Here is a 57,671-nt window from a genome sequence, read left to right on the forward strand (position 1 = left end):
GGATAGGGAAAACACGTGACCAGACACCTCGGTCCCGGTCCCGCCGACCGATCCGAAACCGAAACCACCGCAACACCGGTGGCAGCCAAACCCGGCCAAAGCTTCGGCGCCCGCAACTATGCGCGCCCGCTGGCGGGCGGTCTGACCGTCTTGGCCATCGCCACGATCGTCGCCGTCGCCGCCGGACTCTTCCGCGGGGATTTCGCCAAAAGCGTTCCGGTCACCGTGATCTCCGACCGCGCCGGCCTGGTGATGAACCCCGACGCCAAAGTCAAGCTCCATGGCGCCCAAGTCGGCAAAGTAGCGTCGATCGACTCGCTACCGGATGGGCGAGCCGCTCTGCACCTGGCGATCGACCCGGCCAAGGTCCGTATCATCCCGGCCAACGTCGATGCCGATATCACCTCCTCGACGGTGTTCGGTGCGAAGTTCGTCGAACTACGCACGCCGTCATCACCTGTGGCGCAACGGGTGCAGCCCGGACAGGTGATCGAGGGGCACCACGTGACCGTCGAGATCAACACCGTCTTCGAGCAATTGGTTGCTGTCCTCTCCCAGATCGATCCCGTCAAGCTCAATCAGACATTGGGCGCGATCGCGAAATCATTGAGCGGGCGCGGCGACAAGCTAGGCCAGACCCTGGTCGATCTCGATTCCGCCCTGGCGACGATCAACCCCAGTTTGGACACCATCAGCCACGAGATCGCCGTGGCTCCAGCTGTGCTCGACGCCTACGCGGACGCCGCACCGGACCTGGTCAAAGCCGTCGGCGCGGCGACGAAGATCAGCGACACGATCGTCGACCAGGAACACAATCTCGACACCCTGCTCATCAGCGCGATCGGCTTCGCCGACATCGGCACGGAGGTGCTGAGCGAGAATCGGCGACCGTTGACCGACCTCGTCGGTCTTCTGGTCCCGACACTGGATCTGACCAACAGTTACAACGCGGCGCTCACCTGCGGGCTGGAGGGCATGTATCCGCTGGCGACCGGGCCGGGCACCGCGCAGCCAGGAGTCATGCTGCTCGACTCGTTCTTCTTGGGCCGCGAGCGTTACCGGTACCCGGCCAACCTGCCGAAGGTCGCCGCCAAGGGCGGACCGCAGTGCGCCGACCTGCCCGCGGTGGGGTTTGAGCAACGGCCCCCCTATGTGGTCACCGATATCGGCGCCAACCAGGCCCAGTACGGAAACCAGGGGATCCTGCTGAACTCCGACGGCCTCAAGCAGGCCCTGTTCGGCCCGATCGACGGGCCACCACGCAACGCCACACAGATCGGGATGCCGGGATGACGGGCTTGTCGAAGACCATCGTCAAGATCAGCGTTTTCGGTGTGGTGATGATGCTGCTCACGGCTGCGCTGTTCGCGATTTTCGGTCAGTTCCGCAGTGGGTCGACCAACACGTACTCAGCTCTGTTCGCCGATGCGTCGCGATTGAAGTCAGGCGATTCGGTCCGCGTCGCCGGTGTGCGGGTCGGCACTGTCAGCGATGTCGCGCTGCAGGTCGACAACAAGGTCGTCGTGAAATTCGACGCCGATCGTGATGTGGTGCTGACCTCGGGGACCAAGGCGGTGGTCCGGTATCTGAACCTCGTCGGCGACCGCTATCTCGAACTGCTCATCAGTCCTGGCTCGGGCAAGGTGCAACCGCCGGGATCACGGATCCCGCTTGACCGGACCGAGCCCGCCCTTGACCTCGACCTTCTGCTCAGCGGCCTGAAACCCGTTGTTCAAGGCCTTGATCCGCAGGACGTCAACGCGCTGACCAACTCGTTGATCCAGATCCTGCAGGGTCAGGACGGCAACATCGAGTCGCTGTTCGCCCGCACGTCGTCATTCACCAGCGCCTTGGCCGAGAACGGCAAGACCGTGCAGCAGCTGATCGACAACCTCAACACGGTTGTCGCCACGATCAGCAAGGACGGCGAGCAGTTCTCCGGAGCCATCGACAAACTGGAGAAGCTGATCGGCCGTCTGACGGAAGACAAAGACCCGATCGGGGACGCCATCACCGCTCTCGACAACGGCACGGCCTCCCTCGCCGACCTCCTCACCCAGGCGCGTCCGCCGCTGAGCGGCAGTATCAACCAGCTGGGCCGGCTGGCGCCGCTGCTCGACCAGGACAAGGCGCGGCTCGACCTTGCCCTCCAGAAAGCGCCCGCCAACTACCGAAAACTGGTGCGGCTCGGGGCATATGGGAGCTGGCTCAATCAGTACCTGTGTGGCCTGTCAGTGCGGGTCACCGACCTGCAAGGCCAGACCGCCTACTTCCCCTGGATCGTTCAACACACTGGAAGGTGCGCCGAGCCGTAATGCTCAAATACCGTGGATCTTCGCTGATCCGGGCAGGCTTCATCGGCCTGGTCTCGATCATTCTGGTCATCGTCGTCGGGTTGCAGCCCGAACGAATGATGACGTGGGCAACTGCGATCCGGCATCAGGCGGTATTCGCCGAGGCAGGTGGTCTCACAGCGGGCAACGACGTCGTCGTCGCCGGGATCAAGGTGGGGACCGTCTCCGAGGTGTCGCTGATGCGCGGCGACGCCTTGGTGACTTTTATGGTCAACGGCACGGTACGGCTCGGCTCGGAGACCACCGCGCATATCCGCACGGGCACGTTGCTGGGACAACGGATCTTGACTCTCGAGCCCAGCGGGTCTGGAAAGCTGCGGTCGTCTGAGATAATTCCGCTGTCGCGCACCGGATCTCCGTATTCGCTCACCGATTCGGTGAATGAATTCACCGCCAACACGGCCGACACCAACACGGCAAGCCTGAATCAGGCCCTGGATACCTTGTCCGACACCCTTGATCGCGTCACCCCGCAACTGGGCCCGACATTCGACGGCGTGAGCACGCTGTCGCGGATGCTCAACGAACGCAACGATTCGCTGACGGAATTACTCGACAGCGCCGCAAAGGTGACCGGCGTTCTCTCGGAGCGCAGTGAGCAGGTGAACACCTTGCTGCTCAACGCCAACGACCTGTTCGGTGTGCTGGATCAGCGGCGCTACGCGCTGGTCAATCTGCTCACCAACACCTCCGCGCTGTCGAAGCAGATCAGCGGGATGGTGCACGACAACGAGAAGACTTTGGCTCCCGCACTAGAGAAACTGAATTCAGTCACCGCCATGCTGCAGAAGAACAATGACAATATCGTCAAAGCGCTCAATGGGTTGGCGAAGTACCAGCTGACCCAGGCGGAGGCCGTCAACAACGGTTTCTACTACAACGCCTTCGTCGGCAACTTGTTGCCGGCTCAAACCCTGCAACCGTTCCTCGACTACGCGCTGGGCTTCCGGCGCGGCGCCGATGCGGGGCAGCCCGCCGACAACGCAGGACCTCGGGCGGAATTTCCGTTCCCCCGCAACGGGATACCTCAGCCCGCTCAGCGATGGGGGCAGCCATGACATCTCGCAAGCGGCTGACTGCCGGCGCCGCAGTTCTCCTGACCGTGTTGCTGGCCGCCGGGGCAGCGGTGGTGGCACACCTGTCGGTTGCCAGGCCGACCACGATCACTGCCTACTTCACCAGCGTGACCGCGATCTACCCCGGCGACGACATCCGGGTGTCCGGCGTCAAGGTCGGCACCATCACATCGATTCAGGCGGAGCCGGCACAGGCCAAGGTGGTCTTCGACATCGACCATGGGGTGTCGATTCCGGCCGATGCGAAGGCGATCATCGTTGCGCAGAACCTCGTCGGTGCGCGGTTCGTGCAACTCGCGCCTGCCTACCGCGGCACCGGTCCCACCATGGGCGACGGCGCGGTGATCGGCTTGGATCGCACGGCGATTCCGGTGGAATGGGACGAGGTGAAGACCCAGTTGATGCGTCTGGCCACCGATCTCGGCCCGGCCAACGATGCCTCCACCACGTCGGTCGCGCGATTCATCGACACCGCCGCCACGGCGCTCGACGGCAACGGTGACAAACTCCGGCAGACCATCGCCCAGCTCGCCGGCATCAGCCGCATCCTGGCCAACCGCAGCGGCAACATCGCCGACATCGTCAAGAATCTGCAGACGTTCGTCACCGCCCTGCGCGACAGCAACACCCAGATCGTCCAGTTCCAGAACCGGCTGGCAAGTGTGAGCAGCGTCGTGGACGGCAGCCGTTCGGATCTGGACGCCGCCCTGAGGGACCTGTCGAGCGCCGTGGTCGACGTCCAGCGGTTCATCGCAGGCAGCCGTGACCAGACTGCCGAACAGGTTCAGCGGCTCGGCGACGTCACCCGCAAGGTCGCCGACAACAAGACGGCGTTGGAGAACGTGCTCCACGTGGCGCCCAACGCGATCGGCAACAGCTACAACATCTACAACCCCGACACCGGCAGCGGTATCGGTGCGTTCGCATTGGCGAACTTCTCCAACCCTGTTCAGGTGGTCTGCTCGGCCATCGGGGCGGTCAGCAATGCCACTGCATCAGAGACCGGCAAGACGTGTGCGCAGTACCTCGGGCCCGCGTTGCGCTTGCTGAACTTCAACTATCTGCCGTTCCCATTCAACGCCTACCTGGGTAAGTCACCGAGCCCGGAAAACCTGGTCTACTCCGAGCCGCAACTGGCACCGGGCGGTTCGGGGGCGTCGGTGCCGCCCGCCGAGATCCCGCCGAGTGTGTCGGCCTACACCGGATACAACGGCGATGTGCCCGCGCCGCCGGGATGGGACAGCCCAACCGGCCCGGCGGGGGCGTACGCACCCAACGGTCTGCCGGCCGATCCCCAGCCGGCGCTGTATCCGGGCGCACCGGTCCCACCGGGCGTGGTGTCCTCACCTGCGGCACCGCCTCCGTCGAACCTGGAGGGCATGTTGCTCCCAGCCGAAGCCGTCCCGGCGCCGTCGCAATCCGTTGAAGGGACGCCGCCGTCATGACTCGGAATCATTCGCTACATCGGGTCGTGGTGGTGGCATCCTGTATCGCGGTCAGCGTGAGCGGGTGCGCATTCGGCGGACTCAACAGCCAGCCCCTGCCGGGCACCGCAGGCCGAGGATCCGGGGCGACGACCTACCACGTGGAGCTGGCCAACGTCGGCACTCTGGAGTCGAATTCACCGGTGCTCATCGGCGATGTCGTCGTCGGCAGCGTCGGCAAGATGCGGGCGCGTGACGGGCACGCCGACGTCGAGGTGTCGGTCAATCCCGGAGTCGTCGTGCCAGCCAACGCGGTGGCCGTCGTCGGGCAGACCAGCCTGCTGGGGTCGATGCATCTCGCCCTGAACCCGCCACTTGGCCAGGGGCCGGCCGGCATCCTGGCGCCGGGCGCCACCCTCGGACTCAACCGTTCATCGACCTACCCGTCGACCGAGCAAACCCTGTCGGCGTTGTCGGTGGTTGTCAACGGGGGAGGGCTGGGCCAGATCGGCGACATCGTCCACGAATTCAACACCGCGCTCCATGGTCGACAAGACCAGATTCGCGACTTGCTGACCCGGCTCAACGACTTCATCGGGATGCTCGCCGCCCAACGTGACAGCATCAACGCATCCATCACCTCGTTGAACCGTCTGGCCGATGTCTTCGCCGGCCAGCGCGATGTACTCACACAGGCGCTCAAGCGGATCCCACCCGCACTGGAGATCCTGATCAAGGAGCAGCCGAAGATCACGACCGCACTAAAGAAGTTCCGCACCTTCAGTGATCTGGCGACCGGCCTGATCACCGATACTCAGGCGGATTTGGTACGCGACTTGACGAACCTGGAACCGACGCTGCGGGCACTGGCGGACGTGGGACCCAAGCTCGACACGATCTTGGCCTACGCCACGACGTTCCCGTACACGCAGAACTTCATCGACCGTGCCATCCGCGGCGACTACATGAACCAGTTCATCGTCTTCGACTTCACCATCCCGCGGCTCAAACGAACCCTGTTCCTGGGCACCCGGTGGGGCCAGGAAGGCGCCAAACTGGTTCCCGCACCGGGTGACCCGTGGTACGCGACCTACACCTACGATCCGCTCAATGCGCCGCTGACTCCCGCACCGACAGATGTTGCGCCGATTCCGCCATTGGTCGATTCCGGGCCCGAGGCGTCGGCCGCCGGTGCCGAGTCAGCCCCCGCGCCGCACGACGAGGGTGGTCAGTGATGTTGACCCGCTTCATCCGCAATCAGCTCATCATCTTCACGATCGCCTCGATCGTCGCAATCGCGATGATGCTGACGATGTACCTTCAGGTCCCGACACTGCTGGGAATCGGCAAGATGACGGTGACGCTGGAGATGGCCGAAACCGGTGGGCTGTACCGATTCTCGAATGTGACCTATCGCGGTGTCCAGCTGGGCAAGGTCACCGACGTGCAGGCCACCGAGCAGGGTGCCGAAGCGACGTTGATGCTCGACACCTCACCGAAGGTACCTTCCGATGTACAGGCGCGGGTGCTCAGCGTGTCGGCGGTCGGCGAGCAGTACGTCGATCTCGTCCCGCGTAGCGATTCGGGGACGTACCTGCACGACGGTTCGGTGATACCGGCCGCCAACGTCACCGTTCCGCAGGCCGTCGGCCCGATGCTCGATCAAGCCAGTGAGCTTTTGAAGAGCATCCCCCAACACCGGCTCGGGGATCTGCTCGACAACTCGTTCGAGGGATTGAACGGAGCAGCCGATGATCTGAGCACACTGATGGACTCGTCCTCGCGCCTTACCGCCGATTTCAACGGCACCGCCGGTCAGCTTCGCAGCCTGGCGGACGACGGCCGCCCACTGCTGGATGGCCAGCTGGCGTCCGCCGACGCCATTCGGACATGGGCGCACAGTGTCGCCGGCGTCACCGAACAGCTGGCCGACAACGACCCGCAGGTGCGCGGTCTGTTGACCAACGGCCCCGGTGCGGCCGACGAGGCCTCCCGGCTGCTCACCCAGATCAAACCAACGCTGCCGGTGCTGTTGGCAAACCTCACCACCATCAGCCAGGTGGCGGTCACCTATCACGCGTCGCTGGAGCAGTTGCTGGTCCTGCTGCCGCCCAACATTGCGGCCACCCAGTCGATGGGCGGTGGGCCTCGTAATCCCACCGGCATGTCGCTGGGCGACTTCACGGTGGTGATGAACGATCCCCCCGCGTGCAGCGTGGGTTTCCTGCCGCCGAGTTCGTGGCGGTCGCCGGAGGACGTGTCCGATGTCGACACCCCAGACGGGCTGTATTGCAAGCTGCCCCAGGATTCCCCCATCGGCGTGCGGGGGGCACGCAACTACCCGTGCATGGGCAAGCCGGGCAAGCGCGCTCCCACCGTCGAGATCTGCAATAGCGACCAGCCGTACCAGCCGCTGGCGATGCGTCAACACGCGACCGGCCCTTATCCGATCGATCCCAACCTGCTCGCGCAGGGCGTCCCGCCCGATGATCGCACCACGTTCCAGGACCAGATCTTCGGCCCGCAACAGGGCACTCCGCCGCCGCCGGCACCTGCCGACGGAGCGGTGCCTGTTGCGCCAAGCGGATTCACGCCCGCCGCGGTTTCGGGACCGTCGGTCGCGGTCACCCGCTACAACCCGAAGACGGGGCAGTACGTCACGCCTGACGGTGCCGTGTTCCGGCAGCCAGAACTGGTCGATCCCAACGCGTCCCGGTCGTGGAAAGATTTGATGCCCACCGCGTGAGGCCCGCGCGCCGGCTCGTCGGCGACGCGGTCAGGGGTGCTTGACGAGCTTGAACGGCATATTGATGAACAGCGCGAGGCTGCGGCCGCAGGCGCCGCTGGGCCCGGTGGTCTGGTCCTCGCCGAGCAGAGTGGCCGAATGCGGGTCGCCGGCGTCGCCGCCGGGCGTCATGGGCTGAAACCAGAACACCTGGAATCCGTCGGCTGACGTTCCATCGGGGCACGGTTCCCAATTGGCCACCGTCCGTTTGACATACCACATCCCACCGGTCTGATAGATGGGCGCCGACCAGCCGGCATCGCTTGTCACGGTGCCGGTGCACTCGGTTGGATAGCTGCACTGGGTGGAGATCACCCAGGTGGACCGCACCGATTTCTCGTCATGGAAGACGTCGTTGGTTCTCGCCCATTCGCCGTTCGACGTGGCGGTGAAGGTGCCATTGAGACCCCAGTCGTCGGCCGCGTGGGCCGGAGCCGGGACGCTACCGCAGTACAGCGCGCCGACGGTGGCCAACCCCATTGTGACAGCGCTCAATCCACGCATGGTTCACTCCTCGATGCCGGTTCGTGCTGTGCCAGAGGCATGCCGCGCGAAGCTAACACCGCCGCAGTGCCGGATTCTCGGCGTGGTCCACTCAACGGACGATCAGGTGACGGCGACGATCGGGCGAGGAGCGCCTTGTGACTACCGGGCCTGCACAGCGGGTCGCTTCGGGCGGATGAACACCCCGCGCGCGTGCACGGTGACCACGCCGTCGCCGTCAGCGATATGGCCTTCGGCGAATGTTTTGATGCCGTCGTGGCGATCGACCCGGGCCTCGGCGTGCAGACGGCCGAGCCGAGTCGGGTGCACATACCGAACGGTGAGCGTGCCGGTGAAAGCCGGCCTGCCCGGCTGATGTGCGGTGGCGCCGAGCAGATGATCGAGGATCAGGGCGCATACGCCGCCGTGTACATGACCCGCAGGGCCTTCGTAGGCAGCACCCAAGTCGACGTCGGTGTACACCGAGCCGTCGTCACGGTGGTGGATGACGAGCGGGGGAGCGACCGGGTTACGAAGGCCGGTCACGACGTTTCCCCAGGCGACCGTGCCTCCGCCAGTGGTGGGCTGCACACCGAAGGGTCCTCTGCTCTGTCGAGCAGCAAGCAGCTCGGTGGCTTGCTCGACCAGAGCACGCGCTCGCGAGACCGTCTGGTCGTCGGCTTCGGTACGGATTGTGGCGTCGATGAGGTGCTGAACCGAACGTGTCAGCGGCGCGAACACGGTTTCGCCTCGTTCGACGTCGACGGTTCGGATGTCGTTGCCCATGTGTCCACTGTGCCCGGCGAAGCTCGCAGTGCATCTGCGGTATCCCGACGAGCGGTCGGCAACCGCACACCGGTGACCTGGGTTGATACCCTTGCTCCGTGACCGAGCCCGAGCCCGATACCATGCCGTCGCTGTCCGCGACGGCGTGGGCGCTGCTCGGGATGCTCTCCTATGAGACTGAACTGTCGGGTTATGACATCCGCAAGTGGATCAGTTGGAGCATGCGCTACTACTACGGCAGCCCGGCATTCAGTCAGATCTATTCCGAGCTGAAGAAGCTGGAGAAAATGGGGCTGCTCACCTCGCGGGTGGACGGCACCGGGACCCGCAACCGGCGTCTCTACAAGATCACGGACACCGGAATGGAAGCGGTCACTCGGTGGGCCCGAGAAGCCCCCGTCGAGCCTCCGTCGCTGAAGCATCCAGCGATTCTGCGGGTGACGTTCGGCCATCTGAGCGACCCGGCCTCGCTCAAGCAGATGTTGCAGGATCACCTCGCCTACATCGATGAGATGCAGCGCGACGCTGCCAAGGAAGCACGGTGGGCCGCCGCGGATCCGTCCTGGGCGTACGCCAAAGTCGCGCTGGCGTGGGCCGAACGCTATTACGCGTCCGAGCGGGAGCTCACCTTGCGAATGATCAAAGATCTCGATGAAGCAGAGGCGAACTTTCCGAAAGTCGGTCAGGGAGCAAAGGTTCCGTGGCCCGATCCGGCCTATTGGTACGAGATCGAACGGAAAGCCGACGCCGAAGACGCCGACTGACCGCCGCGCCGATCTCAAGCCGCACTACCCCCGGTGGGCCGCGTCCTGTGCGGCGACATAGCCGTAAACCAGGCCTTGGGCGATGGTCGCACCCGCGCCCGGATAGGTGTTCCCGAACGCGTTGGCCGCGGTGTTGCCGATGGCGTACAGCCCACCGATGACAGTGCCGTCTTCACGAAGAACACGAGCTCGCTCGTCGGCGCGCAATCCGCCGCACGTCCCGAGATCGCTCAACACCATCCTCACCGCGTAGAACGGTCCCTTGACCAGGGGCCGCAAATTCGGGTTCGGCGTGATGGTGGGATCACCGTAGTAGCGGTCGTATGCGCTTCGGCCGCGCCCGAAGTCGGGGTCCTCACCGGCGAACGCATTCTCGTTGAACAGGGTTACGGTCGAAGTGAAGTCCTCGACGGGTACCCCCATCTTCGCGGCGAGCTCGGCGAAATCATCTGCGCGGACTGCGATTCCAGCGTCATACCAGTGCTGGGGAATCGGCATCCGGGGGAAGAGTTCGGCGGCGAAGACATAGCTGTTCCGGTACTGCTGGTCGAAGACGATCCACATGTCCGCCACCGGCGTTCCCGCAGCTTCCAGCTGCAGTACCCGCTGACCGAAGCTCATGTAGTCGGCCGACTCGTTGGCGAACCGGCGGCCGTTCTGGTCGACGATGAACGACCCGGGCAGCGACCGCTCGGCCAGCATGACCGCCGGCGCCGCGTCCGGCAGCGGGGCGACAGCGGGGAACCACCACGATTGATCCATCAACGCGATGTCCGCGCCGATGTCCTGGCCGATGCGGATGGCGTCACCGGTATTGGATTCCGCACCGAGGCTGAGATTGCGGTCGAGGGATTCGGACTGGAATTTCCAGCGCATGTCCATGCTGTGGTCAAAGCCGCCGGCCGCAAGGACGACACCTCGCCGAGCGGTGACGGTCACGGCGGCGCCCTGATGCTCGACGATGGCACCGGTGACGCCGGTGGCGTCGGTGACCAGTTCGGTCAGCGTGGTGCGCAGCCAGATCGGGATTCCGGCCCGGATCGCGCCGGCAAACAGGCCGGCGGCCAAGGCTTGGCCCCCGGCAGCGTAGCGCCGTCCGAGCGCAAGCCCGCCAACTCCTTGCGCAAGCCGTTTGAGGATGGTGGGCAGACCCTTGCGGGGGACCCGGCTCATGAGGTTCATCCAGCGGTAATCCGCGCCGGTGGTCGGCATCGGAATGCTGACCTCCATGATCCCCGGACGAAGGTCGGGCAGGTATTCGCCGAGGATCGCCGTGTTGAGCGGCCGGCACTCGCAGGTTCGTCCCGCGGCCGACCCACCCGGTGCCTCGGGGTGATAGTCGGAGTATTCCTTGGCCCAGAACAGCTTCATCGGAGTTGTGCGGCGCAGCATCTCGACGGTCGCCGGCAGATGTGTCACGTAGGCTGCCGAGCGCTCGGGTGCGGCCGAGCCGGCAACGACGGCGTCAAGGTAGGTCTGCGCACGGCGTGCGGTGTCGACGCCACCGCATTCGGCGATCACCGGGCTGGCGGGCAGCCACAACGCCCCACCGGACCGCGCGGTCGACCCGCCGACGTGCGCCGACTTCTCGACGACCAGAACGGACATTCCCCGTTCGTGGGCGGCCAGCGCGGCGGCGAGCCCGGTGCCCGACCCCACGACGAGGAGGTCCACCTCGATATCGGCGACAGTCAACCCGGCGGGAACAGTGTTGTGGCTGGTCGGGATCACAATTGTCGACGATAGATCTGGGCAGGGAGATTTTGAATCCTGCCTCCCTTTGAGCGGAACGCGGACCTTTGCGCAGCGTTTCTGCGAAGTTGAATGGTGACATCAGCCCGCGGATCCATCGATGAAGGACGGACGCAAGATGACGACGCATGCCGAGGCCGACGACATTCGCTTGATCGAGGCTGGATCGGTGCCCACCCGGTTTGCCCGGGGATGGCACTGTCTGGGGCTGATCCGTGACTTCGTCGACGGCAAGCCCCACCAGATCAACGCCTTCGGCCAGAAGCTCGTGGTGTTCTGCAGCCAGGACGGCGCCATCAACGTGCTCGACGGTTACTGCCGGCACATGGGTGGTGACTTGTCCCAGGGAACGGTCAAGGGCAACGAGATCGCCTGCCCCTTCCATGACTGGCGGTGGGGAGGAGACGGCCGGTGCAAGTCGGTGCCCTACAGCAAGCGCACCCCGCGGTTGGCGCGCACCGCGTCCTGGCCGACCCTGCAGCAGGACGGCATGCTGTTTGTCTGGAATGACCCCGAACGGAATCCGCCGCCGGCCGATGTGACCATCCCTCGCATCGAGGGCGCCACCAGCGACGACTGGACCGACTGGCATTGGTACACCACCGTCGTGCAGACCAACTGCCGCGAGATCATCGACAACGTCGTCGACATGGCGCACTTCTTCTACATTCACGGATCGTTGCCCACCCACTTCAAGAACATCTTCGAAGGCCACGTCGCGACGCAATACATGAACAGTGCGGGCCGTCCGGATATCGGTGAGCCCGGCGAGACTCAGATGCTGGGGACGACATCGGTGGCGTCCTACCACGGTCCGTCCTTCATGATCGACGACCTGACATACCACTACACGGACGTGGACCATCACACCGTGCTGATCAACTGCCATTACCCGATCGACGCGAATTCCTTTGTGCTGCAATATGGAATCATCGTCAAGAAATCGGCTCAGCTTCCTGACGACCTTGCCATGCAGACCGCGATAGGTCTTGGCGACTTCGTCAAGATGGGCTTCGAGCAGGATGTCGAGATCTGGCGCAACAAGACGCGGATCGACAACCCGCTCCTGGTGGAAGAGGACGGACCCGTCTACCAGCTGCGGCGCTGGTACGAGCAGTTCTATGTCGATGTCGCCGATGTGACGCCGGACATGGTGGACCGTTTCGAATTCGAACTCGACACCACCCGGCCCACCGAGGCGTGGATGAAAGAAGTGGACGCCAACATCGCCGCGCGCACGGCGGCGTCCGAATCAGTGGGGGGATGATGACCGTTCGCCCAGACATTCGGCTCGCTGACTCGCCGATGGTCCCGGTGACGTGTGTGCGTTGTGGCGCCGGCGTCGAGGTCCGAAAGAGTAGTTGGAATCAGACCAGTGTGCAGTGGACCGCGTCGGCTTTGGGTCGGTGTGAAGAGCGCTGCAGTGCTTCGCAATTGGCGGCGAACGGAGGTGGTGGTCTCTTCCTGGCCTGCTCGGCCCTCAATGGGTCGATCATCGATGCCGTGAAGGCGGGGACGGTTCCCGTTCTCGACACCGCCCTCTGAGCCCTCTGATCTAAGCCTGGCGCGTTCCAACGCTATTTCGCGTCAAGCGATCCGACAATCATCTCCATCGCGATGCGCAACGCGGACTGCAGGCTGGCGAAATCGCCATGTTCGACCCAGTGCACGTACGCATGCCTGCATGCCTGAATGATCAATTGGGCAGGCAACTCTCGTGAATAGGGGTCGGCCCCGAGGTCGAACCGCGCCTCGAGGAAATCGGTGATCGGCGTAGCGAGGTCTTGACCCCAATCCAGCCAGCGCAGTCGATACTGCGGGTCACCGAGCACCAGCGCCATGAATGCCCGGTCGACTTCGAATTGGTCGCGCTTGGGGACTTCGCTGCCGAATGCACGAACCAACACGTCGACGGGGTCGCTGCCTGATTCTGCGTCGGCCAGCACGTGAATGCTGAGGCTGCCGAACTTACCGAAGAGCGGCAGGATGACATCTTCCTTGACAGGAAAGTGGCGGTGGAACGTCCGCGGCGCGATGCCCACGGCCTCGCAGATTCGCTCGACGGTGGCGGAAAACGATCCGTCGGCGAGGAAGAGGTCACGCGCCGCCACGGCGACTTCGAGCCGCAGTTCCTCGGCGCGCCGCTCCGTCAGTGTGGCCGGCTTACCGGTCGATGCCATCCTGTCGTCCCCTTGCGTGACAAGCCCGTTCATCGTAGTCGCTGCGATCTTGCCCACCCTGCTTTACTCGCCGCAGGTCTCCCGCTGAGCGGGAATCCCGCAGTGACGCGAGTTACATCGCCGTTATCGTAACTTGTCAGATTCTGCCACACAGGCTGAAACTGACAAGTACTCGCGTCGAATGCTCTCAGGAGGATCCAGTGTCACCCGAAATTGCCGACGACCTGAATTACGACGACTACACCCACGACTTCATGGGCAAAGTCGGCAATATCCAGGATTTCTCCCGCGACTTTCTGCTCGGCCTGGCCCGCGTCTTCGAAGACGTCTTGAACTTCATGCCGTACGCGCACGTGAAGATCTACTCGGAGAAGGTGGGTATCAACGCGGCCATGGACATCGCGGCCGAGGTGTCGAGAGCAGGAATGCGACAGGTCATGCCGATGGGCCGGTTCATCGCCCCTCCGGGTTGGGACTGGAAAGACGCTCAGTACCAGGCTATTCCGTTCGACGTGCAGACCGAAGACCTGACCAAGCCGGCTTTGATTCGGCTCATCAAGACGTATTGGGACCAGTACCTCAAAGGACACAACTACTTCATCGACCAGTGGACGAAAATCATCCCCGAAGAAGAAGTTTGGTTGGGTTTGCCGGACATGTACCAGCTGATCATCGACTACCAGTACCCGAAGCTGGCGAAAGTCTTCAAGATCGAACCCGTACACGTCGTGGACTTCCTCAAGCTGGCGGTGTTGAGTATCGACGGCACCCTCGGATACGGCGGCGAGTACATCGTTTACAACCCGGACCATGTGGTGCTCAACATGCGCCGCTGTGAGGTGCTGCAGAAGTACACCGACGAGGGTCTCTACCCGCCGGCGCGGGCCTGGATGAACTGCACCTTCGAGCAGCGCATCTCCGCACCGTTCTTCCCGGGCTGCAAACTGGCGATCAATCTTCCGCCCAAGGATTTCACGTTCGCCAAGGGTGAACCCTTTTGTGTGTGGACCTACACCCGCGGTGAAGAAAACCATGCCGCGGCCGCGGCCGCGCCGGATCCACGCGCGACTGCCATGCAGCGCATTCCGCTTATGGACGTGACGGTCTCGAAATGAATTGACCGGGGCGGAGGTTCAGCGCGGCTTCGCTTCGAACACCTCAAGGGTGCCGACGAATCCGCGATTGACCTTCACCCGCTCGATCAGATGCCATGATCCGCCGGCTGTCCGCCGCCAGGTGTCACGGTAATCGCCGAGGGTGTACATCCGCGTCGCCGGATCGGCAGTCGAGTTGAGATGAACGTCGTGTATGTAGGCCCTGCTGGTTGCGCCATCGCCGTCGATGTCGACGATGACGTTGCCCAGCAGATGTTGAGTGGGCCCGCAATTGTCGAGATAGCCGCGAATCAACTCGATGATCGCTGCGCTTCCCGCCAGTGAGCCGGTCCCGAAGTCGCCCACCGCATCGTCGGCGAGAATTCCAGCCATCGTTGCCCAGTCCCGCTCGTCCATCGCCCGCGCGAACAGAGTCAATGCGCGTACGATGGCGCGCTCGTCGAGCAACGCTGCCAGGGAATCTCGGTCCATGTCCCGCTTCTCCTGTCCCCGTCAGGCGTGTGCGCCGCCATCCACCCGGATCTCGGTGCCGGTGATGAACGCACCGTCATCGGAGGCAACCATAGCGATGACGGATGCGACCGCGCTGGGGTCGCCCAGAATCTCGTTCTCGGCCCCGTGTAGCAACGGTGTCTGTTTGGCCCACAACCCCAGGTCGTATCCCTGCGGCATCTTGTCGAGGGTGCTGTTGGCCAACGCCGTGGACACCCCGCCCGGTTGGATATTGACGGCGCGAAGCCCCTGTTTGGAGTATTCCAATGCCAGCGAGTGCGTGAAACTGAGGATGCCGCCCTTGCTTGCCGCATACGCCGCCATGTACGGATGGGCGAACGACGCGGCCGTCGAGGTGAAGTTCACGACGACACCACGGCCTGAGGTCAGGAGCGCCGGCAGCGCCTGCCGCGTCATCAGGAATGTTCCGGTGAGGTTGACCGCCAAGGTGCGGTTCCATTCGGCCAAGCTGGTTTCGTGGGTGTGCGAGCAGGTCTGAATCGCAGCGACATTGACCAGCACCTCGAGGCCGTCCAACTCCGCCACGACCGCGTCCACCGCGGCCGTGACGTCGTCTTCGAGCGAGATGTCCACGACGGCTGTGGTGAGGCGCTTGGCCGTTCCGGCGTCCACGGCGGCGGCCGTGGTCACGGCCAGGCCGTCGGCAGAGATGTCGAACGCCGCCACCGAAGCACCCTCGTCAAGCAGTCGGGCCACGGTGGCGGCGCCGATACCCGATCCGGCGCCGGTGACGATCGCGCGCCGGTCTGAGAACCGCTCCATCGTCGTCATTGCCTTGTTTGCTCAGGCGAATTGGAACGCGCTGACAGGCGCCTCGTCCGGGTAGGTCGCCGGGCCGCCGAGATCGTACGCGGCGTTGAGCGCGGCGATGAACTGCGGATCGTGCAGCGGCTCGCTCGGCACGTCGAGTGCGATTCCCTTGCCTTTGAGGTCGTCGACCATCATGCCGATCGCCCGTTCGATCGTGATGTCGTCGGTCCCATCCATGTTCTTCTTCAGCTCGTCGAAATCGGTGAAGACTTCGGCGGACCAGTGCACGAGGAACCGCAGTTCGTCGGTGTGGTGGCGGGCGATGACATCCTCGCCGTTCTTCAGCAGCCATTGGTCGCGATCGGCGGGATCGCCGGTGAAGACGGTGTCGAATGCCAATCCGGCCGGAACCTGCTGTTCCAGTGGACCATTGGCTTCCCCGCGGTGCACCATCATCTCGTTCTGCACGACCACTCCGCGATTGTTGATCGGTGGCAACACGCGGGCGGGAGCCCTGAGGGGGCCGTCGGGCCAGTAGGTGAACCCGGATCCCTCGTCGAGGGAGAACCAGGTGATCACCTGTGCCATCTTGATCAGGTAATCGGTGAACAGCCCGGACTTGCCCATGACGCTGCACAGCCAGGTCGGGGCGTTCTCGTGGCGCACGCCGCGGAAGCTGGGGGAGTCGAGGTGACCGGGGTCGCGGTTGGCGCACGGGCCGTTGATGTTGAACAGCATCATCTCGGGCTTGGCGTACTGCGCGTTCCAGTAACTCTTGGCGTGCTCGATGAAGTCGGCGTTGTAGAAGCAGTCGTGCAGTTCCGGATACAGCACGGTGCCGTAGTTGGCGAGATAGCCGCGGAAGGTGGGGGTGAGGAACAGGTCCAGTGAGGGCGTGAAGCCCTCGGGAAACGCGCCGCTCATCGTGGCGATCAGTTCGTCGGCGGAGGCGAAGTGCTGAGCGATGATGAGCTTCCAAGGACCATGGGTGTGCACGACGTCGAGCAGTCGCCGTCGCTGATCCTCGGTGTAGATGTCGGTGAGCTCGCGCGGCGGAGCCACCGGGCGCAGAATGTCGGACAGTTCCAGACGCTGCTCATCAGTCAGCACGATGAATCTCCTTCGGTGGTGAGGCTTTCGATTGTGGTGCGCACTGGTTGCGCCGATGCGGCGGGCTTCCGGTGATCGGGAGATCCGCCGTTGGCGCGCAGGTGAGTGAATTTGGCCCCCAGCAAGGCTCCGACTTCCGCGATCGCCAAGCGGCCGCGTGCGGTCGTGTCAGACCTCATCAGGAATCCGTGATACACACCCGGGTAGCGGGTGATCGTCGTCTGTACGCCGGCGTCCCTCAGCCGACACCCGTAGCGTTCTCCCCAGTCCCGGATGGGGTCGCATTCCCCGGTCACCACAATGGCCGCCGGCAGGTCCCGCAAATCCTTTGCGTAGGCGGGTATTTGGTAGGAGTCGTGTGGTGCTCCGGCCGCGCGATCGACCAGTTCATGCATGAACACGATGTCGTCGTGACGCAGCATCGGCGCATCCGGCATCGAGGTGATCGATGTGGCCCCCATGTCGCGATCCAGGCCGGGGTAGAGCAGCACCTGTGCGCAGATCCGAGGGCCGCCGCGGTCGCGGGCCGCGAGCGCGACGGCCGCCGCCAGGGAGCCGCCCGCGCTGTCGCCGACGACCGCAAGCCGGCGCGGATCGAGGTCCAGCGTATCGGCCTGCGCTGCAATCCATTCGGTGGCGGCGTAGGCATCCTCGAACTGGGCCGGCGGCGCTGACTCCGGCGCCAGCCGGTAGTCGACGGCCACCACCGCGGCACCACTGGCGTGGGCCAGCTCGCGCGCCAACGGTTCGAACGAGTGGTTGCTACCCATCACCAGACCGCCGCCGTGCAGGTAGATCAGGACCGGTGCGCAAGGGTCGGAGGTGGGGCGGTAGAGGCGCAGCGGGATCGGTCCCGCCGGGCCGGGAGCCGTCACATCGCCGATGGCCGCCATCGGCGGCATCTCGGGCAGCGGCGCGGATTCGAGGCCGGCCCGCACTGCGGCCAATCCCCGGCTGCGCATCGGAGGCAGCTCACCGATGGAGGCGACGCGGTCTGCGGCATCAGGGTCGAGTCGGGGGAGCATGTCAGTTCTCGGCGGGGTCGAATCGACGTCGGGTACGCAACTGCGGGGGCTCTTGGTTGGTCAACATCCGCCCCCGCTCCGCCATCGCCGAGCCGACGTAATCGGGTTGCGTGAGTAGGTAGAACCGGCCGTCAGCGGCCTGCTCGAACACCACTTCAGCGGCGGCGACCGGGTCCATGGCATCGGCTTTGATGTCGAGCATCGCGGTCCGCTGGGCCTCGGCGGCGCCGGCGTCACCGGAGTTAACGCCACCGGCGGACTCGAAGATGTTCGAGACCACGGCACCTGGAAGGACCGCCTGAATGTGCACGTGGTGAGCGTGCCCGGCGGCCTGCACCTCGAGGTGCAGGCACTCGGTCATTGCCAGCACGGCGTGCTTGCTCATGATGTAGGGCGCCTGCAGGGGAACCACCGCGACGCCGCCGATCGAGGAAAGATTCCACACCCACGCCGGCGCATCAGTGGCCATCATCCTGGGGAGAAACGCTCGAATCCCATGAAATACGCCACTGATGTTGATGTCGATGACGCGTTGCCAGTTGGCCACCGGGGTGTCCCAGAGATAGCCGAATTGCTCGATACCGGCATTGTTGACCAGCAGTCGGACCTCCCCCACGTCGCGGTACACGGCGCGGGCCAGCTCCTCGACGGCATCGGCATCGCGCACGTCGCAGACCGCGTCGATCGCCGCTCCGCCTGCCGCAGTGAGCTCGTCGCGCAGCGCGGCCACGGCTGCGCCGTCGACATCGGCCAAGACCACCGTCATGCCCAACCGGCTGGCCTGGCGAGCCAAGCCGGCGCCGATCCCGGCGCCGGCTCCGGTGATGACGGCGACCCCGCCCCCGAAGGTCTCGCGTGCGCTCACGCCGGCGTGCCGGCCGCGGCCTTGGCGGTGTGCTCTGCGAGCGGTACCGAATCCTCGGCGTCGAGGACGACCGTCATCGAGGTGAACACAAGGCCGTCGCCCGAGCGGCGGATGCCGGCATCGACGACTCCGCTGGACACGGCGAACGGCACGTTGTTGGTGATCTGATTGACGAAAAGATAGAACCGCACAAGGGTCACATCGCCGTCGGCACCGGTGCGGTAGACGTTCGTGGCGTGGTGGCGGCACGGGTACGGGTTTTCGTTGCGGTGGTCGGTGAGCCATGCCCGGGTTTGTGCGCCGCCGTGCAGATCGGCCGCGAGAAGATGCTCGAAGGGGCAGTTGCCGGAGTCCGAACGGCTCACGTATCGCATCTCGTCGCCGATGCGGGCGTCCACTTCGCCGAAGTGGCCCTGGTCGTAGTGATACCAGAATCCGGCGACGAACTCCTGGACCTCGGGCAGGGTGATCTCGGTGCTCATGACGAGCAGTCAACTCCGGATGTGGCGCCAGTTACACCGCCGATGACCGTTGAGTGGAACGTGGCTGAGGTTCGTGCCGGGTCCTGGTGGTGGGGACCCTGGTCAGCGACTATCGGCGAGCAATGCCCACAACCCCCGGGTTCCCGCGGCTGTTGCGGCGGTGGCAACCTGCTCATCCCAGAAACGCACCGATCCGTATTCGGACCGCCACGCAAGTGTCGCACGGGTGAACTCGTGCAATCGATGCTCCCGGGTCGTGCCGATCGCCCCATGCACCTGGTGAGCGTTGCGAGTCACCACCGAGGCGGCATGGCCGGCGCAGGAACGCGCTGTGGCGATCAGGAAGTCGAGGTTCGGTGAATCCCACTCTGATGCGACCGCTACGCCGAGTGCGGCCTCGGTGGCGGCGCGGGCCAGCGCCGCTTCGGCAGCGGCATCCGAGATGAGATTCTGGATCGCCTGGAACTTGGCCAGGGTGCGTCCGAACTGCACCCTGGCGGACACGTGATCAATGGACAACTCCACCGCACGCTCCAGCGCCGCGCACACCTGGATGGACCGCAGTAACGCCGCCTTGCGCCTCAGCTGTCCTACCAGCGCTTCACTGACGGGTTCCCCGGCTGCCGCGGCGAGCTCGGTACGGACCGTGTCTCGGGGCTCGCCGATCAGATTGACCCCCTCACGGATGGACAACTCGGCGCGCCCGACGTCGGCAACGCGATACTCCTCGCCGGTCCACCACACCACCACGACCCGATCGACCGAGGCGGCCCACGGTGCGGGAGTATCCGGCCCACCGCGCGGGCACAGATGCACCGTACGGATGGCGGCGTCGACTTCGCCGAGGCTCTCCAACAGCCAGCACGCCAACAAGTCGTGTTCGCCCACCGGTGTGCGAATCCCGTGTCGGGCAGCAGCACCGAGCAACTCGGCGGCCTCATACCAGCCTGCCCCGCTGCCGCCTGATTCCTCCGATCCGGTCAGCCGCGCCAAACCGAGGGAATCGAGACGGTGCCACAGCGCTCGGTCGAGAGCAGCGCGTCCGCCGACTGCGGGCGGCGGCGTGCTTCGCCGGTAGTCGGCGAAAACCGCGTCGATCATCGCGACCAGGTCGGGGTCGACCGACGGGGCTGCGGTCGTCGAAAGGTGGTTCATCGAATGCCCAATCCGCGCGCGATCACGCCACGCAAGACCTCGTTGGTTCCGCCGCGCAAAGTGAAGCCGGGTCGCTGGTCGACGGCGTCGGCCACCAGCCGCCCCCATTCGGTGGACGCTGCGATGCCGTCACTGGTGTGGAGATCGGCGAAGTCGGCGATGTCACCTTCGACGGTCGTGCCCAACACTTTGACGACGGCAGCAGCCACGTCGCAGCTCTGCCCGCGCTGCAATGCGCCGGCCACCGCCGTCGACATATGGTGAAGCCCGGCGATGCGGGCCACCAGTCGACCCAATTCGTGGTCGACCGATTCTTGCCGGGTGGCCGCACTATCCACTGCGTGCGCGAGCAGGGGAAACGTCGACAGGAAGCGTTCGGGGCCGCTGCGCTCGAATGCCAGCTCAGAGGTGACCTGAGTCCAACCCTGCCCGATCTCACCGAAGACCATCGCGTCGGGGACGAAGACGTCGGAGAGGATGACCTCGTTGAAGTGATGTCCGCCGTTCATCGAGACGATGGGGCGGACGTCCACGCCAGGACCGTGCAAGTCGACGATGAACTGGCTCAGTCCGGCGTGGCGGTGTGCAGGGTCCGCGGCGGTGGTGCGGGCGAGCACGATGAACGCATGCGCTCGGTGTGCTCCGGAGGTCCAGACCTTTGTGCCGGTCAGCGACCAGCCACCGTCCACCCGGGTTGCGCGGGTCCGCACGCTGGCGAGGTCGGACCCCGAATCTGGTTCACTCATCCCGATCGCGAAGAAGCACTCGCCAGCGACGATGCGGGGCAGAAAATGCGACTTTTGCTGCTCCGTACCGTATTTGAGCAGGGATGGCACGATCTGACGATCGGCGATCCAGTGCGCAGCCACCGGAGCGCCCGCAGCCAGCAACTCCTCGGTGACGACGAATCGCTCGTGAAAGGAACGACCGTGGCCGCCGTAGTGCCGGGGGACAGTCATGCCCAGCCAGCCACGCTCGGCCAACGCCGAGGTGAAGCCCTCATCCCAGCCGCACAACCACGAGTCGATGGATGGCCGGAACACTCCGGCGGCGAGCTGCTCGGCCAGGAAAGCCCGCACGTGCGCCCGTAGTGCGTCCGAGGAGGCGTCGTTGCTGACCGGTGGTACCAACCGGGGCATCGCGGTGGTCACGTCGTCCTCCACTTCGCGATCCGGCGCTGGTGCTCAGAGTCGTGGTGGGCCAGCGGCTGCATCGCGGCGGCCATTGCCAGGGTGGATTCCAGCGTTCCGGAGATGGATTCCTGCAGAAGGCGTTTGGCCATCCGAAGGGCGCGCGGAGGATTTGTCGCGATGCGTTCGGCCAATGCCTGTGCTTCGGCCGGCAGGTCGTCGTGGGGCACGACGCGGCTGACCAGACCCCACTCGAGCGCCGTGGCTGCATCGATGCGATCGCCGGTGAAGGTCAATTCGGCGGCTTTCGCATACCCGATAGCACGCGGCAGGAACCAGGTGCCGCCGTCGCCGGGGATCAAGCCCAGTTGGACAAAGCTCTCCGCGAACGATGCGCGCTCGGAGGCGATGCGAATGTCGCACATCATCGCCAGGTCGCAGCCGGCGCCGACGGCCGCGCCGTTGACCGCCGCGATCAGCGGCACTTCCAGTCTGCCGAGCGCCCGAGGGATGCGTTGAATACCGTCGACATAGGCGCGACGTTGATCGATCGCGCTCAAGCCGAACATGCCACGGCCGTCGGCCATGTCCTTGACGTTGCCCCCGGCGGAGAAGATCTTGCCGGCGCCGGTCAGCACGATCGCACAGACGGCAGTGTCACGGTTGGCCGCATCGACAGCCTGCTCGAACGCGGCGATGACGGCCGGGTCGGTGATGGCGTTACCCACCTCTGGCAACGTGATGGTCCAGACCTGAACGGCGCCTTCAGTATTGATGTCCAGTGGTGAACTCATGCGCCCGCCCGCAGCTGTAGGGATTTCGTCTGCAGGTACTCCTCGAGCCCGTACCGTCCCAGTTCGCGTCCGATGCCGGACTTCTTGTAACCGCCGAACGGTGCGGCCGGGTTGTAGGGCCCGCCGTTGATATCGAGTTGGCCGGTCTGAACCTGGCGGGCGAACGCGATCGCGGTCTCGTCGTCGGCGGCCCACACCGCGCCCGACAGTCCGTAGGGGGTGCCGTTGGCGATGCGCAGCGCTTCGTCGGTGTCGGTGTACGGGATGACCGCCAGTACGGGGCCGAACACTTCTTCCTGGCCGAGCTCGGAGTCCGGGTCGACGTCGGCAAAAACTGTTGGAGCAAGGAAGAAGCCCTCGTCTCGAACAGCGTCGGCGCCGCCGGTCAGCAGCCGGGCACCCTCTCCGGCGGCGCGCTCGATGAAGCCGCGCACCGTGTTGAACTGCGAGCGCGAGGCGGACGGTCCGATGCGGGTGGCGGGATCCCAGGGGTCTCCAACGGTGTAACGGGAGACGGCGGTCTCGATCTGATCCAACGCCTCCCCATAATGCTTCTGTGGCACCAGCATCCGGGTCCAGGCCATGCAGGTCTGGCCTCCGTTGAGGAACGCATTGCCGACCCCAACCTTCACGGCGGTGGCCACGTCCGCTCCGTCGAGGATCACATTGGCCGACTTGCCGCCCAGTTCGAGGGCGACCTTCTTGATCGACTGACCGGCCAGTTCTCCGACACGCGACCCCACACCGGTGGACCCGGTGAAGGACACGAAGTCGACGTCGGGGTGGGAGGCCAGGTGCTCACCGATGACCTGGCCCGGGCCCGACACGATGTTGATGACGCCGGGGGGCAGCCCGGCCTCTTCGCACGCCTCGACGAACGCGAACACCGACAGGGGTGCCTCGTTGCTCGGCTTGAGCACGACGGTGCAGCCCGCGGCGATCGCGGGCAGCACCTTCGCGACCACCTGGTACAGCGGGTAGTTCCACGGCGTGATGGCACCGACCACCCCGTATGGTTCCCGCAGTACCAGGGAGTTGCCGATGCGCTCCTCGAAGGCGAAGCCCTCCAGTGCGTCGGCGAATCCCTTGGCCACCGCCAACGGAACCTGGGTCTGAACCGTCGCAGCGATGCGCACCGGGGCACCCATCTCCGCGGTGATGAGATGGGCGATGTCGGGCAGACGCTTTTCCATCGCGTCGATCACGCGGTGGAGTCGATCGCGACGTTCGTCCACGCTGATCAGCGGATCGAATGCGCGTCGCGCTGCGTGAACCGCGGCGTCGACGTCGGCGGCCGAACCATTGGGCACGTGGCCGATCACCTTCTCGGTCGCGGGATCGACGACATCGATCACGCCGCTGCCGGCGGGTGCCACCCAGCGACCGTCGATGAACAGCGTGGGGTGCTCGTAGGTGGGCAAGACGAATTCTCCTCCGGTCGTGATGGTCAGGGGATCAAGCTGGCCCGGATGTCCCGCTTACCGTCGGCAGCGGCGAACGCATCGTTGATGTCGTCGAGCGCGTAGGAGGCTGCGGCGAGCCGCTCGAATGGCAGCGCATGCTGATGGCGGTCGAGGAATGTCAAGGCGCGGGACAGCACCGCCGGGTCGTAGAGCGAGACGCCGACCATGGTCTTGTTGGAGAACACGAAGCGCGACGGATCGAAAGCGAAGGTCTGGCCGACGTTGATATTGCCGATCTCGACATAGCGGCCGAACTGCCCGAGCATCTGCAGACCTTCCTCGATGGCCGACGGATGACCCACGACCTCGACCACCACATCGGCGCCGTGGCCGTCGGTCAACCCGCGCACCGCTTTCGCGCGATCTTTCGGTGTGCTGATCTCATTGAGGTCGAGCACGGTGTCGGCACCGAACGCGGTGGCGAGCTCGAGTCGCTCCGAGACTCCGTCGATGGCGATGACGTTCGCGGCGCCGCGCGCCTTCGCCACGGCGATCGCGTATAGTCCCAAGGCTCCTGCGCCTTGGACCACGACGTGTTCGCCGAGCTGCAAGTCGACGCGTTCGAGTCCGTACATCACCTGCGAAAGTGCGCAATTCGCGCCGGCGGCGATATCGTCGCTCACGCTGTCGGGAACCGAGTAGACGACCGCGCCGGCCGGCAGCAGGTAGTAGTCACCGTAACCGCCGACGAAATAGGGCGGCTCGTCGGCGCGGCCCAGCATGGCCATTTTCAAGTTCAGGCACGCGTTGCGTCGGCCGGCCAGGCAATTCCTGCAGGTGTGACAGCAGAAGAAGTACGGGAACACCACTCGGGCGCCCTCACCCAACGGTGTGCCGTTGGAGTCGGTCGATACCCCCGAGCCCAGCGCGGCGACGGCGCCCACCATCTCATGACCGAGAACCGTCGGCAGCTGGCCGCCGAGACCTCGCGTCGCGAATGTGCCGTGCCAGGCATGGACGTCGGACCCACAGATGTTCGCGCGCAGGACTCGGACCAGGATTTCACCCGGGCCTACCTCGGGCAGACTGACCGTCTGGATTTCGAACGGCTTGCCGGGTTCGTCAAAGCGCGCGATGCGGCCCTCATACACGTGGGAGATCCCTTTCGATGTCGGTGTGTTAGACGCTGAACCGCTGGCGCAGATCGCGTTTGAGTAGTTTTCCGCTGGGGTTCTTCGGCAGAGAGTCCACGAAGAACACCTGCTTGGGTGTCTTGAACCCGGCGAGGTGGTCTCGACAGTGACGGAGGATGTCGTCCTCCGTCAGGTCGGCACCGGCGCGAGCGACCACCGCGGCGACCACCGCCTCCACCCACAGCGGGTGCGGTATGCCGAATACGGCCGCTTCTTCGATCCCGCTGTGTCGGTAGAGAACTTCTTCGACTTCGCGGCTGGCAACGTTCTCGCCACCGGTCTTGATCATGTCTTTCTTGCGATCCACGACATGCAGGAGACCGTGTTGATCATAGAAGCCCAGATCTCCCGAGTGGAACCAGCCGCCGGAGAATGCCGCAGCGGTGGTCGCCTCGGCATCGAGGTAGCCGAGCATCAAATGGGGGCTGCGATGGGCGATTTCGCCCACGGTTCCGACGGCAACGGGGTTGTCCGCCTCGTCGAGGATGGCGGTTTCGACGTTGACGACCGGCCGTCCCGCCGCCCCGGCGTGTGCATCCTGCTCGTCGGGTCCCAATGCGGAGGCCAGGGGAGCCATCTCCGTCTGACCGTAGAAGTTCCACAGCCGGAGGTTGGGCAACCGCTCTCGCATTTCGTACAAGATCTCGGTCGGCATCGGCGACGCTCCGTAATAGCCTTTCCGCAGACTCGACAGGTCCACCTCATCGAACACCGGGCTGCGCAGCAGACTGATCCAGACAGTCGGCGGGGCAAAGTAATTGGTGACGCCGTAACGCTCGATGGTGCGTAGCACGAGTTCGGGATCCGGTCGGGACACGATGATGCTGGTGGCCCCGAGATAGATGTCGGTGGCGAGGAAGTTGTCCAACTGGGCACAGTGATACAGCGGCAGGGAGTGGACTTCCACATCGTCGCCGGACATGGAGCCGGCCACGATGGTGCTGATGTACTGCCACATCAGGCTGCGGCTGCTGTGCATGACGCCTTTGGGGCGCGACTCCGTGCCGCTGGTGTACATCACCCGCAGCAGTTGGTCGTCGTCGAGGCGGATGTGCGGCGCCGGGCTGGTCGTGGTCAGCCAGTCGGCAAAATCCGGCCAACCGGCAGGCGGAGACTGGCCATCGGGTGTCAGCGCAACCTTTGTGGTCACCGTCGGGCTGATCGCCATCGCCTGCTCGGCGACCGGCACCAGGCCGGTCTCCACGATGAACGCAGACGCCTTGCTGTGCCGGAGGATGAACGCGATCTCCTCGGCGGTGAGCATGAAATTGATCGGAACCAGAACCACGCCGGCGCGCGCGGTGGCGAACGCCAGTACCGCGTACTGCCAGCAGTTGTGCGACAGCAGGGCGACCCGGTCACCGGGACGCACGTCGTTGTCACCGAAGGCTGCAGCCGCTCGGTCCACCAAGTGATCGAACTCGGCGAAGCTGAGCACCACGTCGCCGTCGATGATGGCGGTCTTGTCGGGTTGCTTGCGAGCCGAACGACGCGGAATGTCAGCCAGACTGTGACTGCGGGCACGGGCGATGACCGCGGCGAGGTCCTCAGAGTGCATGAGCGCCACGGTAGGCAGGTCGACCACAGACGTGGTGGTTCGTCTCCCGCTCAGTAGACAGCGGGGCGCAGGGCCCGCGGATAGCCTTCGATACTCGACCCATGACCGTTACCACTGAATCGTCGTCATCGGCTGACAGCGCACCGGATCCGACTGTCCTGCGCGCGCATCTCCGACAGGCAGACCCCGGCGTTCTGGTTGCGGTGCTCACCCAGATGACGGGTGACGCATCGGTCATCGACCGGTACGCAGGCAAGATCGGCCACGTCCCCGATCCGCCCGAGCGGGCGGGCACGACCGACCCCGCCACCACCGATGCGCTGGTCGACGAGATCGTCGCCGCCCTCGGTCGGCCGCGGCCGGTCGATGCCGTCGCCGCCGACGATCGTGAGCTGTTCGCCGCCCTGTTGCCGATTGCGCTGGGCACCGAAGTCGACGACGAACAGGTGGATCTGCTCCTCGAGCAGGGCGGGTTCAGGCCCTCACAACCGACATTGCCGCGGACGACGCCGATCCCGTCGACGACCACCATGGCGATTATCGGCGCCGGTATCGCCGGCATCGCGGTTGCGCTGGCGGCGGCCGAAGAGGGTGTGCACTTCGAGATCTACGACCGCAACGATGAGGTCGGCGGCACGTGGCTGACCACGACATACCCGGGCATCGGTGTGGATACGCCGTCGGCGTACTACTCGCTGTCCCGGGACGTGAACCCGGACTGGTCGAACTACTACCCGGAAGGTGCCGAATACCAGTCCTACCTCGTGGCCCTGGCCGACAAACACGATCTGCGCCGCCATATCCGGTTCGGCACCGAAGTCGAGGCGTTGTGGTGGGACGAGCAACGCCAGCAGTGGCAGATCCACTCACGCGCCGCCGACGGTGTCCGAAACGTCGATTACGCCAGCGTCGTCGTCACTGCGGCGGGTTATCTGAACCGCCCGCGCTTTCCGGACCTCAAGGGCCGGGACACCTTCTCCGGAACCAGCATTCACTCGGCTCAATGGGACCCCACACTGGATCTTGCCGGGAAGAAGGTGGCGGTCATCGGTGCCGGGTGCACCGCCGTGCAGATCGTGGACGCCTGTGTCGACGAAGTCGAACACCTCACGGTGTTTCAACGCCAACCACATTGGGTGGCGCCGCGCAAGCGCCTCTCCGACGAGGTGCCCGAGCACCGGCGCTATCTGGGGCGGGTGCTGCCGTTCTACGCCATGTGGCACCGGCTCAAGTCGTACTGGGGCACGGCTGACAACAACTATCCGATCATCCTGCAAGATCCCGAGTGGTCGCAGACCCATGTGTCGATCTCCCCAGCCAACGACGTGTTGCTGCAGTTGTGCCTGGACTACATCGATCGCATGTTCGGGGCCGGAACGGAACTGGCGCGCAAGGTCACACCGGACTTCGCGCCGTACGGCAAGCGCATCATTCGCGACCCCGGTGGCTATTACGCCGCTCTGAAGCGCGCGCATGTCGATGTCGAAGCCGCCGAACCCGCCGAGGTGAACCCCGACGGAATCGTCACGGCTGACGGGCGCCAGATCGACCTCGACGTCATCATCTATGCCACCGGCTACCACCTCGACTTCCTGTCCACCGTCGATATCCGCGGCCGGGGCGGCAAGACGTTGGCGGGGGAGTGGGGGGACAGTCCCCGCGCCTACCGGGGTGGAACCGTCCCGGGTTTCCCGAATCTGTTCATCACCTCGGCCCCCAACTACAGCCCCGGACACGGTGCGGGTGCGAACTTCTCGATGGAGGTCCTCGCGCACTTCATCATGGAATGCCTGCAGCTCATGGCGCTGCGTGACGCGACGACGATCGAAGTCACCGAGTCCGCATTCGAGGAGTATGTCGCCGGTATCGACCGGGCAATGCAGCGCACCGTGTGGTGCCACACCCCGAACGCCCACACCTACTACCGCTCAGAGTCGGGCCGCGTCGTCGTCGCCACCCCGTACCGACTGGTCGACCTATGGCAGCAGCACCGGGCGCCCATCGAAGACGATTTCATTCTGCGATGAGCCAGCTCCTCACCGGGAAAACGGCATTGGTGACCGGAAGTAGTCGCGGGATCGGGCGGGCGATCGCCCAGCGACTGGCCGCCGAAGGCGCTACCGTGGCGGTCACCGCGCGGGCCTACACACCCTCGCCCTCGCTTCGCTCGGGGACTGCCGAGGCGTTGCCCGGCACCATCGAGGAGACCATCGCACTCATCGAAGAATCGGGCGGCTGTGCCTTCGGTCTTGCCGCCGACCTGGAAGACCCCGCCGCGCGGGACACCCTGGTGGATGCGGTGGTGGAGCGCACCGGCCGGATCGACATCGTGGTCAACAACGCGGGATTCGCCGACTATTCGGTGGTCGAGGCCATGGCCCCGGAGACGTTTGACCGGACCGTCGAGCACTATCTGAAGACGCCCTTCATCTTGACGAAAGCCGCAGTGCCCCACATGCGTCGGCAGGGAGCGGGCTGGATCGTCAACATCGGTTCGGTCACGGGGGTGGCGCCGGTTCGGCCGTACCGCGACTACAACAAGACCGCCGGCGACGTGATCTACGCGTCGTGCAAGGCCGCGTTGCACCGTTTCACCCAGGGTGTCGCTGCCGAGTTGCTCGACGCCAACATCGCGGTGAACTGTGTTGGCCCGTCGACCGCAGTGCGCACTCCCGGTGCGGCGTCGTTGATACCGGACAATTTCCCGACCGAGCCCGTCGAATACCTGGCAGAGACAGTGTTGGCGATGTGTCACCTGCCGGCCGAACAACGCACGGGCTTGGTGGCCTTCAGCCTGCATTACCCATGGTCGCAACGGCTTCCGGTGCATTCGTTGGATGGGCTGGCCGTATTGCCGCCGCTGGAGCCGCCGGCGACCGCGAACCCCAATATTCTGCCCGCCGGGCTCTGACGGATCAGCTCAGGACAGAACGCTCAGTTCGGCAGAAGCTGTGACACACTCGGTCTCGGACGATCATGTCGGTTGTCTCCGGGTCGAACCAACGATCGACCACCGCCCAATGAACCGGGTGCATCAGGTAAGGCCCCATCAATCCGTCGACATCGGTGAACTCCTGCTCGAAGACGTGAGTCCAGCCGGTCGTGCCGATCGCCTCGTCGACCCGGCTCAGCTGCCATGCCCGGATCGTGGAGACATAGCTGGGCATCATCGCCAGTTCCCGCTCGAATGTGCCGACGTCGTGCGCCGGCACTTCGGGTGGGACCCGTAGCAGCAGCGCGCGGTAGACCGTTCCGGTGCCGCGACACAGCGGGGTTCCCCGATAGGTGACGCCGTTGACGTGAGTGATCGCCGGATCCTGGAGTGCCTCGTCGAAGCGGCTGTCCGACCAGCTCTCGGAATCCTGGAATCGCAGGTGCACCAGGATGTCACCGCCGTTACGCGAACCTGCCTCCGTCGGCTCGACCACTGCCCGCAAGGCCCCACTCGCCTCGGCGGCCTCGCGCAGTGCACCGAGCACTCGTCCGCGGTCGGACTCGACGACGTCCAGCAATCGCGTGACGCCGACCGTGGGGTTCGCCCCTTGCGGGTCAGGCAGCGGCGCGGGGGTCTCGGCGCGATCGAGGTCCTCGGCGCGCGTCGCAGCAGTGCGGCTGCGCTCGACGATGAGGCCTGAGACGTCGTCCCACCACCGAGCCACCGTCGGATCGGGTCGAGCCCGCCACGTCATCTGCCACCAGGCTTGCGGGCTGGGCAACGTCCAGGTGATTGTCACGACGTTGGAGCGGTCATCGAACAGGATCGGTGGGCTCACCACGACATCGCGCAACTCCATACCGCGGTCCCTGGCGCCCGGAACGTAGCCGGACAGATAGGCATCGATGAAAGCCCGCGCACAACCGGGAGCGGTTACCACGCGGTCGATGACGAACACCTCGGCCATGGTCGCGACGCTACGGGCCGCGATCGAGGCGATCTCCCGCGGCTCCCGGCCATCGGGAGACCGCCGTTGACCGCGCGACGCCTCGGCGCGATGGTGATCCGATGAGCGATGTGTTCAGCCCGGCGCGCCTTGGACCGGTCACCCTGCGCAACCGAGTGATCAAAGCGGCGACCTCGGAGGGACGCTCGCCGCGGGGCGAGGTCACCGATGACTTGATCGCGTTTCACGTCGCCTTTGCCGAAGGTGGAGTCGGCATGACGACAGTCGCCTATTGCTGCGTGTCTCCGCAGGCTGCCAGCGCGCCCGGGCAGATCGTGATGAGCGCTGCGGCGCTGCCGGGCTTGCGCAGACTCACCGATGCCGTGCACGGGGCCGGCGCCGCGATTTCGGCGCAACTCGGACACGCCGGAGTGGTAGCACCGCGCAAGCTCACCGGCGTCACGGCCGTGGCGCCCAGCCGATTCGTCAATCCGACCTCCATGGCGTACTGCCGAGCCATCACCATCGACGAAATCCACTCGGTGATAAGGCAATTCGGTGCCGCCACCCAGGTCGCGATCGATGCCGGGTTCGACGCGGTCGAGCTGCATTTTGGTCATCTGTATCTGCCCAGCTCGTTTCTGAGCCCACTCATCAATCGGCGCAAGGATGCCTACGGCGGCGACATCGACAACCGTTCGCGGCTGGTCCGCGAGATCGCCCAGCACGTCCGCGAGATCGCCGGCAACCAGATCGCAGTGATCGCCAAATTGGACATGGATGACGGCCTGCCCGGCAGCATCTGGATCGACGAAGCACTGCGGACCGCACAGCTTCTCGACGCCGATTCCACCCTGGATGCCGTGGAACTGACCCAGGGTTCGTCGGTGTACAAACCGATGTACCTGTTTCGAGGCGATGTGCCGGTCAAGGAGTTCGCGACGGTGATGCCAGCCGCGCTGCGTCCCGCGGTCCGGGTCTTCGGCAAGTACGCGATGGGTGTCTACCCCTACCGCGACCTCTACATGTTGGATGCCGCACGCCAGTTCGTGCCCTTGATGCAGAACACCAAGCTGATCTTGTTGGGTGGCATCACCGAGCGCGAGCACCTGGAGACGGGATTGGCCGAAGGCTTCGACTTCTTCGCGATGGGCCGGGCGCTGCTTCGGGAACCCGATCGGGTCAACACGATGCAAGCCGAACCCACATCGCGCAGCCGCTGCAACCACAACAACAAGTGCATGGTGACGGTGTTCGGCCGCACCCACTGTGTGCTCGACCCCGTCCAGCGCTACGGGCCGGTGCCGTTACCGGTCGAGCACGTCGGCCAGTGATCGGGCGGCATCCCGGCGGGCACGGTGCGCGAGGTCGAGCATGGGCATCGTCATGAATCCGTGGATGCCGCCCTCGAACGACCATCGCGTGGTCGGTACTCCGGCCGCCGCCAGGGCCTCCGCATAGGCGATGCCTTCGTCGCGCAGTGGATCATGGCCGGCCAGCACGATCACGGCAGGCGGCAGCCCGGTCAAATCCGCGTGCAGCGGTGAGGCGTAGGGATGCTGACGATCTGTCACGGCCGGCACGTACTGATCCCAGTACCACTGCAGTGCCGGGCGCGGATTGTAGAACCCGCGGCCGTAGCGCCGGTAGGACACGGTGTCGAAGTCGGCGGCGACCACCGGATACAGCAGCAACTGCGCCGCGATGTCCAGGCAGCCACGATCTCGAGCCATCAACGTGGCCACTGCAGCGAGGTTGCCGCCCGCGCTGTCCCCACCCACCGCGATTCGGCCGGGATCGCCCCCGAGTTCGGCCGCATGTGCCGCGGCCCATCGGGCGGCGGTGAGGACGTCTTCGGCCGCGGTGGGCCAGCGGTGCTCGGGTGCCAGCCGGTAGTCGACCGAGACAACCACGGCCGGAATGAGATTGGCGAGATTGCGGCATAAGCCGTCGTGGCTGTCGAGGTCGCAGAACACGAACCCGCCACCGTGGGCGTACACGAGTATCGGCAGCGGCTCATCCGACTGCGGCCGATACACCCGGACCGCCACCGTAGCGCCCGTGACATCGACCTGGTGGTCGGCGACGTGGGACACCGGTTCGGGATCCGGGTTGGGGACAAAACGGGCGCGGATCGCCGCGCGCGCCTGTGCCCCGGTCATCGTCTGCACCGGTGGGAAGCCGGAGTCGAGGGTTTCGATCAGCCCCGCGATCTGAGGATCGAGAGTCACGCCGGCTGCAGCGATGCCGAATCCCGTCCCATGGGTCGGGGAGCGGGGCCGACGCGTAGTGGGCGCAGCGATTGCAGCGTCGGCGCGACGCGGTCGGCGCCGTCCTCCGCGCTACGCCAGATACCCATGGCCGTCATTCTTACCGGCGCGACCAGCCGGCTGTCGAATGCCATCCGGCTCATCGGTCCGCACACCGAAACCGCTGCCACCGCCTGACCGGCCGTGCCGATGGGAGCAGCCACGCAGCCGAAGCCGGGCAGCGACTCCTCGCGTTCGAAGGCCACGCCGTGGGCACGGACCTTGGCCAGCTCGGCGACCAGCTGGGGCGCCGTCGCGATCGAGAACCGGGTCTTTCGATCGGTCAGGTCGACCTCGGTGATGTCGTTCTCGGCGAGGATCGCCTTGCCCACCGCCGTACAGTGCGCGGGCTGACGGCCACCTACCCGGGTGGGGATTGCCGCGCCCAGGTGATCACCGATCTTCTCCAGGTAGACCACGTCGGATCCGTCGAGGACTGCGAGATGCACCACCAATCCGGTCGCGCGGTGCAGGTCACGCAACAGCGGGATGGCGGCGCGGTGAATGCGGTCCTGATGCAAAGCCAGGGATCCCAATTCCACCAGTCGCATCCCCAGCTCGTAGTCGCGGCCGTCGCGGCGCAGCCAGCGCAACGCGACGAGACGTTCGAGCATGCGATGCGCGGACGACCGTGGCAGGCCCGTTCGCCGGACGATCTGTGCCAGCGTCAGTCGGCCCGGCCCGTCGAAAGCGTCCAGAACCAGTGAAATGCGGTCAATGACGGCGCTCGGCGTCTCGCCGGCCTTCTCGACAGCCATTGTCATGAGGCCTCCCAGTTTTGATGGCATGCCAACCAGGCATATGACTATTAGTAATATAGGTTCTAGCACAGTGCTGTGCCCGCTGTCACACGAAACGCCGCGCAGAGTTGACCGTCACCGCGCAGGCGCGCGGCAGGGTGCGGCACCACTCACGCCGAAGGGCGGAGCGCAATAGAGTCCGTCCGGCTAGGCGCCTGCGGCTGCGCGACCCGCACGCCGGCCGTAGAAGCTGCCGTCGCCGAGCGAGACACCGCTGGCGTAGCCCCATGCCGCCAGTCCCGCGGTGCAGCGCCCCGCGGCGAACAGGCCGGGAATCGGGTGCCCGCTGACTCCGATGACTTCACCGTCCAATGACGTCAGCAGACCGCCGAGCGTGAAACCACCACAGCTGGCCCGTAGGTCGATCGCGCCGACCGGCGTACCGACGGGTTTGATCCACTCGGGCTTCTTGTGCAGCAGCGGGTCCTCACCACGCGTGGCCGCCTGGTTGTAGGCGCCGATCGTCGCCTGTAGGGAGCCGGCCGGCAGTCCGATCTCCGCCTCGAGTTCGGCGACTGTGTCGCACACCCACGTTGCGGGCCGCTTGAGGAACGGGGTGGCCGAGGTCGCCGCCATCGCCTCGTCCTGGGCGTCGCCGTCGATGATCAGGTAGGCGGTGTCCTCCTGCCGATACAGCGTGAGCTGGCCGATCCGGCCGGAATACATGTCCTCGGGGACATACCGCTGACCGAGTCCGTTGACGAGAACGCCGCGCACCGTCTGCTGCGGATCGATGAGGAATGCCACCTCGGTGGCGTCCATGTGCGCCAGGTCGGCACCGAGTGCCTGCGCCATCCGGATCGCGCGGCCGTCGTGTTGTTCGATGGACGCGGCGGGCCGTCCCGCGATGGCCGGCGCGAACTGTTTGACCATCGACTCGTTGTAGGCGAAGCTGCCCGCGGCCAACATGACCCCGCGCCGGGCGCGCACCCGCACGGTCTCGCCGTACTGCCTGGCGATCACTCCTGACACCCGGCCATCGGACTCGACGACCAGCGTCTGGGCCCGCACGTCATAGACCGCGCGGACACCCAGCGACGTGGCCGTCTCGACCAGTGGCTTCATCAACATGAAACCACCGCTCTTCTCGCCGGCGACTTTTCCGGTCATCTGCGGGATGTGCCCGCGCGGAGCGGGTTCGGCGATCGTGTTGAAGGGGTAGGCGTTCTCGCCGCCGGTGAACATCAGACCCTGATCGCCGGGCGGCTCCCATCCGGGCTCACCCCAGAACTCCGGTTTGAACGGCACTCCGCAGCCCGTGAGCCAGTCGAAGTGCTCCAGGCTGCCCTCGCAGTAGTCCGCGATGCGCGCCTCATCGGCGCCGGGACCCATCGCCACATTGAGGAATGCCGCCATATTCGACGGCGAATCGTCGAAACCGCAGGCCTTTTGGATCGGGGTGCCGCCGCCCAGGTACACAAAGCCGCCCGCCATCGCCGCGGCGCCGCCCCACGATCCGGTGCGTTCGAGCACCAGGACATCGGCACCGGCGCGCGCTGCTTCTACCGCCGCCGCCGCGCCGGCGATGCCGTAGCCGACGATGACCACGTCGGCCTCGTGATCCCAATTCTCGATCGACGATGCAGGGACCGGGCTGACGTCATCATCGGCGGTCATGGGCGCATGGCCGCCGGAAGGTCGGACACCCATTGATGTCCCCAATAGCTGTCGGCGGTGATTTCCTCTGCGGTGTAGTACATGTCGTCGACGCGCATCCCTTCGGTGCCGAATTCGATGTCCCAATCACCGGGCGCGCGCACGTAGAACGACACCATCTTGTCGTTGGTATGTCGGCCCAGGGTCGACGATAACTGAAAGCCCTCGGCGTTGACCCGATCCAGCGCTTGGCCCACCGTGTCGAGCGAGTCGACTTCGACCATCAGATGGATCAACCCGGGGTCGCGAACGGTCTGCGCAGGACAGATCGCCAAGCTGTGGTGACGCTGGTTGACGCCCATGAACCGCACCCGCACCGGTCCGAATTCGGGCGGCACCGGGACCCGGAATGCGCCGCGGGAGGTGAATCCCAAGACATCGGTGTAGAAGGCGAAGACTCCGTCGACGTCGAGGGCGGGAAGCACAACGTGGCCCAGCCCTTGATCACCGGTGACGAACCTGGCGCCGAACGGGGCCACGACAGGGGAGTGATCGAGTACCGCCCCGTGGAATACCTCCAGCGAGGTCCCCGCCGGATCCTCGAAGGCGATGACCTCCTCGACCCGCCGGGCGTCTGCCTCCTCGAGGGACAGCTGCTTGAACGGAACCCCCGCGACATCCAAGGCGGCCTTCACCCGCTCCAAGTCCGCGTGGTCACGCACCTCCCACCCCACACTGACAATCTTGTCGACGTCGCCGGGCACGACGATGATGCGTGCGGCCCGTTCGTCCATGCGCAAGTACAGAGCTGACGCATCGGACCCGTTGCCCTGGGCAAAGCCGAGGACGCCGAAGGCGAAGTGGCGCCAGCGTTCCATGTCGGAGGCCGCTACGGTGACGTAGCCGAGACCCTTGATCAGACCCATGCGGATTCTCCCGTCAGATCATGGCCCGAAGCGGTCCCTGCGGGTCCACTCCCAGCGAACTCAAGGCAGAGGCGTGAAACACGGTTCCCGGAACGTGGATCGCATGCGCCTGGCCGACGTGGACATCCCGCCAATACCGTTGCAGCGGTTTGTCCATGCGTGCGGCATTGCCGCCGCACCGCGCGAAAATCTCGTCGACCGCTGACACCGCGCGCCACACCGCACGCACCTGGGTCCGCCGGCCCGCCGCGCGGTCCTCGAACGACACCTCCTTGCCGGCGTCGACGATGTCGTAGATTCGGTCGGCGTTGGCCAGCAATTCCTGCCGGGCAGCATTGATGTCAGCGGCCGCCTCCCCGATGGCGTACATGACGTAGGGGTCGTCCTTGACGGCCACGCCACTGGCGTTCACCCGTTCACGCTGATAATCCAGCGCGGCGGCCAGCGCGCCTTCGGCAATGCCGATGGTGGCCGAGGAAATACCCAGCGGGAACATCGTCGACCACGGCATCAGGTACAGCGTCTCGGTCATGCCGGCCTCGCGCTGAGCGGTGCCGTCCATCACCTTCATCGCGTCCATCGTGCGGTAGGACGGCACGAACGCATCGGAGACGATGACGTCCTTGGAGCCGGTGCCCCGCAGCCCCACGACATCCCAGGAGTCCTCGACGATTTCGTAGTCCGTGCGCGGCAGGATCATGTGCAGCATCTGGGGCGGCATCACCGGCTTGCCCTCGGCGTCACCGATCATCGCGCCGAGGAAAATCCAGTCACAGTGGTCGGTGCCGGAGCTGAACTGCCACCTGCCGTTGAAGATGTAGCCGCCGTCGACCGGCCTGGCGACGCCCTGCGGGGCGTACGGAGAAGCCACCCAGGTGTCGACGTCATCGGCCCAGATCTCGGCGCCGACCTTCGGATCGGCATACGCCAGCTGGTAGGGGTGCACGCCCACCACGCCGTTGATCCAGCCGGCCGACGGGTCGAGTGCAGCGGTGGCCATGACCGTCTCGGCGAACTCGCGAGGATGAACTTCCAACCCGCCGTGAATCTTGGGTTGAAGCAGGCGGATGTTCCCGGCCGACTTCATCAGCTTCACCGTCTCGTCGGTGAGTTTGCCGATCGTCTCGGCCTCGGCGCCCTGGCCGCGCAGCTCCTCGGCGATCTGGTGCACCCGGTCGATTACCCGCTCAGTCATCATCTGGTCCTATCGTCGCTGACTCTCACCGATCGTGGACCGCCGCGATGCGGGCCGCGGCGTCGGTTCCCGGTCAGCGGAAAGCTGCTGTCGCACGGCTCAGAACGCAATATGCAGGTCGTCGGAGACCGGCCTTGCCTGGCAGGCCAGGATCAGGCCGGCGGCGCGATCCTCCGGTTCGAGAATGTCGCAGGTGGCCATCTCCACCTCGCCGCGCACCACGGTCGCCGCGCACGACCCGCAGCGGCCCTCCTTGCAGGAGTAGGGCACGTCGATGCCCGCCGCGATCATGGTGTCGACCAGAGTCGCTCGCCGTGGCCATCGCAGGCGATGGCTGTGTCCGTCCAGGTCGAGAAGCACGCTGGCGCCGTCAGCACCATCGGGATCGGCCTGCACCGCGGCGACATCGTCGGTGAAGGGGTGGCCGGTCAGCGACTCGAACACTTCGAGGTGAACCCGTTCCCGTGGAACGCCCGCTTCGGTGAGAGCCGCTTTGACCACCGCCATGAACGGCGCCGGCCCACAGATGAACGATTGCAAAGCCGCCGAACCGGCGAAGACCGTCTGGCTGAAGCCGCGCATCTGCGCGCGAGTGGGAAGACCTTGCACGGACTCCAGCCAGTGCAGCACCGTCAACCTTCCGGCGTACCGCGCCGCCAACTCGCGCAACTCAGCCGCGAAGATCACCGAGCGTTCATCGCGGTTCGCGTAACACAGCACCACCCGCCCCGTGCCGGCGGCAAGGACGGACTTCAGAATCGATATCACCGGTGTGATCCCGCTGCCGGCTGCCCACAGCAGGAAGTCTGAATCGAGGTCGGCCGGGGTGAATACTCCCGACGGCGGCAGCACCTCGATGGAAGCGCCAGAAGAAAGGTTGTCGCACAACCAGTTCGACGCATAACCGCCCATGGTCCGCTTCACTGTCACCTTCGGCGCGGCATCGGTGTGCGGCGAGCTCGCGAGCGAATAACACCGGGCCACCGACCCGGTCAGTTCGCTGGGGACTCGAAGCGTCAGGAACTGCCCCGGCCGATACCCGAATCTGTCGCGGTGATCGTCGGGAATCGCGAACACGAAGGACCTCGCGTCGGCACCCTCGGCGATGACATCCGTCACCGTCACCACCACACCGCGCCCCGGGGCGATCGCCTCACTGCCGCTGTCGACCATGGGCATCGATTCTGGCGGGCGGCGGCCGGGGTGCGCCGTCTTGGCGTCCGGTGAACGGGAGAGACCTCATACCGGCACCGTTGCACGACCTACCGTTCGGCACGTGAGCAGTGAATCGAAGACCTCGGTGGATGTCGTCGTGGTGGGTGCCGGGTTCGCCGGCCTGTATGCGTTACACAAGTTCCGCACGCAGGGATTGTCCGTGCGGGTGTTCGAGGGGGCACCCGACGTGGGCGGCACCTGGTACTACAACCGCTATCCAGGTGCCCGGTGTGACGTCGAGAGCGTGGACTACTGCTACTCGTTCTCCGACGAGCTGCAGCAGGAGTGGACGTGGACCGAGAAATACGCTGCACAGCCCGAGATCCTGGCCTACATCAACTGGGTTGCCGACAAGCTCGATCTGCGCCGCGACATCACCTTCGGCACCCGGGTCACGAGTGCGGTGCTCGATGAGCACACATTGCGCTGGACGGTGACCACTGATGCCGACGAGAGCGTCGAGGCCCGCTTCGTCGTGATGGCCACCGGGCCGCTGTCGGCGGCCATCACCCCCGACTTCAAGGGCTTGGACACCTTCCGGGGCGAGGTCTACCACACCGCGCACTGGCCGCACGACGGCGTCCACTTCACCGGCAAGCGCGTGGCAGTGATCGGCACCGGATCCTCCGGCGTCCAATCGATACCGATCATCGCCGAACAAGCTCAGCAGCTGTACGTGTTTCAGCGCACGCCGAACTACAGCGTCCCAGCCGGCAATCGCGAATTGACGGCGGAAGAGATCGCCGACACCAAGGCCAACTATGCGCAGCGGCGCCGGATGTCGTGGCGAAGTGGAGGCGGGTCTCCGCACATCGCGCATTCCAAGCTGACCATGGAGGCAACACCCGAGGAACGCCGGGCGGCGTTCGAAAAGCGCTGGGAATTGGGCGGTGTGCTGTTCTCGAAGACCTTCACCGACCAGATGGTCTCGCTGGAAGCCAACGAGGAAGCCCGCAAGTTCTACGAAGAGAAGATCCGATCGGTGATCGACGATCCGGAGCTCGCTGACTTACTGATTCCGAACGACCATCCGATCGGCACCAAGCGGATCTGCACTGACACCAACTACTTCCAGACGTTCAACCGGCCCAACGTGACGTTGGTCAGCGTGCGCAAGACGCCGATCGAGTCGATCGACGAGACGGGAATCGCGACCTCGGACGCGCACTTCGAGATCGACGCGCTGGTCTTGGCCACCGGATTCGACGCCATGACCGGCACGCTGGCAAAGATCGACATCGTCGGCCGCGGGGGCCAGCGTCTGGTGGACGACTGGGTCGACGGGCCGCGCACCTATCTCGGATTGGGTACCGACGGATTCCCCAACCTGTTCCTGGTGTCCGGGCCGGGGGCGCCGGCAGTCTTGGCGAACATGGTGCTGCACGCCGAGGCCCACGTGAATTGGATCGCCGACGCCATCGGCTATCTCGGAAGCCATGGCTACGCCGGGATCGAGCCGACTGCCGACGCGGTGGACAACTGGATCGCGGAATGCGCGCAGCGGGCCGAAGCGACGCTGTTCACCAAGGCCAACTCCTGGTACATGGGCGCGAACGTGCCCGGCAAGCCCCGGCAATTCATGTTGTTCATCGGTGGTTTCGCCACGTATCTGGACATCTGCCACGAGGTGGCCGCCGCCGGATACAAGGGATTCGACCTGCTCAAGGCTCCGTAGATGTCGGCAGGCTTGCGCGACAAGGTCGTGCTGGTCACCGGTGCGGGCCGGGGTACCGGTCGCGTGCACTGTGAGCGGTTCGCTGACGCGGGTGCCGACCTCATCATGATCGACCACATCGGTGCGACCGACGACCTTCGCGATACCGCGGATCAGGTCACCACTCGGGGCCGGCGTGCCGTCATCGGAACAGCCGATGTCGCCGATCTCGGCGCCGTCACCGCTGCGGTCAACACAGGGGTCGAGCGTCTCGGCCGGCTCGACGTCGTGGTGGCCAACGCCGGCATCCACACGCCCGGCGGCCCCGCGTGGCAGATCGATCCCCGCGACTGGCAGCGCACCATCGATGTCAATCTCACCGGGGTATGGCACACGATCCGGGCCGGCGTGCCTCACTTCGGCTCCGATGGCGGTGCCGTCGTGATCATCAGCTCCACCAACGGGTTACGTGGCACCGCTGGTACCGCTCACTACACCACCAGTAAGCACGCCGTCGTCGGCTTGGCCCGCACGCTCGCCAACGAGTTGGGCCCGCGCCGCATTCGGGTCAACACCGTGCACCCCGGCGCGGTCGCCACCCCGATGGTGCGGAATGCGGCAACCTACAAGAGATTGCGGCCCGATCTCGACGACCCCACCGAGGCAGACGCCGCCGAGGTACTCACTGCGCGCAATCTGCTTCCGGTGCCGTGGGTCGAGCCCGTCGACATTGCCGATGCCGTCGTGTTTCTCGCCTCTGACCACGCGCGGTACATCACCGGTGCCCAACTCGTCGTCGACGCGGGCCTGACCCAGAAGACCACATGACAGGGCGGCTGGCGGGAAAGACCGCATTCATCACCGGGGCGGCACGCGGCATCGGCCGCGCTCAGGCGCTGCGCTTCGCCGAGGAGGGTGCGGCCATCATCGGTGTCGACATCTGCGGACGTGTCGAGTCGGTACGGGTGCCGCCCAGCACACCAGACGACCTTGACGAGACAGCACGGCTGGTCGAAGAAGTCGGTGGCCGCATCTCGACCGGTGTCGTCGATGTGCGCGATCTCGGTGACCTTCGGGCAGCGGCGGACCGGGGATCCGGGCATTTCGGCGGGATCGACATCGTCTGCGCCACAGCGGGAATCACCTCACGCGCGCCCGCAACCGAGATGTCGGAATCGATGTGGCGGACAATGGTGGACGTCAATCTGACCGGGGTGTGGAACACCTGTACCGCGGCCATTCCCCACCTGATCAAACGCGGGGCAGGCTCCGTCGTGCTGGTCAGCTCGATCGCCGGATTGCGCGGCCTGGTCGGCGTCGCGCATTACACGGCCGCCAAGCACGGTGTCGTCGGCCTGATGCGCAGCCTCGCGATTGATCTGGCACCGTTCGGCGTTCGGGTCAACTGTGTGCACCCGACCAACGTCGATACGCCGATGATCCAGAACGAGGTGGTCAGCAGCGCATTTCGTCCCGACCTGGGCCGGCCCCCGACCAAGGACGAGTTCGCAGAAGCCGCGACCCACATGAATCTGTTGCCAGTGCCGTGGGTCGATCCGCGCGACGTCGCCAATGCCAGCCTGTTTCTGGCCTCCGACGAGGCGCGCTACATCACCTCGGTCAGCTTGCCCGTCGATGCCGGGGCGACGCAACGATGACCACCGGTGTCGAGCGCGTCTACGCCGTGACCGGTGCGGCGTCCGGGATGGGAAGGGCCGTCGCCGACCGGCTGCGCGGTGAGGGCCACCGGGTGATCGGCGTGGACCTTCGTGACACCGAGGTCATCGCCGACCTCTCGAGCGCCGGGGGACGCTCAGCTGCTGCCGCCGCCGTGCTTGCTTTGGCGGATGGGCGCCTCGACGGCGCCGTGCTGGCCGCAGGGGTCGGCCCCCGGCCCGGAGTGCACAACGTGCCCACCATCATGGCGGTGAACTATTTCGGCGTTGTCGAGTTGGCCGAGGCATGGCGGCCCGCGTTCGCGGCCACCGGCTCCGCGAAGGTCGTTGTCGTGGGCAGCAATTCGGCGACCACCATGCCCATGGTGCCCGGACGGGCGGTGCGCGCACTATTGCGCGGTGACCTCAGCGCCGCGGTGCGCGCAGTGCGAATCTTCCGATCGGCGGCACCGGCGATGGCGTACGGTGCCTCGAAGATCGCGCTGATGCGGTGGGTGCGCCTGAGCGCGGTGCAGCAGGCGTGGTCCGGCGCCGGGATACGGTTGAACGCGATCGCCCCAGGTGCCGTCGATACACCGCTGCTCGGTGAACAGCTCGCGACACCGCGCGAGGCGAAGGCCGTCACCTCGTTCCCGGTCCCCGTGGGAGGCTTCGGCACCACCTGGCAACTGGCGGAGTGGATGCGATTCATGCTTTCCGACGCTGCTGACTTCCTCTGCGGCAGCGTGATCTTCGTCGACGGGGGATCGGACGCATACTTCCGCGCCACCCACTGGCCACGGCGGGTACCTACCGCAGGGATACCGCGGTATGTGCACAGGCTGCTTGTGTACCGACTGCGGCGAGCGCGGCGGTCAAAGTCGACGGCGGCATGATCCCGGCCTGGGTGTGATCTGGTCGACTCCCAGTGAATGGCACCTACGGCGGGACTGGATTCCGATTGTGGCGCACAGTGGTCTGCACACACGGATCGGGGTGGAGGACTCGAGATGACGGCACTCAATGATGTGGTGACCTACGAAGTCGTTGGCTCGACTGCGCTGGTCACGATGAACCGACCGCGATATCGCAACGCCCAGAATTCGGTCATGACGTATGCCCTGGACGCGGCCTTCCAGCGTGCGGTCGATGACGACGACGTGCGGGTCATCGTGCTGGCCGGCAGCGGTGAGCATTTCAGCGCCGGTCACGACATCGGCACCCCTGACCGCGACCACCACGTCTCGTACGACAACAAGGCGGCGCTGTGGTGGGACCATGTCGACAAAGAGGGCGGCGACATGCGCTACGCCCGTGAGGTCGAGGTGTATCTGGGGATGTGCCGACGCTGGCGGGAGATCCCCAAGCCCACCATCGCGATGGTGCAGGGAGCATGCATCGCCGGCGGTCTCATGTTGGCGTGGGTCTGCGACATGATCGTCGCGGCCGACGACGCCTTCTTCGCAGATCCCGTGGTGCGGATGGGGATTCCGGGGGTCGAGTACTTCGCCCACCCGTGGATCGTCGGCCCCCGATTCGCCAAAGAGATGCTGTTCACCGGGCAGAGATTCGGTGCTCAGCGCGCGTACGAAATCGGGATGGTCAACAGCGTGGTGCCGAGGACGGAGCTACGCGACGCGACACTGGAAATCGCCGAGCGTATCGCGGCGATGCCGAGATTCGGTCTCGCGCTGGCCAAGCGTGCGGTCAACCAGTGCGAAGACCAGATGGGATTGCGAAACGGCATGGACGCCGTGTTCGGGCTGCACCACTTCGCGCATGCACACAACGCGGAGGTCGGTCAGGATTCCCTCGGCGGTCTCGATGCCAAGGCCATGGCATCCGGTCCGGGCAAGTGAAGGTCGCAGTCACCGGGGGAACCGGTTATCTCGGTGCCCACGTGGTACGCGGTCTGCTCACCGCCGGGCACAGTGTTGCGCTGCTGGCCGAGCCGGGCTGGGAGAACCCGGTCCTGCTCGGCCGGCTGTCGGAGCTGGGCACGGTGACCGTCCATCGGGGCGACGTGCGCGAACCTGCCGACGTGGCCGCCTTCATGGCCGACTGCGAGGCTGTGGTGCACGCCGCTGGGGTGGTGGGGACCGACGATCGTCGGGAGAAGTTGATGTGGGAGATCAACGCCTACGCCACCGAGGCGATCATCCACCAGGCTGCTGAGCGCGGGCTCGATCCCATCGTGGTGGTGAGCAGCTACAGTGCGCTGTTCCCGCCGGCCGGCTCGGTGATCACACCGAACAGCCCGACAGCGAAAGGCAAGTCAGCGTACGCGCGGACGAAATCCTATGCCGATCGCGCGGCCCGGCGCATGCAGGACGCCGGCGCGCCCGTGGTGGTGACCTACCCGGCCAGCGTCGTCGGTAGCGCCTATGCCACCCCGCCCGGAGTCACTGAACAAGGCTGGGCGGCGATTGTCAAAGGTGGTGTGGCGCCTCGCGTTCGTCATGCGGGCATGATGATGATCGATGTGCGCGACGTGGCTGACGTTCACTGCGCGCTGATGCGGCCGGGTCAGGGGCCGAAACGTTATCTGTGCGGCGGGATGTTTCTCACCTTCGACGAGATGATCTCGGCGATCGAGGTGGGCTCCGGCCGAAAGATCACGCGGATCCCGATGAGTCCAGGGGTATTCCGCGCGCTGGGTCGTATCGCGGATGTCGCCGGTCGTCATTTGCCGGTCAGCTCTGGATTCAGTTACGAAGCGGCGCAGTTGATCACCGCGGCGATCCCGACCGATGACCGTCAGACGCTCTCGGAACTCGGCTTGCACTGGCGCCCGCCTCGCGAAGCGATCATCGAGACATTCCACTGACCTGCTGTCGAGTGTTATCCGCGCGCGGCCGACCGGCCGGCACGGCGGCCGTAGAAACTGCCGTCGCCCAACGAGATCCCGCTGGCGTAGCCCCACGCGGCGAGACCCGCGGTGCAGCGCCCGGCGGCGTACAGCCCGGGAATGGGCTCGCCGCTGACGTGCAGTACCTCGGCGTCAAGGCTGGTGCGCAGGCCGCCCAGCGGGAAGCCGCCGGTGGCGTGCCGCAGATCGATGGCGCCCACCGGGCTGCCGATCGGGCGCAGCCACCGAGCCTTCTTGTGTAGCACCGGATCCTCACCGCGTGCCGCGCCTTCGTTGTACCGGGCCACGGTGTCCTGCAGGCTCCCGGTGGGAAAGCCCATCTCGGCCTCCAGTTCGGCGACCGTCTCGCACACCCACTTCGGCTTGCGCAGAATCAGTTTGGGTGTCTGCGATGCCAGCGCCTGCTCCTGGCCCTCTTCGTCGATGATCAGGTAGGCGGTGTCGTCCTGGTGGTAGAGCGTGAGCTGACCGGCCCGGCCCGGGTAGGTGTCCTCGGCGACGTAGCGCTGCCCGCGCGCGTTGACCAGGATGCCACGCACCAGTTGCTGGGGATCGACGACGAACGCGACCTCGGTGGCATCGGTGTGGGCCAGGTCGGCCCCGAGCGCCTGTGCCATCCGAATGCCGTGCCCGTCATGCTGTTCCACCGCTGAGATCGGCCGACCGGCGATCCGCGGGGTGAACCGGGTCATCATCGAGTCGTTGTAGGCGAAGCTGCCGGTGCCCAGCACCACCCCGCGGCGGGCCCGGATCGCGATGTCGGTGCCGTATTGGCGGGCGGTGACACCGGCCACCCGGCCGTCGGACTCGATGACCAGCGACTGCACCCGAACGTCGTACAGTGCCTGGACCCCAAGGCCGATCGCGGTCTCCACGAGTGGCTTCATCAGCATGAAGCCGGCACTGGCCTGGCCCTGCTTCTTGTTCTGCATCTGCGGCACATGCCCGCGCGGCGCGGGTTCGGCGACGGTGTTGAACGGGTAGGCGTCCTCTCCGCCGCTGTACATCAGACCCTGGTCACCCAGCGGCTCCCAGCCCGGTTCGCCGAAGAACTCCGGTTTGAACGGCACCCCGCAGTCCACCAGCCAGTCGAAGTGGGCGACGCTGCCGGCACTGTAGTCGGCGATGCGCTCGGCGTCGGCGCCCGGGCCCATCGCGGCGTTGAGGAAAGCCGCCATGTTGTCGACAGAATCAGGGAAGCCGCAGGCCTTTTGGAGGCCGGTGCCGCCGCCCAGATAGATGAACCCGCCGGCCAATGCCGCGGCGCCGCCCCACGCGCCGGCCCGTTCCAGCACCAGCACATCGGCACCGGCCCCGGCGGCCTCGACCGCGGCGGCCGCACCGGCGACGCCGAAACCGGCGATCACCACGTCGGCCTCGTGGTCCCAACGGGTCACCGATGCGGCGGGGACCGGTCGGACGTCGCTGCTCATGTCAGGGCCGCATGGCTGCCGGCAGATCGCCGACCCACTTGTGGCCCCAATAGCTGTCGGCGGTGATCTCCTCGGCGGTGTAACGACTTTCGTCGATCCGCATCCCACCGGTGCCGAATTCGATGTCCCAGTCGCCGGGAGCGCGGACGTAGAACGAGACCATCTTGTCGTTGGTGTGCCTGCCCAGGGTGGAGGACAGCTGGAAGCCCTCGGCGGCGATACGGTCCAGTGCCTCACCGACGGTGTCGAGACTGTCGACCTCGACCATCATGTGGATCAATCCCGGATCACGCTGGTGGGTCGACGGTGCGATCGCCAGGCTGTGGTGCCGTTCGTTGATACCCAGGAAGCGGATCCGGATCGGGCCGAACTCCTTGGGCAGCGGCACGCGGAACGCGCCCCGGGAGACGAATCCCAGTACCCCGGTGTAGAAGTCGAACAACCCGGGCGCGTCGAGCGCCGGTAACACGACGTGGCCCAGCCCCTGGTCGCCGGTGACGAACCGGGCCCCGAACGGAGTCACCACCGGACTGTGGTCGAGCACCGCGCCGTGGAACACCTCCAGATGCGTACCTGCCGGATCGTCGAAGGCCACGACCTCTTCGACCCGCCGATCGTCGGCCTCGGACTGCGACAGCTGCTTGTACGCCACCCCGGCGCCGTCGAGGACGACCTTCAGCTGCTCCAGCGCGGCGTGGTCGCGGACCTCCCAGCCCACGGTGACGATGCGGTCACCGTCACCGGGCACCACGATGATCCGGGCGGCCCGTTCGTCCATCCGCAGATACAACGCGGTCGGGTCCGGGCCCTTGCCCTCGGCGAATCCCAGCACACCGAAGGCGAAGTGCCGCCAGCGATCGATGTCGGCGGTCGCGATGGTGACGTAGCCGAGGCTCTTCAACAGGCTCACCGGTGCGCTCCCGTCAGATCATTGCCCGCAGCGGGCCTTGCGGCTCCACGCCGAACGAGCTCAGCGCGGCGGCATGGTAGGTGGTGCCCGGCACGTGGATGGCGTGCGCCATCCCGGTGTGCGCGTCGCGCCAGTACCGCTGCAGCGGCTTGTCCATCCGCATCGCGTTGCCGCCGGAGCGGGCGAAGATCTCGTCCACCGCGCTGACCGCACGCCATACCGCGCGGACCTGGGTACGCCGTCCGGCCGCCCGGTCGGCGAAGGAGACCTCCTTGCCGGAGTCGACCATGTCGTAGATCCGGTCCACATTGGCCAGGATCTCCTGGCGGGCGGCGTTGATGTCGGCGGCCGCCTCGCCGATCGCGTACATCACGTACGGGTCGTCCTTGATCGCCGTGCCGGCCGCGCTGACCCGCTCGCGCTGGTAATCCAGGTGCGCGGCCAGGGCACCCTCACAGATGCCGATGGTCGCCGAGGAGATCCCCAGCGGGAACATCGTCGACCACGGCATCAGGTACAGGGTGTCGGTCATGCCGGCCTCGCGCTGGGCGGTGCCGTCCATCACCTTGAATGCGTCCATCACGCGGTAGTCCGGCACGAACGCGTCTTTGACGATGACGTCCTTGGAGCCGGTGCCGCGCAGGCCCACCACGTCCCAGGAATCCTCGACGATCGTGTAGTCCTTGCGCGGCAGGATCATGTGCAGCATCTGCGGCGGCATCTGCACCTTGCCGTCGGCGTCGCTCTTGATCGCGCCGAGGAAGATCCAGTCGCAGTGGTCGGTACCGGAGCTGAACTGCCAGCGCCCGTTGAAGATGTAGCCGCCGTCCACCGGCCGGGCGATGCCCTGGGGTGCATAGGGCGAGGCCACCCAGGTGTCGACGTCGTCCGCCCAGATCTCCTCGGCAACCCGGGGGTCGGCATAGGCGAGCTGGTAGGGGTGCACGCCGACCACGCCGTTGATCCAGCCGGCCGCCGGGTCGAGCGCCGCCAGCGCCATCACGGTCTCGGCGAACTCGCGCGGATGCACTTCCAGCCCGCCGAACTTCGCCGGCTGCAGCAACCGGATGTGGCCGGCGTCTTTCATCGCCTTGACCGTCTCGTCGGTGAGTTTGCCGATCTTCTCGGCCTGTACTGCCTGCTCACGCAGCTGGTCGGCGAGTTCTCTCGTCTTGTCGAGCACCGAAACGGTCATCGTGCGTCCTTGTCCGGGTCTGGGCTGTTGATGCCATCCTCACCCCGGGGGACCGTCGGCTGCGGGCAATGTCCCGATGAGCGGGGCAACTCGGTGGGCGCCGACTTACGCTGCAGGCGTGAGCACCGCAGACGATGCGCTCGACGTGGTGGTGGTCGGTGCCGGGTTCGCCGGGCTGTACGCGCTGCACCGATTTCGCGGGCAGGGCCTGTCGGTGCGGGTCTTCGAGGCGGCACCCGAGGTCGGCGGCACCTGGTATTTCAACCGCTACCCCGGAGCCCGGTGCGACGTGGAGAGCGTGGACTACAGCTACTCGTTCTCCGAGCACCTGCAACAGGAGTGGACGTGGACCGAGAAGTACGCCGCGCAACCGGAGATCCTCGCCTACCTGAACTGGGTCGCCGACACCCTTGACCTGCGCCGGGACATCACCTTCGGTGCCCGGGTGATGTCGGCCGTGCTCGACGAAACCGCCCTGCGCTGGTCGGTGACCACCGATTCCGGTGAGTGCGTCACCGCCCGGTTCGTGGTGATGGCAACCGGGGCGTTGTCGGCGGCGATCACCCCGCGCTTCGAGGGTCTGGAGCGGTTCGGCGGTGCGGTCTACCACACCGCGCACTGGCCGCACGACGGCGTGGACTTCACCACTGAGCGGGTGGCGGTGATCGGCACGGGTTCCTCAGGGATCCAGTCGATTCCGATCATCGCCGAGCAGGCCGAGCACCTCTACGTGTTCCAGCGCACCCCCAACTACAGCATCCCGGCGGGAAATGCGCCGCTGAGCGCTGAGCAGGTGGCCGAGGTGAAGGCCGGCTATCCCGAGCGGCGCCGCGCCTCGATGCGCAGCGGTGGTGGCTCGCCCTATGTCGGCTCGGCCAAGCGGACTTTCGAGGTGTCCCCGCAGGAGCGGCGCGCGGCCTATGAAAGGCGTTGGCAGCTCGGCGGTGTGTTGTACTCGAAGACTTTTCCCGATCAGCTGACCGACCAGGCCGCCAACGACGAGGCCCGCAGCTTCTGGGTCGAGAAAGTCCGCGCCGTGATCGATGACCCGAACGTCGCCGAGCTGCTGATCCCCGACGATCACCCGATCGGATCCAAACGGATCTGCACCGACTCCAACTACTTTCAGACGTTCAACCGGCCCAACGTCACGCTGATCAGTGTGCGCCGAACGCCGATCACGTCGATCGACGAGACCGGGATCAACACCACCGATGCCCATGTCGATCTCGACGCGATCGTGTTCGCCACCGGATTCGACGCGCTGACCGGAGCGCTGGGCAAGATCGACATCGTCGGTCGCGGGGGAGAGCGGCTTGCCGACGACTGGGCCGACGGGCCACGCAGCTATCTCGGGCTGGGCGACGACGGCTTCCCGAACCTGTTCGTGATCACCGGTCCCGGCGCGCCCGCGGTGCTGGCCAACATGGTGCTGCATGCCGAATCGCACGTGGACTGGATCGCCGATGCCATCTCCTACCTCGACTCCCACGGATACGCCGGTATCGAGGCCACCCCGGAGGCTGTCGAGCGTTGGCTGGCCGAACTCGACGAGCGCGCCGCGACGACGCTGTTCCCGCGGGCCGACTCCTGGTACATGGGCGCCAATGTGGCAGGCAAGCCACGGGTTTTCATGCTCTTCATCGGCGGCTTCGGTGCCTACAACGACATCTGCGCCGACGTCGCCGCGTCCGGGTATCGCGGCTTCGAGCTGCTCACGACGCCCACACCGGGCTAGTCGCGCTGCAGGAAGCCCAGCACCGTGGTCTCGAAGGCCTGCTTGGCCTCGATCATCACCCAGTGCCCGCAGTTGGGGAACACGTGCAGCTCGGCGTTTTCGATGGTGCGCATCGGGATCAGCGCCATGTCCAGCGGACTGACCCGGTCGTCGCGGCCCCACGTCAGCAGCGTGGGTGCCTTCACCTTGTGCATGGTGGCCCACGGCAGCGGGAAGTCGGCGTTGCGCATCATCTTGGTCATCGCCGCGAACGCGGCCTTGCCGTACATCCGCCGCGCGCTGGCCAGCGTTTCGGGGTCGGTGGCCAGCGCCCACCGCTCCTCGATGAGCTGTTCGGTCACCAGCGCGGGGTCGTAGACCATCGAGTTGAGCCAGTCGACGAGCCGCTGGCGGGTGGGGTCTTCGGTGAACTCTTGCAGCAGGCGAATGCCCTCGCTGGGGCCCGAGCTGAAGATGTTGGTGCCGATGCCGCCGATGGTGACCAGCTTGCCGACCCGATCGCGGTGGTTGATCGCGAAGTTGATGCCGACCCCGCCGCCCATCGAGTTGCCGATCACGTCGACCCGGTCCAGTCCGAGGGCGTCGACGAACGCCGGCACCGCGGCTTGTGCGTCGAGCATCGGGTGGCCGCCGAAGTCGTCGCTCACCCCGAAGCCGGGAAACTCCAGCACCAGGCATCGGTAGTGCTCGGCGAAAAAGCCCAGGTTGCCGCGGAAGTTCCGCCAGCCGGTGACACCCGGACCGGAGCCGTGGAGCAGCAGCAGAACGGGCCCCTCACCGGCCTCGTGATAGCGCAGAACGCCCTTCTCGGTTGAGATCTCGCGCTTGGTGCCCTCGTAAGTCGTATCCACGGCTGCTATCCGAACATGTGCCGCCCGCGGTCTCAACCAGGGGTCCCGCCGACCGGGCGGAAACAGCTGCAGGTATCAACAGTCACACCGGCCTCATTTGCCCCATATTGCTGCTAGTCTGCACCGAGCCGGTTAGCTGCGGGGATGACCGCGAAAGGGTGCCGATGACTCACACGGCCGAGCAGGACGCGACGCCGCCGGAAAAGCCCAGCATGCTGAACCGGTTCCGGCGCGACCGGCTGCTCGCCCGGATCAGCATCCAGTCCAAACTCATCCTCATGCTGGTGCTGTGCACCATGCTGGCCGCCGCGGTGGTCGGCGCGATCGCCTTCGAGGTCGGCCGCACGTCGCTGCGCACCGCGGTGTTCACCCGCCTGATCGAGATCCGCGAGGCGCAGTCCCGCGCGCTCGAGGGTGAGTTCACGGACCTGAAGAACTCGCTGGTCATCTACAGCCGCGGTTCCAGCACCTCCGACGCGCTGGAGGCCTTCACCGCCGGCTTCGACCAGCTGGACAACGCGGCGGTCAGCCCGGCGCAATGGCAGGGAATCCTCGACTACTACAACACCTTCATCGAGCAGACCAGCAAGCAGAGTGGTACCCAGCTGGACGCGGCCGCGCTGTTGCCCACCACGCCCGCCCAGCGCTACCTACAGGCCAACTACACCGCGCGGCTGTCCACCCCCGACGCGGCCATCGCCATGGACAACGCCGGCGACGGCAGCCAGTGGTCCGCCGCCAACGGCCGCTATCAAGAGTTCTTCCGCCAGATCGTCACCCGGTTCGGATTTCAGGATGCCCTTCTGCTCGACGGCCGCGGCAACGTGGTCTACAGCGCCTACAAGGGCGTCGACCTCGGCACCAACATTGTCAACGGGCCCTACGCCGGATCCAAACTGCACGCCGCCTACCTGAAGGCGATGTCGGCCAACACCGTCGACTACGTCGGCCTCACGGATTTCGAGTTCTATCAGCCGGCCCAGATGCAGCCGACCGCGTGGATGGTCGCCCCGATCGCGCCCAACGGTCGCACCGAGGGGGTGCTGGCCCTGCAGTTCCCGATCTCGAAGATCAATCAGCTGATGACGTTCGACCGCAAGTGGTCCGACGCCGGACTCGGCCACACGGGGGAGACCTTCCTGGTCGGCCCCGACGGGTTGATGCGGTCGAACTCGCGGGTGTTCGTCGAGGACCCTCAGCGCTACAAGCGAGAAGTGACTGCGGCGGGCACCCCCGCCGAAGTCGCGGACAAGGCGATCCTGTTGGGCGGCACGACCCTGGTGCAGCCCGACGTCTCGGAAGCAACCTCCAACGCGCGGCGCGGCGAGACCGGGACCCTGGTGTCCGACGACTATCTGGGCAACCGGGCGCTGCAGTCGTATGCGCCGCTGCCCGACCACAATTCGGGACTGCAGTGGTCGATCGTCGCCAAGGTGGACGCGGCCGAGGCCTTCGCCAAGGAATCCTCCTTCACCCGCACGATGGTGCTCAGTACGGTGGGGATGATTTTCATCGTCTGCGTGCTGGCGGTCTATCTCGCCCAGGTCTTCGTGCGCCCGATCCGCAAGCTGGAGGCCGGTGCGCAGCGGATCGCCGCCGGCGACTACTCGGTCGCCGTCCCGGTGGAGACCCGCGACGAACTGGGTGATCTCACCCAGGCGTTCAACGACATGAGCCGCAGCCTGACGGTGAAGGACGACCTGCTCACCGAGCAGCGGCGGCAAAACGACGAACTGCTGCGCTCGTTGATGCCGGAGACGGTGATCGAACGTTTCCGGCAGGGCGAAGAGACAATTGCCACCGAACACCACAACGTCACGGTGATCTTCGCCGATCTCATCGGCCTCGACCGGCTGCAGTCCGAACTGAGCCCGGCCGACTACCTGGCTCTGGGCAACGAACTGATCCGCCAGATCGACGCCGCCGCAACCGACCTTGGTGTGGAGAGCGTTCACACCGTGCGCAACGGCTACCTGGCCAGTTGCGGACTCACCGTGCCGAGGCTGGACAATGTGAGCCGGACCGCGGAGTTCGCGCTCGAGTGCGAGCGGATCGTCGAGCGGTTCAACAGCGACGCCGGAATCGAGCTGAGCCTGCGCGCCGGCATCGACACCGGCGACGTGGGCAGTGGCCTGATGGGCAGTCCCTCGGTGGTCTACGACATGTGGGGCGACGCGGTGAACCTGGCCCATCAGGTCAAGAACGGCTCACCGCGGCCGGGAATCTACGTCACGGCACGGGTCTACGAGGCGTTGCGGGACACCATGACGTTCACCGAGGCGGGCACGGTCACCGTTGACGGTGTGGCCCAACCGATCTGGCAGGCCGCGGAGGACCGGTCATGACCGACGTCTTCACCTCGGCCTGGTTCTACTGGGCGGTCGGCATCGCCATCGGGCTGCCGTTGGGACTGGTCGTGCTCACCGAGTGGCAGCACGCGCTGCGCCGCAAGAACAGTTTCCTGGTCAAACCGGTGACCCTGCTGCGCAACTACCTGCTGCCGCTGGGAGCGTTGCTGCTGCTGATGATCGAAGCCAGTCGGGTGCCGGCCGACTCGACCTCGGTGCGGATGGTCGGCACCCTGGTGGCGTTCGTCGTCCTGGTGCTGCTGCTGTCCGGGATCAACGCCGCGCTGTTCCAAGGTGCCCCGGATGGCAGCTGGCGCAAGCGGATTCCGGGCATCTTCCTCGACGTCGTGCGCTTCCTGCTGATTGCCATCGGCCTGGCGATGATCTTCGCCTACATCTGGGGCGCCAACGTCAAGGGCCTGTTCACCGCACTGGGCATCACCTCGATCGTCGTCGGCCTGACCCTGCAGAACTCGGTGGGCCAGATCATCTCCGGACTGCTGATGCTCTTCGAGCAGCCGTTCAAGATCGGCGACTGGCTCGACACCCCGGCCGCCAAAGGGCGGGTGATCGAGGTCAACTGGCGCGCGGTGCATCTGGAGACCGGTACCGGGCTGCAGATCACCCCCAACTCGGTCCTGGCCGGCGCATCGTTCACCAACCTGAGCCGGCCGCCTGGCAAGCACACCATGACCGTGACGAGTGTGTTCTCGGTCGACGACGCCCCCGATGAGGTGTGCGCGATGTTGGTGCAAGCTGCCGCCGAACTGCCGCAGTGCCATCCCGACCGCAGCCCGTCGGCGGTCCCGTTGGGCGGCAAGGAGTATCAGACCAAGATCCCGTTGCGCTCACCGGCCGACGACACCAAGGCCAAGGCGACCTTCCTGCGCTGGATCTGGTATTCGGCGCGCCGCGAGAGCCTGCATCTCGACGAGGCCGACGACGACTTCTCCACCCCCGACCGGGTGGCCGCGGCGATCCGGTCCGTGGTGGCGCCGACACTGCGCCTGGACCGCGAGGAGCAACTGCGGCTGGTCGAACACGCCAAGATGGAGCGCTACGGCGACGGGGAACTCGTCCAGCGCTCCGGTGAGGTCCCCACCGGTATCAAGTTCATCGTCTCCGGCGAAGTCCAACTGACCGCGACCGCCGAGGACGGCAGCGAGGTCGTCGTCGGCAGCCATGAACGGGGCTCTTTCCTCGGCCAGAGCACGCTGACCCGTCAGCCGGTGATCGGCTGGTCCTACGCGGTCGGCGAGGTGACCATGGTGTTCCTCGGGCGCGATCAGGTCGAGGCGATCGTGCGGGACAACCCCTTGCTGCTCCAGGAATTCGGCCGGACCATCGAACAGCGGCGGGAACACATGATGCGCGCGGTCGCGACGAACGAGGGCGATGACGACTCCGGCACATGATCTCGTCGTGGTCGGGGCGGGCATCGTGGGCCTGGCGGTGGCCCGGGAGTGGATGTCGCGCCGCCCTGCCGACTCGGTGGCCGTGCTCGAGCGGGAGGCAGCGCCGGCCCGCCACCAGACCGGGCACAACTCCGGGGTGATCCACGGCGGCATCTACTACCAGCCGGGGTCTCTGAAGGCCAGGCTGTGCGTCGAGGGTGCTCGGCTGATGTACGAGTACTGCCAGCACCATCGCATCAGCCACGAACGGTGCGGCAAACTGATCGTCGCCGTGTCCGGCGACGAGTTGCCCCGGCTGGACGATCTGCAGGCGCGCGGAATCGCCAACGCCGTGCCCGGGCTGCGCCGGATCGGCGCCGGTGAGATCGCCGAGATCGAGCCCAATGCCGTTGGGCTCCAGGCGCTTCATGCGCCCAACACCGGCATCGTCGACTATTCGGCGGTGGCTCGGGCACTGGTCGACGAGTTGACGGCGGCCGGTGCCGTCGTCCGCTTCGGCACCGCGGTCGACGCCATCGACGGCGGCGAACGCCCAGTCGTGCACACCGGCGCGGGTCCGGTGCGTGGCCGCACCGTCATCTCCTGCGCCGGGCTGTGGGCGGACCGCCTGGCTCGCCGGGCCGGCGCCCCCCGCGATCCGCAGATCGTGCCGTTTCGCGGCGCCTACCTCGGACTCAAACCCACCGAGCGGACTCGGCTCAACGGGATGATCTACCCGGTGCCCAACCCCGAGCTGCCCTTCCTCGGCGTGCACATCACCAAACACATCACCGGCGACGTGACGCTGGGGCCGACGGCGATGATGGTGGCGGCCCGTGACGCGTACTCGTTGCGGCGGTTGAGCATTCGCGATTCCTGGGAGACGCTGACCTGGCCTGGCACCTGGCGGATGGCGCGCCGGTACTGGCGGGTGGGGCTCGACGAGATCCGGATGGCGGCCAGTCGGCGGGCGTTCGTCACCGCGGCGGCCCGCTACCTGCCGGGGTTGACGGTGGCCGACCTGGACGGCAGCTCGCACGCCGGGGTGCGGGCACAAGCGGTCGGCCGCGACGGTGCGCTGGTCGACGATTTCGTCATCTCCCGCGACGGCCACATCTCCCACGTCCGCAACGCACCGTCACCGGCGGCCACCTCGGCGTTCGCCCTGGCCCGCGAACTGGTCGACCGCGTGATGGGTTAGTACTGGCGATACCGCCGTTGCACATGGGCCTGGCGGACGGCGACGTGGGCGGCGCGCTCATCGGGTGAGACGTCGCGGGTGGTAGCGGGTAGGTATCCGCGGACATCGGCCAGGGGCACGGTGCTGACGGTGACCTCGGGCAGCCGGTCCGGGTCCGATGAGTACGTCCACCGGAGGCTGAGAAAGCCCTTGGCCAGGCCCGTGGTGTCCAGCCAGTTCGGCACGCCGGGATCGGTGCCGGCGACGACGTAGCGGACCACACCGTCGTCGTCGCGCTCGGCCTGAAACCCGTTGAGGCTGGTCTGATGATTGGCGTAGTCGAGCGACTCACCCCACAGGTTGCTCAGGTGGAACCCGCTGTAGGCCGGCTCGACCGGCACGGTGGCTTCGATCACCAGCGCCTCGTCGGGCGCCAGGTCGAACACCCCGCCGGAGTACACATTGGTGTTCTGGCCCCCGCCGGTGGCCAGATTGGCCCGCGCCGGCGCGTTCAACCCGTTACGCGGCATGAACGTCACCCCGTCGCCGTTGCGGTCGCCGTGGGCTTCCAGGATGACGTCGTAGAACTCGTTCCAGAAGGTCATCTGGCCTTCGACGATCTGACCGATCCGGCGCATTCGGTCGGCGGCGCCTGTCGGGTCGAGTGGGGCCGGGTGGTCCCCGTCCTGACCGATCCGGGTGATCTGCAGGTCCGGGCACGCCTCCTGCGCCCAGTCGTGGAACAGCACGCGCACGATCAGGTAGCGCGCTGTCCCGGTGCCGTTGTCGGTGACCAGGCGGCTGGGCAGGAAGTCGCCGGTGTACCCGGCGGGTCGGTCGGGGCCGACCACGATCTCGAACCGGCCGTCGGCGTCGACCCGCAACTCGTCGGTGTCCAGCGACCCGGTGATCATCCGGACGGCCGGGCTGAGTTCCATCAGGCTGCCCGAGTCCCCGGCATAGGCCGTGTGGGTCTCGAAGATCAGGTACTGCGGCGCCTTCGGCCGCATCGTGCCGCGGATCCGGTAGGTCAGATCGCCGTCGATCGCCGCCGACAGGTAGAGCGCATCGGCGTTGTCGATGGTGGCCTTGTCGGTGGGCTGGATCGCGCGCCGGAGGTACGGGAACGCCGGGTCTTCGTGGAAGGCCCGTTCGATCGCGGAGAACGTGAACCCGAGCAGATAGCGGTAGCCCTCGGCCAGACCGCGCGCGCTGGGCGGCGGCGCGTGCAGATGCTCGGAGTCGACGGCGTCGCGAGCCCGTCCCAGGGCGGCGATCAGGTCGTCCCAGGCCGCCCTCAGTTCGGCGGCGCCGTGGTCAGTTGACACGTGCGTGTTCTCCTTCTCGTCCGTCGTCGGACCAGCCGAACTGGTCGAACAGGTCGGCGAGCCCGACGTGGATCGCCTGCGGGTCCAGGCCGAACTCCGCCAGGCTGTAGCGGTGGGTTGTTTCATGGCCCTGGCCGCGCGACGCGTCGATCGCGGCGGCCACCTGCGCCGGCATCTGGAGGTCGAGTTCGTCGTACACGCGGGTCATCGTGGCGGCCGGCTCACCGACCAGCTGGCGGTAGTCCACGACACAGGAACGGATTTCGGGATGGCGCGCCAGCACCTCGAGCGGATGGCGGTAAGCGTCGAAGGACTGCTCGGCCAGGATGCGTAGCGAGTCGGCGATGAGGCGATCGTCGCGGCCCTGCAGAGCCCAGCTGGTCTGCAGCATCTTGAGCAGGCTGGGGATGGTTTCGTAGGGATTGCGCACCGGCACAATAAATTTCGCGTCGGGGAAGGTCTCGATCAGCGCCTCGACCCGGCCGCAGAAGGTCGGG

General features: G+C 66.0%; 52 protein-coding genes (1 of these 52 running past the window's edge). 23 read left to right on the top strand and 29 right to left on the bottom strand.

Features of this window, described 5'->3' with window-relative positions; all coding sequences use genetic code 11:
* The first annotated feature begins 15 nt into the window (after positions 1-15).
* Genes MSZK_RS17860 through MSZK_RS17885 form a run of 6 tightly spaced genes read left to right on the top strand, consistent with a single transcriptional unit; the run spans position 16 to position 7,600 of the window.
* The gene (locus tag MSZK_RS17860; RefSeq protein ID WP_099250035.1) at positions 16-1,293 is read left to right on the top strand and encodes an MCE family protein; all 1,278 of its coding nucleotides are present in this window, start codon (positions 16-18) and stop codon (positions 1,291-1,293) included.
* Positions 1,290-2,315 carry an MCE family protein gene (locus MSZK_RS17865; protein ID WP_099250036.1) on the top strand — a complete coding sequence of 342 codons (1,026 nt, stop codon included), beginning with the start codon at positions 1,290-1,292 and terminating at the stop codon, positions 2,313-2,315. The genes MSZK_RS17860 and MSZK_RS17865 overlap by 4 nt, the downstream gene beginning before the upstream one ends.
* Positions 2,315-3,412 (top strand): MCE family protein, encoded by a 1,098-nt coding sequence (locus MSZK_RS17870; RefSeq protein WP_099250037.1) that lies wholly within the window; start codon positions 2,315-2,317, stop codon positions 3,410-3,412. Before MSZK_RS17865 ends, MSZK_RS17870 begins: the two co-directional genes overlap by 1 nt.
* A complete protein-coding gene (locus MSZK_RS17875) occupies positions 3,409-4,875 on the top strand; it encodes an MCE family protein (RefSeq protein WP_099250140.1) in 1,467 nt (488 codons plus the stop codon). Before MSZK_RS17870 ends, MSZK_RS17875 begins: the two co-directional genes overlap by 4 nt.
* Complete coding sequence (locus MSZK_RS17880) at positions 4,872-6,089, top strand: MCE family protein (protein ID WP_099250038.1); 1,218 nt, start codon at positions 4,872-4,874, stop codon at positions 6,087-6,089. Before MSZK_RS17875 ends, MSZK_RS17880 begins: the two co-directional genes overlap by 4 nt.
* Positions 6,089-7,600, top strand: coding sequence for an MCE family protein (locus MSZK_RS17885; protein ID WP_099250141.1), 1,512 nt, complete (start codon positions 6,089-6,091; stop codon positions 7,598-7,600). Before MSZK_RS17880 ends, MSZK_RS17885 begins: the two co-directional genes overlap by 1 nt.
* Before the next feature lie 30 nt (positions 7,601-7,630).
* Here MSZK_RS17885 and MSZK_RS17890 read toward each other — a convergent pair whose 3' ends face one another.
* Positions 7,631-8,143, bottom strand: a complete 513-nt coding sequence (locus MSZK_RS17890; protein ID WP_099250039.1) for a hypothetical protein — start codon at positions 8,141-8,143, stop codon at positions 7,631-7,633.
* A gap of 141 nt (positions 8,144-8,284) precedes the next feature.
* Positions 8,285-8,908, bottom strand: coding sequence for a PaaI family thioesterase (locus tag MSZK_RS17895; RefSeq protein ID WP_099250040.1), 624 nt, complete (start codon positions 8,906-8,908; stop codon positions 8,285-8,287).
* A gap of 122 nt (positions 8,909-9,030) precedes the next feature.
* Here MSZK_RS17895 and MSZK_RS17900 point away from each other — a divergent pair, with 122 nt between their 5' ends.
* Entirely contained in the window at positions 9,031-9,672 is a 642-nt protein-coding gene (locus tag MSZK_RS17900; RefSeq protein ID WP_099250142.1) for a PadR family transcriptional regulator, read from the top strand.
* 24 nt (positions 9,673-9,696) lie between these two features.
* Here MSZK_RS17900 and MSZK_RS17905 read toward each other — a convergent pair whose 3' ends face one another.
* Positions 9,697-11,403 (bottom strand): 3-ketosteroid-delta-1-dehydrogenase, encoded by a 1,707-nt coding sequence (locus tag MSZK_RS17905; RefSeq protein WP_099250041.1) that lies wholly within the window; start codon positions 11,401-11,403, stop codon positions 9,697-9,699.
* A 139-nt stretch (positions 11,404-11,542) separates the two neighbouring features.
* Here MSZK_RS17905 and MSZK_RS17910 point away from each other — a divergent pair, with 139 nt between their 5' ends.
* Entirely contained in the window at positions 11,543-12,691 is a 1,149-nt protein-coding gene (locus MSZK_RS17910) for a Rieske 2Fe-2S domain-containing protein (protein WP_099250143.1), read from the top strand.
* On the top strand, positions 12,691-12,969 hold the full coding sequence (locus tag MSZK_RS33075) for a ferredoxin (RefSeq protein WP_099250144.1): 279 nt from the start codon (positions 12,691-12,693) through the stop codon (positions 12,967-12,969). The genes MSZK_RS17910 and MSZK_RS33075 overlap by 1 nt, the downstream gene beginning before the upstream one ends.
* Before the next feature lie 32 nt (positions 12,970-13,001).
* Here MSZK_RS33075 and MSZK_RS17920 read toward each other — a convergent pair whose 3' ends face one another.
* Positions 13,002-13,661 carry a TetR/AcrR family transcriptional regulator gene (locus tag MSZK_RS17920; RefSeq protein ID WP_233211372.1) on the bottom strand — a complete coding sequence of 220 codons (660 nt, stop codon included), beginning with the start codon at positions 13,659-13,661 and terminating at the stop codon, positions 13,002-13,004.
* Positions 13,662-13,804: 143 nt separating this feature from the next.
* Here MSZK_RS17920 and MSZK_RS17925 point away from each other — a divergent pair, with 143 nt between their 5' ends.
* Positions 13,805-14,719, top strand: a complete 915-nt coding sequence (locus tag MSZK_RS17925; RefSeq protein ID WP_099250043.1) for a hypothetical protein — start codon at positions 13,805-13,807, stop codon at positions 14,717-14,719.
* Between the two features lie 18 nt (positions 14,720-14,737).
* Here MSZK_RS17925 and MSZK_RS17930 read toward each other — a convergent pair whose 3' ends face one another.
* The 12 genes from MSZK_RS17930 to MSZK_RS17985 all read right to left on the bottom strand — a co-directional run bounded on the left by MSZK_RS17930 (position 14,738) and on the right by MSZK_RS17985 (position 26,697).
* Positions 14,738-15,175 (bottom strand): nuclear transport factor 2 family protein, encoded by a 438-nt coding sequence (locus MSZK_RS17930; RefSeq protein ID WP_099250145.1) that lies wholly within the window; start codon positions 15,173-15,175, stop codon positions 14,738-14,740.
* 36 nt (positions 15,176-15,211) lie between these two features.
* A complete protein-coding gene (locus MSZK_RS17935) occupies positions 15,212-15,994 on the bottom strand; it encodes an SDR family NAD(P)-dependent oxidoreductase (protein ID WP_099250044.1) in 783 nt (260 codons plus the stop codon).
* A gap of 21 nt (positions 15,995-16,015) precedes the next feature.
* On the bottom strand, positions 16,016-17,092 hold the full coding sequence (locus MSZK_RS17940) for a hypothetical protein (protein ID WP_099250045.1): 1,077 nt from the start codon (positions 17,090-17,092) through the stop codon (positions 16,016-16,018).
* On the bottom strand, positions 17,086-18,117 hold the full coding sequence (locus MSZK_RS17945; protein ID WP_099250046.1) for an alpha/beta hydrolase: 1,032 nt from the start codon (positions 18,115-18,117) through the stop codon (positions 17,086-17,088). The genes MSZK_RS17940 and MSZK_RS17945 overlap by 7 nt, the downstream gene beginning before the upstream one ends.
* A gap of 1 nt (position 18,118) precedes the next feature.
* On the bottom strand, positions 18,119-18,982 hold the full coding sequence (locus MSZK_RS17950) for an SDR family NAD(P)-dependent oxidoreductase (protein ID WP_099250047.1): 864 nt from the start codon (positions 18,980-18,982) through the stop codon (positions 18,119-18,121).
* Positions 18,979-19,464 (bottom strand): polyketide cyclase, encoded by a 486-nt coding sequence (locus MSZK_RS17955; protein WP_099250048.1) that lies wholly within the window; start codon positions 19,462-19,464, stop codon positions 18,979-18,981. Before MSZK_RS17955 ends, MSZK_RS17950 begins: the two co-directional genes overlap by 4 nt.
* A 102-nt stretch (positions 19,465-19,566) precedes the next feature.
* The gene (locus tag MSZK_RS17960; protein WP_233211373.1) at positions 19,567-20,619 is read right to left on the bottom strand and encodes an acyl-CoA dehydrogenase family protein; all 1,053 of its coding nucleotides are present in this window, start codon (positions 20,617-20,619) and stop codon (positions 19,567-19,569) included.
* Positions 20,616-21,758 carry an acyl-CoA dehydrogenase family protein gene (locus MSZK_RS17965; RefSeq protein ID WP_099250147.1) on the bottom strand — a complete coding sequence of 381 codons (1,143 nt, stop codon included), beginning with the start codon at positions 21,756-21,758 and terminating at the stop codon, positions 20,616-20,618. Before MSZK_RS17965 ends, MSZK_RS17960 begins: the two co-directional genes overlap by 4 nt.
* A gap of 8 nt (positions 21,759-21,766) precedes the next feature.
* Entirely contained in the window at positions 21,767-22,543 is a 777-nt protein-coding gene (locus MSZK_RS17970; RefSeq protein ID WP_099250049.1) for a crotonase/enoyl-CoA hydratase family protein, read from the bottom strand.
* A complete protein-coding gene (locus MSZK_RS17975; protein ID WP_099250050.1) occupies positions 22,540-23,964 on the bottom strand; it encodes an aldehyde dehydrogenase family protein in 1,425 nt (474 codons plus the stop codon). Before MSZK_RS17975 ends, MSZK_RS17970 begins: the two co-directional genes overlap by 4 nt.
* Before the next feature lie 26 nt (positions 23,965-23,990).
* Entirely contained in the window at positions 23,991-25,097 is a 1,107-nt protein-coding gene (locus MSZK_RS17980; protein ID WP_099250051.1) for a zinc-binding dehydrogenase, read from the bottom strand.
* A 28-nt stretch (positions 25,098-25,125) separates the two neighbouring features.
* Positions 25,126-26,697: an acyl-CoA synthetase gene (locus MSZK_RS17985; protein ID WP_099250052.1), complete on the bottom strand. Its 1,572-nt coding sequence runs from the start codon at positions 26,695-26,697 to the stop codon at positions 25,126-25,128.
* A gap of 101 nt (positions 26,698-26,798) precedes the next feature.
* On the opposite strand from MSZK_RS17985, the gene MSZK_RS17990 reads away from it, so the two are divergent.
* Positions 26,799-28,724, top strand: coding sequence for an NAD(P)/FAD-dependent oxidoreductase (locus MSZK_RS17990; RefSeq protein WP_099250053.1), 1,926 nt, complete (start codon positions 26,799-26,801; stop codon positions 28,722-28,724).
* A complete protein-coding gene (locus tag MSZK_RS17995) occupies positions 28,721-29,608 on the top strand; it encodes an SDR family NAD(P)-dependent oxidoreductase (protein ID WP_099250054.1) in 888 nt (295 codons plus the stop codon). The genes MSZK_RS17990 and MSZK_RS17995 overlap by 4 nt, the downstream gene beginning before the upstream one ends.
* 4 nt (positions 29,609-29,612) lie before the next feature.
* Here MSZK_RS17995 and MSZK_RS18000 read toward each other — a convergent pair whose 3' ends face one another.
* The gene (locus MSZK_RS18000; protein WP_099250055.1) at positions 29,613-30,599 is read right to left on the bottom strand and encodes a Dabb family protein; all 987 of its coding nucleotides are present in this window, start codon (positions 30,597-30,599) and stop codon (positions 29,613-29,615) included.
* 101 nt (positions 30,600-30,700) lie between these two features.
* On the opposite strand from MSZK_RS18000, the gene MSZK_RS18005 reads away from it, so the two are divergent.
* On the top strand, positions 30,701-31,912 hold the full coding sequence (locus tag MSZK_RS18005) for an NADH:flavin oxidoreductase (RefSeq protein ID WP_099250056.1): 1,212 nt from the start codon (positions 30,701-30,703) through the stop codon (positions 31,910-31,912).
* Here MSZK_RS18005 and MSZK_RS18010 read toward each other — a convergent pair.
* The 6 genes from MSZK_RS18010 to MSZK_RS18035 form a co-directional block, all read right to left on the bottom strand.
* Positions 31,886-32,809 carry an alpha/beta hydrolase gene (locus MSZK_RS18010; protein ID WP_099250057.1) on the bottom strand — a complete coding sequence of 308 codons (924 nt, stop codon included), beginning with the start codon at positions 32,807-32,809 and terminating at the stop codon, positions 31,886-31,888. The two genes, MSZK_RS18005 and MSZK_RS18010, sit on opposite strands and share 27 nt — an antisense overlap.
* Positions 32,806-33,651: an IclR family transcriptional regulator gene (locus tag MSZK_RS18015; protein WP_099250058.1), complete on the bottom strand. Its 846-nt coding sequence runs from the start codon at positions 33,649-33,651 to the stop codon at positions 32,806-32,808. Before MSZK_RS18015 ends, MSZK_RS18010 begins: the two co-directional genes overlap by 4 nt.
* 183 nt (positions 33,652-33,834) lie before the next feature.
* Positions 33,835-35,304, bottom strand: a complete 1,470-nt coding sequence (locus MSZK_RS18020) for an FAD-dependent oxidoreductase (RefSeq protein ID WP_099250059.1) — start codon at positions 35,302-35,304, stop codon at positions 33,835-33,837.
* Entirely contained in the window at positions 35,301-36,209 is a 909-nt protein-coding gene (bphC, locus tag MSZK_RS18025; RefSeq protein ID WP_199203382.1) for a biphenyl-2,3-diol 1,2-dioxygenase, read from the bottom strand. Before bphC ends, MSZK_RS18020 begins: the two co-directional genes overlap by 4 nt.
* Before the next feature lie 13 nt (positions 36,210-36,222).
* Positions 36,223-37,404, bottom strand: coding sequence for an acyl-CoA dehydrogenase family protein (locus MSZK_RS18030; protein ID WP_099250149.1), 1,182 nt, complete (start codon positions 37,402-37,404; stop codon positions 36,223-36,225).
* Positions 37,405-37,503: 99 nt separating this feature from the next.
* Entirely contained in the window at positions 37,504-38,577 is a 1,074-nt protein-coding gene (locus tag MSZK_RS18035; protein ID WP_233211374.1) for a ferredoxin--NADP reductase, read from the bottom strand.
* Positions 38,578-38,719: 142 nt separating this feature from the next.
* Between MSZK_RS18035 and MSZK_RS18040 the strand changes: the two genes are divergently transcribed.
* The 6 genes from MSZK_RS18040 to MSZK_RS18065 all read left to right on the top strand — a co-directional run bounded on the left by MSZK_RS18040 (position 38,720) and on the right by MSZK_RS18065 (position 44,755).
* On the top strand, positions 38,720-40,294 hold the full coding sequence (locus MSZK_RS18040) for an NAD(P)/FAD-dependent oxidoreductase (protein WP_233211386.1): 1,575 nt from the start codon (positions 38,720-38,722) through the stop codon (positions 40,292-40,294).
* Positions 40,295-41,101 (top strand): mycofactocin-coupled SDR family oxidoreductase, encoded by an 807-nt coding sequence (locus MSZK_RS18045; RefSeq protein ID WP_099250060.1) that lies wholly within the window; start codon positions 40,295-40,297, stop codon positions 41,099-41,101.
* Positions 41,098-41,931, top strand: a complete 834-nt coding sequence (locus MSZK_RS18050) for a mycofactocin-coupled SDR family oxidoreductase (protein WP_099250061.1) — start codon at positions 41,098-41,100, stop codon at positions 41,929-41,931. The genes MSZK_RS18045 and MSZK_RS18050 overlap by 4 nt, the downstream gene beginning before the upstream one ends.
* Positions 41,928-42,824, top strand: a complete 897-nt coding sequence (locus MSZK_RS18055) for an SDR family oxidoreductase (RefSeq protein WP_099250062.1) — start codon at positions 41,928-41,930, stop codon at positions 42,822-42,824. Before MSZK_RS18050 ends, MSZK_RS18055 begins: the two co-directional genes overlap by 4 nt.
* A gap of 114 nt (positions 42,825-42,938) precedes the next feature.
* Positions 42,939-43,787 carry an enoyl-CoA hydratase gene (locus tag MSZK_RS18060; RefSeq protein WP_099250063.1) on the top strand — a complete coding sequence of 283 codons (849 nt, stop codon included), beginning with the start codon at positions 42,939-42,941 and terminating at the stop codon, positions 43,785-43,787.
* On the top strand, positions 43,784-44,755 hold the full coding sequence (locus MSZK_RS18065; protein WP_099250064.1) for an NAD-dependent epimerase/dehydratase family protein: 972 nt from the start codon (positions 43,784-43,786) through the stop codon (positions 44,753-44,755). Before MSZK_RS18060 ends, MSZK_RS18065 begins: the two co-directional genes overlap by 4 nt.
* 14 nt (positions 44,756-44,769) lie before the next feature.
* Here the strand turns inward: MSZK_RS18065 and MSZK_RS18070 are convergent, their stop codons facing one another.
* From MSZK_RS18070 to MSZK_RS18080, 3 genes are read right to left on the bottom strand one after another with little or no spacing between them, the layout of a single operon-like run.
* Positions 44,770-46,230: an FAD-dependent oxidoreductase gene (locus MSZK_RS18070; RefSeq protein WP_099250065.1), complete on the bottom strand. Its 1,461-nt coding sequence runs from the start codon at positions 46,228-46,230 to the stop codon at positions 44,770-44,772.
* 1 nt (position 46,231) lies between these two features.
* The gene (locus MSZK_RS18075) at positions 46,232-47,140 is read right to left on the bottom strand and encodes a VOC family protein (RefSeq protein ID WP_199203383.1); all 909 of its coding nucleotides are present in this window, start codon (positions 47,138-47,140) and stop codon (positions 46,232-46,234) included.
* A 13-nt stretch (positions 47,141-47,153) separates the two neighbouring features.
* Positions 47,154-48,335, bottom strand: coding sequence for an acyl-CoA dehydrogenase family protein (locus MSZK_RS18080; protein WP_099250066.1), 1,182 nt, complete (start codon positions 48,333-48,335; stop codon positions 47,154-47,156).
* 118 nt (positions 48,336-48,453) lie between these two features.
* On the opposite strand from MSZK_RS18080, the gene MSZK_RS18085 reads away from it, so the two are divergent.
* The gene (locus MSZK_RS18085; protein WP_233211375.1) at positions 48,454-50,073 is read left to right on the top strand and encodes an NAD(P)/FAD-dependent oxidoreductase; all 1,620 of its coding nucleotides are present in this window, start codon (positions 48,454-48,456) and stop codon (positions 50,071-50,073) included.
* Here MSZK_RS18085 and MSZK_RS18090 read toward each other — a convergent pair.
* Positions 50,070-50,924, bottom strand: coding sequence for an alpha/beta fold hydrolase (locus MSZK_RS18090; RefSeq protein ID WP_371411357.1), 855 nt, complete (start codon positions 50,922-50,924; stop codon positions 50,070-50,072). The two genes, MSZK_RS18085 and MSZK_RS18090, sit on opposite strands and share 4 nt — an antisense overlap.
* Before the next feature lie 164 nt (positions 50,925-51,088).
* Here MSZK_RS18090 and MSZK_RS18095 point away from each other — a divergent pair, with 164 nt between their 5' ends.
* The 3 genes from MSZK_RS18095 to lhgO are packed head-to-tail and all read left to right on the top strand — an operon-like array spanning position 51,089 to position 55,867.
* Positions 51,089-53,269 carry an adenylate/guanylate cyclase domain-containing protein gene (locus tag MSZK_RS18095; RefSeq protein WP_099250068.1) on the top strand — a complete coding sequence of 727 codons (2,181 nt, stop codon included), beginning with the start codon at positions 51,089-51,091 and terminating at the stop codon, positions 53,267-53,269.
* Positions 53,266-54,687, top strand: coding sequence for a mechanosensitive ion channel family protein (locus MSZK_RS18100; RefSeq protein WP_099250069.1), 1,422 nt, complete (start codon positions 53,266-53,268; stop codon positions 54,685-54,687). The genes MSZK_RS18095 and MSZK_RS18100 overlap by 4 nt, the downstream gene beginning before the upstream one ends.
* Complete coding sequence (gene lhgO / locus MSZK_RS18105) at positions 54,668-55,867, top strand: L-2-hydroxyglutarate oxidase (protein WP_099250070.1); 1,200 nt, start codon at positions 54,668-54,670, stop codon at positions 55,865-55,867. The genes MSZK_RS18100 and lhgO overlap by 20 nt, the downstream gene beginning before the upstream one ends.
* Here the strand turns inward: lhgO and MSZK_RS18110 are convergent.
* Positions 55,864-57,174 carry a DUF1214 domain-containing protein gene (locus MSZK_RS18110; protein WP_099250071.1) on the bottom strand — a complete coding sequence of 437 codons (1,311 nt, stop codon included), beginning with the start codon at positions 57,172-57,174 and terminating at the stop codon, positions 55,864-55,866. The genes lhgO and MSZK_RS18110 overlap by 4 nt on opposite strands.
* Positions 57,164-57,671, bottom strand: partial view of a sulfotransferase gene (locus tag MSZK_RS18115; RefSeq protein ID WP_099250072.1) — the 3' portion only. It continues 656 nt past the right edge of the window; only the last 508 of its 1,164 coding nucleotides appear in the window; the start codon falls outside the window, past its right edge; the stop codon is at positions 57,164-57,166. Before MSZK_RS18115 ends, MSZK_RS18110 begins: the two co-directional genes overlap by 11 nt.

This window comes from Mycobacterium sp. shizuoka-1, from assembly GCF_002723835.1.
GTDB lineage: Bacteria > Actinomycetota > Actinomycetes > Mycobacteriales > Mycobacteriaceae > Mycobacterium.

Coding starts and splice junctions, on each gene's coding strand:
- MSZK_RS17865 (WP_099250036.1), top strand. CDS start 1,290: ATGACGGGCTTGTCGAAGACCATCGTCAAGATCAGCGTTTTCGGTGTG.
- MSZK_RS17870 (WP_099250037.1), top strand. CDS start 2,315: ATGCTCAAATACCGTGGATCTTCGCTGATCCGGGCAGGCTTCATCGGC.
- MSZK_RS17875 (WP_099250140.1), top strand. CDS start 3,409: ATGACATCTCGCAAGCGGCTGACTGCCGGCGCCGCAGTTCTCCTGACC.
- MSZK_RS17880 (WP_099250038.1), top strand. CDS start 4,872: ATGACTCGGAATCATTCGCTACATCGGGTCGTGGTGGTGGCATCCTGT.
- MSZK_RS17885 (WP_099250141.1), top strand. CDS start 6,089: ATGTTGACCCGCTTCATCCGCAATCAGCTCATCATCTTCACGATCGCC.
- MSZK_RS17890 (WP_099250039.1), bottom strand. CDS start 8,143: ATGCGTGGATTGAGCGCTGTCACAATGGGGTTGGCCACCGTCGGCGCG.
- MSZK_RS17895 (WP_099250040.1), bottom strand. CDS start 8,908: ATGGGCAACGACATCCGAACCGTCGACGTCGAACGAGGCGAAACCGTG.
- MSZK_RS17900 (WP_099250142.1), top strand. CDS start 9,031: ATGCCGTCGCTGTCCGCGACGGCGTGGGCGCTGCTCGGGATGCTCTCC.
- MSZK_RS17910 (WP_099250143.1), top strand. CDS start 11,543: ATGACGACGCATGCCGAGGCCGACGACATTCGCTTGATCGAGGCTGGA.
- MSZK_RS33075 (WP_099250144.1), top strand. CDS start 12,691: ATGACCGTTCGCCCAGACATTCGGCTCGCTGACTCGCCGATGGTCCCG.
- MSZK_RS17935 (WP_099250044.1), bottom strand. CDS start 15,994: ATGGAGCGGTTCTCAGACCGGCGCGCGATCGTCACCGGCGCCGGATCG.
- MSZK_RS17945 (WP_099250046.1), bottom strand. CDS start 18,117: ATGCTCCCCCGACTCGACCCTGATGCCGCAGACCGCGTCGCCTCCATC.
- MSZK_RS17955 (WP_099250048.1), bottom strand. CDS start 19,464: ATGAGCACCGAGATCACCCTGCCCGAGGTCCAGGAGTTCGTCGCCGGA.
- MSZK_RS17960 (WP_233211373.1), bottom strand. CDS start 20,619: ATGAACCACCTTTCGACGACCGCAGCCCCGTCGGTCGACCCCGACCTG.
- MSZK_RS17965 (WP_099250147.1), bottom strand. CDS start 21,758: ATGCCCCGGTTGGTACCACCGGTCAGCAACGACGCCTCCTCGGACGCA.
- MSZK_RS17970 (WP_099250049.1), bottom strand. CDS start 22,543: ATGAGTTCACCACTGGACATCAATACTGAAGGCGCCGTTCAGGTCTGG.
- MSZK_RS17985 (WP_099250052.1), bottom strand. CDS start 26,697: ATGCACTCTGAGGACCTCGCCGCGGTCATCGCCCGTGCCCGCAGTCAC.
- MSZK_RS17990 (WP_099250053.1), top strand. CDS start 26,799: ATGACCGTTACCACTGAATCGTCGTCATCGGCTGACAGCGCACCGGAT.
- MSZK_RS17995 (WP_099250054.1), top strand. CDS start 28,721: ATGAGCCAGCTCCTCACCGGGAAAACGGCATTGGTGACCGGAAGTAGT.
- MSZK_RS18000 (WP_099250055.1), bottom strand. CDS start 30,599: ATGGCCGAGGTGTTCGTCATCGACCGCGTGGTAACCGCTCCCGGTTGT.
- MSZK_RS18005 (WP_099250056.1), top strand. CDS start 30,701: ATGAGCGATGTGTTCAGCCCGGCGCGCCTTGGACCGGTCACCCTGCGC.
- MSZK_RS18015 (WP_099250058.1), bottom strand. CDS start 33,651: ATGACAATGGCTGTCGAGAAGGCCGGCGAGACGCCGAGCGCCGTCATT.
- MSZK_RS18020 (WP_099250059.1), bottom strand. CDS start 35,304: ATGACCGCCGATGATGACGTCAGCCCGGTCCCTGCATCGTCGATCGAG.
- bphC (WP_199203382.1), bottom strand. CDS start 36,209: ATGGGTCTGATCAAGGGTCTCGGCTACGTCACCGTAGCGGCCTCCGAC.
- MSZK_RS18030 (WP_099250149.1), bottom strand. CDS start 37,404: ATGACTGAGCGGGTAATCGACCGGGTGCACCAGATCGCCGAGGAGCTG.
- MSZK_RS18035 (WP_233211374.1), bottom strand. CDS start 38,577: ATGGTCGACAGCGGCAGTGAGGCGATCGCCCCGGGGCGCGGTGTGGTG.
- MSZK_RS18045 (WP_099250060.1), top strand. CDS start 40,295: ATGTCGGCAGGCTTGCGCGACAAGGTCGTGCTGGTCACCGGTGCGGGC.
- MSZK_RS18050 (WP_099250061.1), top strand. CDS start 41,098: ATGACAGGGCGGCTGGCGGGAAAGACCGCATTCATCACCGGGGCGGCA.
- MSZK_RS18055 (WP_099250062.1), top strand. CDS start 41,928: ATGACCACCGGTGTCGAGCGCGTCTACGCCGTGACCGGTGCGGCGTCC.
- MSZK_RS18060 (WP_099250063.1), top strand. CDS start 42,939: ATGACGGCACTCAATGATGTGGTGACCTACGAAGTCGTTGGCTCGACT.
- MSZK_RS18070 (WP_099250065.1), bottom strand. CDS start 46,230: ATGAGCAGCGACGTCCGACCGGTCCCCGCCGCATCGGTGACCCGTTGG.
- MSZK_RS18080 (WP_099250066.1), bottom strand. CDS start 48,335: ATGACCGTTTCGGTGCTCGACAAGACGAGAGAACTCGCCGACCAGCTG.
- MSZK_RS18095 (WP_099250068.1), top strand. CDS start 51,089: ATGACTCACACGGCCGAGCAGGACGCGACGCCGCCGGAAAAGCCCAGC.
- MSZK_RS18100 (WP_099250069.1), top strand. CDS start 53,266: ATGACCGACGTCTTCACCTCGGCCTGGTTCTACTGGGCGGTCGGCATC.
- lhgO (WP_099250070.1), top strand. CDS start 54,668: ATGACGACTCCGGCACATGATCTCGTCGTGGTCGGGGCGGGCATCGTG.